The following is a 40,595-nucleotide window of genomic DNA, read 5'->3' as shown; positions in this document are numbered from 1 at the left end:
CCTCACCCCGCGCGGCGTGCAGCACCTCCAGGAACGCGGCCGCCGCCGCCGACACCGAGACCGACATTCGAACCGACTGGTCCGGAAGGCCGGTAGACCATCTCGGAGGTTCGATAGCCGCCACGATTGCACACAATCCGCAGATCGCCATTGGCACTGCCGACATTCACCGATGCCGGAGTAGTGACATTCCAGCTGCCGCTATTGGTCGAAACCAGGCAGTTGGCGCCCGGCAATTGCTGACCATTGACGGCCGTATCGATCGCAATCTCGCCGTCCGATCCTGTCGTGGCGCAGGCAGCAATCAGCAGCGGCAGGAGCAAGATCGAACGACGCATTTCAGACCTCTTAAAAGTTAAGCGAACGCTTGTCGACCGCCAGCGCGGCCTCCTTGGTGGCTTCCGAAAGCGACGGATGGGCGTGACAGATACGTGCGATATCTTCAGCGGACGCACGGAATTCCATTGCTACGACCGCTTCGGAGATCAGTTCCGAGACAACCGGACCGATCATATGCACGCCAAGGATCTCGTCGCTCTTGGCATCAGCCAGGAACTTCACCATACCGGAGGTATCACCGAGCGCGCGAGCACGACCATTCGCCATGAACGGGAAGGTGCCCGACTTATAGGCAACGCCTTCGGCCTTCAATTGCTGCTCGGTCTTGCCAACCCACGCGATTTCCGGGGATGTATATATGACCCAGGGAATTGTGTTGAAGTTCACGTGCCCATGCTGACCCGCAATACGCTCGGCAACCGCAACGCCCTCTTCCTCCGCCTTATGGGCGAGCATCGGGCCACGCACCACGTCGCCGATTGCCCACACATTGGGAAGATTGGTCTTGCAGTCGTCGTCCACCGCGATGAATCCACGCTCGTCGAGTTTCAGGCCAACACCTTCGGCATTCAAACCGATCGTGTTCGGCACTCGTCCGATCGATACGATCAACTTGTCGAACACCGCAGTCTGGGCAGCGCCCTTGTCATCGGTGTATTCAACGGTTACGTCTTTCTTGCCTGCGGTAATCGCACCGATTTTCACGCCCAAATGAATGGCCAGACCTTGCTTGGTAAAGAGCTTGAACGCTTCCTTCGCAATCTGCTCATCGACCGCGCCGAGGAATGCCGGAAGGGCTTCCAGCACCGTGACTTCCGCTCCGAGGCGGCGCCAGACGCTTCCCATTTCCAGTCCGATCACGCCGGCGCCGATCACTCCCAGCTTCTTCGGCACGCCATCGATCGCGAGTGCACCGGTATTGGACAGGATCAGATTCTCATCGAACGGTGCGCTGGGCAATGCACGCGGATTGGAGCCGGTTGCGAGAATGATGTGCTTGCCGGTAATTATCTCTTCGCTCGCGCCGGTTACCTTGATCGCATATCCGCCGCTATCGGCTTTTTCAAAACTGCCGCGGCCATGGAAAAACGTGACCTTGTTTTTCTTGAAGAGATAGAGAATGCCGTCATTGTTCTGCTTGACGACATTGTCCTTGCGCGCCTGCATTTGACCCAGATTCAGGGTGAGGCCCTTGACCTCGATCCCGTGCTCGGCAAAACCGTGCCCCGCATGTTCGAAATTCTCGGATGACTGCAACAGCGCCTTGGATGGAATGCAGCCGACATTGGTGCACGTGCCGCCTGGGGCAGGACCGCCCTTGGCATTTTTCCAGTCGTCGATACAAGCGGCCGAAAAACCAAGCTGCGCAGCGCGAATCGCTGCGACATACCCGCCGGGGCCGCCCCCAATAACCACCACATCAAAAATTTTTGACATATTCAACCTATTTAGCCGTATGAAAAACCGGGATTGCGAGCGTCGCAATCCCGGCAAGACGCCATCAGAGATCCAGCAGCAAGCGTGCGGGATCTTCCAGCGCTTCCTTCATGGCGACCAGTCCGAGGACGGCTTCACGTCCGTCGATAATGCGGTGGTCGTACGACATGGCGAGATAGTTCATCGGACGAATGACGATCTGACCGTTCTCGACGACCGGGCGATCCTTGGTCGCGTGCACGCCGAGGATGGCGGACTGCGGCGGGTTGATGATCGGCGTCGACAGCATCGAACCGAAAACACCGCCGTTGGAGATCGAGAACGTTCCTCCGGTCAATTCCTCCAGCGTCAGCTTGCCGTCCTTGGCCTTTACACCGAATTCGGCGATTTTCTTTTCAATTTCCGCGATGGACATCTGGTCCGCATCGCGCAGGATGGGGACGACCAGGCCGCGCGGCGAACCGACGGCGATACCGATATCGAAATAGCCGTGGTAGACGATGTCGTTACCGTCGACCGACGCATTGATGACCGGATATTTTTTCAGTGCGGCTACAGCGGCTTTGACAAAGAACGACATGAAGCCGAGCTTCACGCCATGCTCTTTTTCGAACTTGTCCTTGTACTTATTGCGCAGTTCCATCACCGGCAACATGTTCACTTCATTGAAGGTCGTCAGGATCGCGTTGGTCGACTGCGACTGCAGCAGGCGTTCCGCGATACGGGCACGCAGGCGGCTCATCGGCACGCGTTCTTCCGGGCGGTTTGCCAGGTTGGGCGAAACAGGCGCGGCGACCTGCTGCAATGCAGGCTTGGATGGCGCGGCGGGTGCCGGAGCAGGAACGGCGGCAGCCTTGTTCTGGGTTGCGTTGATGACGTCGCCTTTGGTGACGCGGCCATCACGTCCGGTGCCGGCGACCTGGCTGGCGGTCATTTTGTTTTCGGACAGCATCTTTGCGGCAGCAGGCATCGCGACACCGCTGGAACCAGCTGGTGCCTTGGCAGCAAGGGCGGAAATTGCTGCACCTACAGGATCGGACGCGCCCGCAGACGCCGTCGATGTTGAAGGTGCCGGTGCCGGCGCGGCGGCCACCGCGGTGCCGGCCTTCGCTTCGGTATCGATTTTTGCAATAACTTCGCCGGCCACCACCGTGCTGCCATCGCCCTTGATGACTTCGGTAATCACGCCGCTGTCCGGCGCAGGCAACTCGAGCACGACCTTGTCGGTCTCGATGTCGATCATGTTTTCGTCACGCGTGACGACGTCGCCTACCTTTTTATGCCACTGCAACAGCGTCGCTTCGGCGACGGATTCCGACAGTTGTGGAACTTTGACTTCAAGAATTGCCATGTAACTCTCCGTTTCGGGTTGTTCGTTCGGCACGCCAGCTTCTAGCGTGCCGCCGGGTCTTTATTTGGTCAGCACAAAACCTTTGAGCTTGGAAAACGCGGTGTCGATCAATGCCTTCTGTTGCGCATAGTGCTTGTCGTAATAGCCGACCGCGGGCGATGCGCTGGCGGGACGACCTGCGTATGCCAGTTTCTGGCCGTCTTCCAGGTTTTCGAAAATGTTGTGCTGGATCTGGAACCAGGGACCCTGGTTCTGCGGTTCGTCCTGTGCCCAGACCAGTTCGGTGAAGTTGGGGAAGCGCTTCAATTCCGCCGCGAAGGCCTTGTGCGGGAACGGATAAAGTTGCTCGACGCGGATGATGGCCGTGTCGGTCTGCGCACGTTCCTTGCGCGCATTGACCAGTTCGTAGTACACCTTGCCGGAGCAGGCGATGACGCGCTTGACCTTCTTCGGATCGATCTTCTCGTCCACCTCGCCGATCACCGTCTGGAACGAACCTTTCGCCAGTTCGGACAGCGGCGAACCGGCATCCTTGTTACGCAGCAGCGACTTCGGTGTCATGATGACCAGCGGCTTGCGGAACAGGCGAATCATCTGGCGGCGCAGCAGGTGGAAAATCTGGGCGGCCGTCGTTGGCTGCACCACCTGCATATTGTTGTCTGCGCAGAGCTGCAGATAGCGCTCCAGGCGAGCCGACGAGTGTTCCGGCCCCTGGCCTTCATAGCCGTGCGGCAGCATCATCACCAGGCCGGAGGCCCGGCCCCATTTCACCTCACCGGAACTGATGAACTGGTCGATCACGACCTGTGCGCCATTCGCGAAGTCGCCGAACTGCGCTTCCCAGATGGTCAGGGTATTCGGCTCGGCAGTCGAATACCCGTATTCGAAGCCAAGCACCGCCTCTTCGGACAGCACCGAATCGATGACGGCGAACGGCGCCTGATTCTCGGACACGTTTTGCAACGGGATGTAGCTGCCCGCGTCCCAGCGTTCACGGTTCTGGTCGTGCAGCACCGCGTGACGGTGGACGAACGTACCGCGTCCGGCATCCTGTCCGGTCAACCGCACCGCATAGCCGGAGGACACCAGCGATGCATAAGCCAGGTGCTCACCCATGCCCCAATCGAGATTGAGTTCGCCCTGCCCCATCGCCGCACGGTCGTTCAGCACCTTTTCAACCAGCGGGTGGACCTTGAAGTTCTCAGGCACAGTGGTAATGCGGGATGCGAGGCGCTTCAACTCGGCCAGCGGCACCGAGGTATCGGCGGCATCGGTCCATTTGCGGTTGAGGAACGGCATCCAGTCGACCGCATACTTGCTCTTGAAGTTGGAGATGACCGGATCGACGGTATGGCGCCCGGCATCCATTGCATCGCGGTATGCCTTGACCATTTCGTCGCCGCCTTCGCCCGGAATCGTGCCTTGGGCGACAAGCTTGTCGGCATACAGTTTGCGCGTGCCGGGATGCTGGCCGATTTTCTTGTACATCAGCGGCTGTGTCAGGGCAGGCGTGTCCTGCTCGTTGTGGCCCAGCTTACGGAAGCACACGATATCGACAACGATGTCCTTCTTGAACTCGAGGCGGTAGTCGAGCGCGATCTGGGTCGCAAATACCACCGCTTCCGGATCGTCGCCGTTGACATGCAGCACGGGCGCTTCGATCATCTTGACGACGTCGGAGCAATACAGCGTCGAGCGGGAATCGCGTGGGTCGGACGTCGTAAAACCGATCTGGTTGTTGATGACGATGTGCACCGTACCGCCTGTGCCATATCCACGTGTCTGCGCCAGGTTCAGGGTTTCCATGACGACGCCCTGGCCGGCGAAGGCGGCGTCACCGTGCACCAGGATCGGCATGACCTGCGATCCGTCCTTGTCGCCGCGGCGCTCCATGCGGGCCTTGACCGATCCCTCGACGACGGGATTGACGATTTCGAGGTGCGATGGATTGAACGCCAGCGAAAGGTGCACCGGACCGCCCGGCGTCGTAATGTCGGACGAGAAGCCTTGGTGATACTTGACGTCGCCGGCAGGCAGATCGTCGGCGTGCTTGCCTTCGAATTCGGCAAACAGATCCTGCGGCATCTTGCCTAGCGTGTTGACCAACACATTCAGGCGGCCACGATGGGCCATGCCAATGACGATTTCCTGAACGCCCTTTTCACCGGCGCGCTGGATGGTTTCGTCGAGGGATGCGATGAAGCTTTCCCCGCCTTCGAGCGAGAAACGTTTCTGGCCGACGTACCGGGTATGCAGATAGCGTTCCAGGCCTTCCGCGGCGGTCAAACGTTCCAGAATATGGCGTTTTTTCTGGTCGGAGAAGTTCGGTGTCGAACGGACCGATTCCAGGCGCTCCTGGATCCAGCGCTTCTGTGCCGGATCGCTGACGTACATGAATTCAGCGCCGATCGACCGGCAATAGGTGTCGCGCAAGGCATTGAGCAGATCGCGCAAAGACGCGGTCTCGGGTCCGAAGTAGGTATTGCTGATATTGAAGACGATGTCCATATCCGCATCGGTGAAACCGTAGAAATTCGGCTCCAATTCCGGAATGGCGGGACGTTCCTGGCGCTGCAGCGGATCGAGATTGGCCCAGCGGTTTCCGAGGAAGCGATATGCGGCAATCAATTGTGTTGCGGCGACACGCTTGCGCCCCATTTCCATGTCGGTCGACGCGGTTACGGTGCGAATCGGGCCTTGCTTGGCGCGTTCTGCGAATGATGCGATTACTGGGGCGTGAGCGACATCGGGCTTGGTCGAGCCATCGACCGCCGGGACGTTCTGCATCGCGTCGAAATAGGCGCGCCAGTTGTCAGGCACGGAGCCGGGATTGTTGAGGTAAGCCTCGTACAGTTCTTCAACGTACGGTGCGTTTCCTCCAAACAGATAGGAATTGGAGAAGTACTGCTGCATCATCTTGCTCACCTTTCTTCGCGTTTCGCGAGATTAGCGGGTTATTAAACCTTCCGCGACACGGCCTGACCGGTTAGCGGATCGCACATCAAGTTGTGGGGGGAAGGGCTACGTGACCTGAAGTGTTCGGATACGATCGAGCCGCTAGAATAGCATAGTTATTCCGGTCAACAAAAAAGCGGGCCACAAAGGACCCGCTTTTTTCGCATCAGGCAAATCGCAATTTACTTGCGCTTGTCCATCGGCGGTACTGCACGCGGCTCCGAACCGACGAACAGCTGGCGCGGACGACCGATCTTTTGTTCAGGATCGGAAATCATCTCGTTCCATTGGGCAATCCAGCCGACGGTACGCGCCATCGCGAAGATACCGGTGAACAGCGAAACAGGAATACCGAGAGCGGACTGTACGATGCCGGAGTAGAAGTCGACATTTGGATAAAGTTTGCGGGATACGAAGTATTCATCTTCCAGGGCCACCTTCTCCAGTGCCATTGCAAGCTTGAACAACGGATCGTTCTGCAGGCCCAGTTCGTTCAGAACTTCATGGCAGGTCTCGCGCATCAGCTTGGCACGCGGGTCGTAGTTTTTATAAACACGGTGGCCAAAGCCCATCAGCTTGACGCCGGAGTTCTTGTCCTTCACCTGCTTGACGAACTCGCCGATCTTGTCGACCGTGCCGATTTCCTTGAGCATGTTCAGTGCGGCTTCGTTGGCGCCGCCGTGGGCAGGACCCCACAGGCAGGCGATACCGGCAGCGATACATGCGAACGGATTGGCGCCTGACGATCCCGACAAACGCACCGTCGATGTCGATGCGTTCTGCTCGTGGTCCGCGTGCAGAATCAGGATGCGATCGAGTGCACGTACCAGGACGTCATTGACCTTGTACTCTTCGCATGGCGTCGAGAACATCATGCGCATGAAGTTGGCGCTGTAGGAGAGGTCGTTGCGTGGATAGACGAAAGGCTGTCCGACGGAATATTTGTATGCCATCGCAACCAGCGTCGGCATCTTTGCGATCAAGCGGATCGCCGACACTTCACGATGGTGCGGATCATTGATATCCAGCGAGTCGTGGTAGAAGGATGCCAGAGCGCCCACCGTACCGACCAGCACCGACATCGGGTGCGCGTCACGGCGGAATCCACGGAAGAAGAACTGCATCTGCTCGTGAACCATTGTGTGGTTGGTTACGGTGCTGACGAACTTCTTCTTCTGGTCTGCGTTCGGCAGTTCGCCGTTGAGCAGCAGGTAGCAAGTCTCAAGGAAGTCGCAATTGACTGCCAGTTGCTCGATTGGGTAGCCGCGATACAGCAGTTCGCCCTTGTCGCCGTCGATGTATGTGATTGACGAGTTACAGGCAGCAGTCGACATGAATCCGGGGTCATAGGTGAATTTGCCCGTTGCCCCATACAGCTTGCGGATATCAATGACATCCGGACCGACCGTGCCCTTATAGATAGGAAGCTCCAGCGAAGGGGAACCGTCGGAAAACGAAAGCGTTGCTTTTATATCAGAATTGGTCATGTCTCTTCCTTTAAATAAGGAGGGGTAAGTCGATGGTTAAAAAAATTAATATAGTCCGCGTCAGGCCTTGCGCATTCTCTCCAGCAACGCATGGATATGCGGCGAATCCAGTTCTCCGTCGGGCTCTTTGCGCGCCAACAGCAGATCCATCAACTCGCCATCTGCCAAATCCATCAGGCTGGAAAATGCCTCGACCTCTGCATCGGTCATGCTCGCTTCGTGGGCATCCAGAAAGCGGCTGATGATCAGATCGTTTTCAAGCAGGCCGCGACGTGCGCGCCAGCGAAGCCTGGCTCTTTTTACCGGGTCCGCCTGGTGGGGTATCGACATATGTTCATTCGCTTAATGCATGCGCCGTCCGCGAGAAAAGTCCGCTGGCGCAAAAACAAGGCGGGACATCATCTGTCCCGCCCTGAGGACGGTTACACCGTACGGCGCACCATCAATTCCTTGACCTTGCCGATCGCCCGGGTCGGATTCAGGCCTTTCGGACACACATCCACGCAGTTCATGATCGTGTGACAACGGAACAGGCGGTATGGATCTTCGAGGTTATCAAGACGCTCGTTGGTCGCCTGGTCACGGCTGTCAGCGATGAAGCGATATGCCTGCAGCAGACCGGCCGGACCGACGAACTTGTCTGGATTCCACCAGAATGACGGGCAGGATGTCGAGCAGCATGCGCACAGAATGCACTCGTACAGGCCGTCCAGTTCCTCGCGCTCGGCCGGCGACTGGAGACGCTCCTTCTCCGGCGGGATGCTTTCATTGATGAGGAACGGCTTGATCGAATGGTATTGCTTGAAGAATTGCGTCATGTCGACGATAAGATCGCGGATGACCGGCAACCCCGGCAAAGGACGCAACACGATCGGCTGGCTCAATTCGTTCAGGTTGGTCGTGCAGGCAAGACCGTTCTTGCCGTTGATGTTCATTGCATCCGAACCGCACACGCCTTCCCGGCAGGAACGGCGCAACGCGAGCGAGTCATCCACATCCGACTTGATACGCTGCAGCGCATCCAGCAGCATCTTGTCGGTATCCTGGAGTTCTACCGTCAAGTCCTGCATGTAAGGCTTGGCATCCTTGTCCGGATCGTAGCGATAAATCTGAAACTTGAGAGTACGTGGCATGTTCTGGCCTTATCGAAAATTTGCGGAAGCAGGCCGACCGAAATGCCGCCTGCTTCCTGAAATCTGTTTCAGTGCCGGTTCACCTGGAGCCGGCACCGATAAATTAAAACGTCCTTGCTTTCGGCTTGAAGGTCTCCACCGTCAACGGCTTGGTGTTCACCGGCTTGTAATCGAGGCGGTTGCCTTCGGAGAAGAACAGGGTGTGCTTCATCCAGTTTTCGTCGTCGCGCTGCTCATAGTCCCTATGCGCATGGGCGCCACGTGATTCCTTGCGAGCGGCAGCCGATACGATGGTTGCCTTGGCGGTCTCGATCAGATTGTCCAACTCCAGCGCCTCCACGCGGGCTGTATTGAACACCATCGACTTGTCCTTGAACGACACATGCTTGCGCCGCTCGTCGAGTTCCATGATCTTGCGCACGCCGGTCTGCAGCAACTCATCCGTACGGAACACGCCGCAGAACTGCTGCATCGTCGCACGGATCGCATTCGCAACATCCTGTACGCGCTCAGAACCTGTGCTCGACTCCAGTCGTGCCAGACGGGACATTGCCAGATCGGCAGCGTCTGCCGGCAGCGGCTTGTGGCTTTGCGCTTTCAGGTTGCTCTGGACGATGTGATTGCCGGCGGCGCGACCGAAAACGACGAGGTCGAGCAGCGAATTGGTGCCGAGGCGGTTTGCGCCGTGCACGGATACGCAGGCACACTCGCCGATCGCATACATGCCGTTGACGATTTCATTCGGATTGCCGTTCTTCGGCACCACGACCTGGCCATACACATTGGTCGGGATTCCACCCATCTGGTAATGGATCGTCGGCACGACGGGAATTGGTTCCTTGGTTGCATCGACATTCGCAAACTTGTGTGCGATCTCGAGAATCGACGGCAGACGTTTCTTGATGGTATCGGCGCCGATATGGCGCAGGTCCAGCAACACGTGATCCTTGTTCGGGCCGCAACCGCGGCCTTCCTTGATTTCCTGGTCCATCGAACGGGATACGAAGTCCCGCGGCGCCAGATCCTTCAGCGTGGGCGCATAGCGCTCCATGAAACGTTCGCCGTTGGAGTTGATGAGGATACCGCCCTCGCCGCGTACGCCTTCCGTGATCAGCACACCTGCACCGGACACGCCGGTCGGGTGAAACTGCCAGAACTCCATGTCTTCGAGCGGCAGACCCGCGCGAGCCGCCATGCCCATGCCGTCGCCGGTATTGATGAACGCATTCGTGGACGCCGCCCAGATACGCCCTGCTCCGCCAGTTGCAAACAGCGTCGTCTTCGCTTCGAGGATCATCACCTCACCGGTTTCCATCTCAAGCGCAACGACGCCGAGCACATCGCCTTCGGCATCACGCACGAGGTCGATGGCCATCCATTCAACGAAGAAATGTGTCTTGGCGCGAACGTTTCGCTGATACAGGGTGTGCAGCAAGGCATGACCGGTCCGGTCCGCCGCCGCGCAGGCACGCTGCACCGGCTTTTCACCGAAATTGGCGGTATGACCGCCGAACGGGCGCTGATAAATCGTGCCATCCGGATTGCGGTCGAACGGCATGCCGAAATGTTCCAGCTCGTAGACCACTTTCGGCGCCTCGCGGCACATGAATTCGATAGCATCCTGGTCACCCAGGTAGTCCGATCCCTTGACGGTATCGAACATATGCCAGTACCAGTTGTCTTCCGACATATTGCCCAGCGAGGCGCCGATGCCGCCTTGCGCCGCCACGGTATGCGAACGGGTCGGGAAGACCTTGGACAGAACTGCGACATTCAGGCCGGCTTCGGCGAGTTGCAGGGAAGCGCGCATGCCGGAACCGCCGGCTCCGACGATCACGGCATCAAAGCGACGTGAAGGAATGGAAGATTTGATAGCTGCCACGATTAGGTTCTCCAGATGATCTGCGCTGCCCAACCGGCGCAGCCGATGAGCCATACGACGGTAGCGATTTGAAAAACAAGCCGCAAGGCGACCGATCCGGTGACATAGTCCATCCAGATGTCTCGCATACCGACCCAGGCGTGGTAGAACAGCGAAAGCAAAGTGACGAAGGTGGCGATCTTGAACCACTGGTGGGAGAACAGCCCTGCCCAGCCCTCGTAACCGAAATTATTTGCGGAAAGAAATGCGACAAGCAGGATGACCGTGTACACCGCCATGACGATTGCAGTGACGCGTTGCGCCAGCCAGTCACGAAGGCCGTAATGCGCGCCGACAACAAGACGCTTCGGTCCGATGTTATTTTTTGCCATTTAGAATGCTCCGAACAATTTCAATGCCACCAGCAAGGTCAGCGGAAGACTGATGGCGAATACGCCGACTGCGGATTTGCGTGCGCTATCCTTGTCCAGTCCAACATGCAGATCCATGACCAGGTGGCGAATGCCGGCGCAGAAATGGTGGAGATAGGCCCAGACCAAGGCCAGAATGACAAGCTTGACGAACCAGTGGGAAACGAATCCTTTGAAATACTCGAATGAGATTTCGGAGATCAGGCTCTGGTCGAGCATGTAAAGGATGAATGGGAGAAGCAGGAACATCAGTCCGCCGCTGACGCGGTGAAAGATGGATACAAAGCCGGCTAGCGGCAGACGGTAATGCACGGTTTGTGCAAAACTCATTACGCCATAGTCCCGCCGGGGTTTTGTTACCGGTTCCCGCCGGGGCTTATTTATGGCTTCAGACATGACAAGACCTCCAGAGCTTAACAATCACGTAATTTTCGCCGATTTTTGTGCAGCACACCAACTGATATTATGCATCGTGCGCAATAAGTTTGTTATCAACCAGAAATTGCGCCCTCCGGAAACGGTGGCGACAGATGCTCAGCTCAACTCATTTTGATAGTGATGCCGGTCTGTCAGGTACAAACCACGCCTCACTTCCACCGGCTTGTCGCCATACGTATATGACACCCTCTCGACACTTAACAAGGGCGTAGAGACCTCAATCCCCAACAATTCCGCCGTCTGCTCATCGGCGGAGACCGCCCGGATCTTCTCGGTCGCGCGAATCATCCGGGTGCCGAACTCCGTCTCGAACAGGCCGTACATTGGCCCCTTGTATTCGCTCAATCGTTCCGCAGTCAAACCTTTGAACAGGACACCAGGCAGCCAGATCTCCTCGACGATGGTGGGGATGGCGTCGAAGGACTGCACACGCTTGATAAAAATCACGGAATCGCCCGATTTGATGTCCAGCAGGCGCGCGAGCTCGGCTGGCGAGCGCAGGCGCTTGACATCCAGGATCCTGTTTTCGGCGTAATGCGGCTCACCCGCATCCGGCATCAGCCTCAGGAACCGGAACTGCGCGCGGGCTTCGTGGTGGGTGGCGACAAACGTTCCCTTGCCTTGCCGCCGCACCACAAGATTTTCAGCGGCAAGTTCGTCGATCGCTTTGCGAACGGTGCCCTGGCTGACCTTGAAGCGATTGGCAAGCTCGACCTCGCTCGGGATCAACTCGCCCGGCTTCCACTCGCCGGACTGCAGGCTTTGCGTGATGAGCGCCTTGATTTGCTGGTAAAGGGGACTGAAAGTGGGAGACGTGCCGGAGCTGGAAACTCCCGCTCCTGCGCCGGAAGCGCCGCTGCTTGGTATGTTGGGCGGGACGGAACTCATAACTTACGATTTCACCACGAAACGCCGCTTTCCGTCCAGCAAAAATTGATGTGATATGTCTTATATAAGATATAAGATAGGCGTTGACAGACCAGCCTGCTAAGCCTACACTCGCGGGCAATATTTACGCTGTGCATTGCTTGCGGCGCATATTACGCATGTAGCTTGAACCGCTTTGAGCGGATGTTGAAAATGCGTTCGGGGGCAAGGTCAGTCAGACAATCGAAGTACTGTGGGTGGTGCGCCATCCACTTAGTCGACTTCGGCAGGCTCGAGACGGCCCCGCACCCATTTTTGACCGACGCTCTAGTAGGCTTGGCAGGGTTTCAACGGTATCATTGCAAGCTTACCTAAAACCTTGTCAAGTTTCGACACCGTCTTCTCACCACTCTGGAGATTCAACATGGCTAAAGCCCCTATGCGCGTCGCCGTCACCGGTGCCGCCGGTCAAATCGGCTATTCCCTGCTCTTCCGCATCGCCAACGGCGACATGCTTGGCAAAGACCAGCCGGTCATTCTGCAACTGCTGGAAATCCCTGACGAAAAAGCACAGAAGGCGCTCAAGGGCGTCATGATGGAAATCGACGACTGCGCGTTTCCGCTTCTCGCAGGCATGACTGCGCACAGCGACCCGATGACCGCATTCAAGGACATCGACGTTGCGCTGCTGGTCGGCGCCCGTCCGCGCGGCCCCGGCATGGAGCGCAAGGACCTGCTCGAAGCAAACGCCCAGATCTTCACGGTACAGGGCAAGGCGCTCGACGCCGTCGCATCGCGCAACGTCAAGGTGCTGGTCGTCGGCAACCCGGCCAATACCAATGCCTATATCGCCATGAAATCGGCACCGAACCTGCCATCCAAGAATTTCACCGCAATGCTGCGCCTGGACCACAACCGCGCGCTGTCCCAGCTTGCAGCCAAGGTCGGCAAGCCGGTCACCTCGATCGAGAAGCTGTGCGTCTGGGGCAATCATTCCCCCACGATGTACGCCGACTTCACTCATGCGACCGTCGACGGTCAGCCGGCCAAGGCATTGGTCAACGATGACGCATGGACCAAGGATGTGTACCTGCCGACAGTCGGCAAGCGCGGCGCGGCCATCATCGAGGCGCGCGGCCTGTCTTCGGCGGCATCCGCAGCGAACGCAGCCATTGACCACGTGCGCGACTGGGTGCTCGGCACCAACGGCAAATGGACCACAATGGGCATTCCGTCGGACGGCTCCTACGGCATCCCGGAAGGCACGATGTTCGGCTATCCGGTGACCACGCAGAATGGCGAGTACTCCATCGTCCAGGGCCTGCAGATCGACGCATTCTCGCAGGAGCGCATCAACCTCACGTTGAAAGAGCTCATGGAAGAGCGTGACGGCGTGAAGCACCTGGTAGGCTAAGTAACGCAAAATAAACAAGGGCGCTACGGCGTCCTTGTCTTTCCCCCAACAGAAGTCAAGTTTTCATGCACCCTTCCGAGGTCTTATTCCAGGGTAAACGCCAGCCGGCATCCATCCCGGTCTGCGATCATTACGCCGGCTCCGAAAAGCTGATGCGGAAATCGATTGCGCTGCAACAAGAACTTGGTCCTGTCTTTGACATCACGCTGGACTGCGAAGACGGCGCCAGCGCCGGCAATGAAGAAGCGCACGCCCGCCTGATCGCGGCGCTGGTCGCGAGCGAAGAGAATGCGCACGGCCGCATCGGCGCACGCGTCCATGACTGCACGCATCCCTCTTTCGAACAGGACGTATCCATCATTTGCGAACAGGCGCAACGCCTCGCCTATATCGTCCTTCCAAAAGTCGAATGCCTGGCGGATGTCGTACAGGCTGCCTCGGTCGTCAACCGGTTTGCCGGTGCGGCGGGACGCTCCGACCTGCCGTTGCATGTGCTGATAGAGACCCATGGCGCCCTCGCCGATGTGCGGGCGATCGCGGCATTGCCGCAAGTCGAGTGCCTGTCGTTCGGCATCATGGATTTCGTATCGGCGCATTACGGCGCGATCCCCGGCAACGCGATGCGCAGCCCGGGACAATTTACCCATCCACTGGTGACGCGCGCCAAGCTCGAGATCGCGGCGGCCTGCCACGCATACGGCAAAGTGCCTTCGCACAACGTGACAACGGAGATCAAGGACACCGCAGTCGTCGCCGGCGATGCGCAGCGGGCGTCCTCGGAATTCGGCTACACCCGGATGTGGAGCATTCATCCGGGCCAGATCAAACCCATCCTCAAATCTCTGGCGCCTCGCAGCTCGGAGATCAACGACGCAACAGCCATACTCAACGAAGCGAAGAATGCGCACTGGGGACCGATACAATACAACGGCAAGCTGCACGATAGAGCCAGTTATCGGTACTACTGGACCATTCTGCAACGAGCCAAATTGAGTGGCCTGCCCATGCCGGAAGCGGCGGCGGGCCTGTTATGAGTAAAAGTGCAGTGTTGTCCGGTATGCAAACCGGCACGCGCACTCCCGGAGACGACGAATGAAACTGCCCCACATACTGATTCTTGCCACCGCCAGCCTGGCATTCGCATTCCCAGCTCACGCACAGAGCGACGCCGAGAAGAAAGCCGAAAAAGCTGCCGCAAAGAAGGCGCCGGCCAAAAAGGCAGCGCCGAAAGCGGATGCCGCCGCGACGGATGACGATGATCAGGAACCCGACGTCGCGTCGTCTGCTTCTACGGAATATGATTGCGAACTCGGCAACAAGCTGACCATCTTCCGGAATCAGGAGGACAACAAGCACATCGCCCTGCGCTACAAGAAGCAGCTTCGTCGCATGACCCGCGTGGAGACGACGACTGGCGCCAACCGGTTCGAGAACCTCAAGAACGGCTGGGTATGGATCGACATTCCCGCCAAGGGCATGCTGCTCGATTCGAAGAAGGGCCAGCAGCTCGCGAACGAATGCAAAAATCCAGAGCAGCTCAAGATGGCGGCGCCGGGATTGCTGAAAAGCTCATTGGCTAGTGATTAGCCGGGCAAAGGCGGCGAGGCCTGGATAAAGCCTTCGCCGCCTTCACCCAAGACGTACCGAATTTGATTTCATCGCATTGAGATCATTGCATTGAAGTCCCCGTAATAATGTCATTTTTATAATCAGTTGATTCGCATTTAAGGAGAGGTCATGTCCCGCAACACACTGAATACGCTGAAGGAATTCAAGATTTCGGATTCCAAAAAAGGCAAGTTCTATTCGCTACCGGCGCTCGAAAAAAAGCTCGGCATCAACATCTCGCGTCTGCCGGTATCGATTCGCATCGTGCTGGAATCGGTGCTCCGCAATTGCGACGGCAAGAAAGTGACCGAAGAACATGTGCGCGAACTGGCGAGCTGGGAACCGAATGCCGCGCGCGTGAACGAGATTCCGTTCGTCGTGGCACGGGTCGTGTTGCAGGACTTCACCGGCGTTCCTCTTCTCGCCGACCTCGCAGCAATGCGCGGCGTTGCCTCCAAGATGGGTATAAAGCCAAAGAACATCGAGCCGCTGGTACCGGTCGACCTCGTGGTTGACCACTCGGTGCAAATCGACCATTACCGCCAGAAGAATGCGCTGGACCTCAACATGAAGCTGGAATTCCAGCGCAACAATGAGCGTTACCAGTTCATGAAATGGGGCATGCAGGCATTCGACACATTCGGCGTGGTTCCACCGGGCTTCGGCATCGTTCACCAGGTCAACCTCGAATACCTCGCGCGAGGCGTGCACAAAAAGGCTGACGTCTACTATCCCGACACACTGGTCGGCACCGACTCCCACACCACCATGATCAACGGTATCGGCGTTGTCGGCTGGGGCGTGGGCGGCATCGAGGCGGAAGCCGGCATGCTGGGCCAGCCGGTCTACTTCCTTACACCGGATGTGGTCGGCGTGAACCTGACCGGCCAACTGCGCGAAGGCGTTACCGCGACCGACCTGGTGCTCACCATCACCGAACTGCTGCGCAAGCACAAGGTCGTCGGCAAATTCGTCGAATTCTTCGGCGAGGGTACAGCATCCCTGTCCACCACCGACCGCGCCACCATCGGCAACATGGCACCGGAATACGGCGCCACCATGGGCTTCTTCCCTGTCGACGAAGCGACGATCGACTACTTCAAGGGCACCGGCCGCACCAAGGCGGAAATCGATGCGTTCGAGAATTACTTCAAGGCGCAGAACCTGTTCGGCATTCCACGCGCCGGCGACATCGATTACACCTCGGTGGTCGAACTCGACCTCGGCACCGTGGCACCGTCGCTCGCCGGTCCGAAGCGTCCGCAAGACCGTATCGAAATCGGCAATGTGAAGTCGACCTTTGCAGACCTGTTCTCCAAGTCCCCTGCCGACAACGGCTTCAACAAGAAGCAGGAAGATCTGGATGCGGTGTATGAGACATCCGACGGCATCAAGGTCCGCAACGGCGACGTGCTGATTGCCGCCATCACCTCCTGCACCAACACCTCGAATCCGAGCGTCCTGCTGGCCGCCGGCCTGCTGGCGAAAAAAGCGGTCGAAGCCGGCCTGACCGTCTCGCCGCACATCAAGACCTCGCTTGCTCCCGGATCGCGCGTCGTCACCAAGTACCTGGAAGCGGCTGGCCTGCTGCCTTACCTGGAAAAGCTCGGCTTCGGCGTAACGGCTTACGGCTGCACCACCTGCATCGGCAATGCCGGCGACCTGACACCGCCGATGAACGAAGCGATCGTGAAGAACGACATCGTCGCGTCCGCCGTCCTGTCGGGCAACCGCAACTTTGAAGCACGTATTCACCCGAACATCCGCTCCAATTTCCTCGCCTCCCCACCGCTGGTCGTGGCGTATGCGATCGCAGGCAATGTGACCCGCGACCTGATGACCGAGCCTGTCGGCAAGGGCAAGGGCGGCAAGGAAATCTTCCTCGGCGATATCTGGCCGACTTCGCAAGAAATCAACAAGCTGATGAAGTTTGCGATGAACGCCAAGACCTTCAAGGAAAACTACGCCGACGTACAGGGCGCTCCAGGCAAACTGTGGGAGCAGATCAAGGGCGTTGCAAAAGGCGAAGTCTACAACTGGCCGAAATCCACCTACATCGCCGAGCCACCGTTCTTCGAAGGCTTCGCCATGCAGCCGAAAGAAGCAGCGACAGGCATTTCCGGCGCACGTGCGCTTGGCGTGTTCGGCGACTCGATCACCACCGACCACATCTCCCCGGCCGGCTCCATCAAGGAAACCAGCCCGGCAGGCAAGTGGCTGCTGGAAAACGGCGTTCTGAAAGCCGACTTCAATTCCTACGGCTCGCGCCGCGGTAACCATGAAGTGATGATGCGCGGCACATTCGCGAATGTCCGCATCAAGAACCTGATGATCCCGGCCAAGCCGGACGGCTCCCGCGTCGAAGGCGGCCTGACGATCCATCAGCCAACCGGCGAAGAAATGTCCATCTACGATGCGGCCATGAAATACGTCGGCGACAATGTGCCGACCATGATCTTCGCTGGCGAAGAATATGGCACCGGTTCGTCTCGCGACTGGGCTGCAAAGGGCACGCAATTGCTCGGCGTCAAGGCGGTCATCGCGCGTTCGTTCGAGCGTATCCATCGTTCCAACCTGGTCGGCATGGGCGTATTGCCGCTGCAGTTCCTCGGCGACGACAGCGTCACAACGCTGGGCATCACGGGTAATGAGACGTTCGATCTGAAAGGGATCGAAAGCGACATCAAACCGCAGCAGCAGGCGACATTGGTGATCAACCGTGCCGACGGCAGCAAGCAGGAGGTCAAAGTCCTGCTCCGTATCGATACGCCGATCGAAGTCGACTACTACAAGCACGGCGGCATCCTGCCATTCGTGCTCAGGCAGCTCCTGGCTGCTTAAGCACTGCCCGACGAAGTTCGTGATGCGATCCGCATCGCCGCTCCGTCAGGAGGCCGGGCGCCTTCCCCGCGAATGCTGACGAAGGTGTCCCGGCAGCGTGGCATGTCAAGTTGATGCAAATCAACAGATCGGGTCACTGATACACGCTGCGGACCGCCGGTGAAGGCTGCAAGCAAGCTGTAAGCAACGTCCTGTATTGTCGTGTTCTAAGAAACGCCGGTGTATGCCGGCGTTTTTGTACCTACCCTCAACAGGAGACGATTATGTGGAAAATTTTCTTGGCGTTTGTTGCCTTTGCGGCGCTGGCGTTGTTCGTCATCATGAAAGGTGGCGATAAGGTGGATATGCAAGGTGAGGCAGGCGGTCACAGCCCTGTGGAATCGTCCGCACCGGCGACACCTGCTCCGGCAACACCAGCCACTCCCGCACCCGCATCGAAGTAACTGCACATCCCGTTGCCGCGCGATCGAATCCCGTCGCGCGGTGCATCGATCTCTCCGCAATTCCCGGCATTACCCCGCCAGCAAGGTCGTGCATCCCTGCCACCGCAGTCACGTTTTCCGCCTATCCACCGGAAAGTCGACTTTGCGCAGACCGGACCGCCGACGCTTCGCTATGCTTCGATTTGGTCACCCGGAATCCCGACTCGCTATACCGGCGTTGAATCAACTACAATACCCTCCTCTGTCCAGTGTCTGATCCGCCATGCGTCGTCCTTCCAAAAGCACCACCCTCAAACTTTCCAGTGACAGCCATCGTCTCGTTGACCTTGCGCAAGGGCTGATGCAGTCCTCCAGCCGGACCGAGGAAAAGTCCTGGGAAAACGGCCTCGACAAGCTGCTGCACAAGCTTCTGAAAACCGGCCACCAGGACACCATCGATGCCGCACTGGATCACCTCTTCAAGTCCGATCCCGGCGCTTATGACTGCCTGATGGATGCGGCCGAGGCCGCCAGCGAGTCCTGCACGATCGAACATGACGGCGTGGAATACGACGCGCTGCTGATCGCCGCGCCGATTCTTGCCTGGACGCGCTATTCGATTGCCTCCGGTCCGATCGCCGGGGAGATGCGCACCACCCTGTCGGCGCATCTCGGGGCGCATGTCCTTGCGGCCGAGGCGCGGCTCCTGCTTGCGCCCACCTTGTATGCCATCGACCAACTCCCACGCAGCCATGCCGAGACCTATGCACTGACCCAGCGCATGGCACAGGCTGTCATCAAGAACGCACCGCTTCGTCCGCAGCCGAATCCGCCGGAAACAGCGCCTTTTCTGGCCGATACCCGCTACCTGCTCGCGGTGGTCGCCGCGCCCAGGGGCGAGCCACTGTTCCGCTGGCAGTCCGCACTGAATCCGGCCGAACGCGATCCGGCATACAGGCAATGGCGCACGCAAGCCACGCCCAACATCATGCAACTGCTGCCGGGCTGCAGCATCGAACTGCTGTTACCCGAGGCGTATTACTTTGCGTGCCGGGAAGCCGATAAACTGATCCGCCCCGCATCCATCAGCGCCGCGGTCAATTACCTCACCAATACGCTCGGCGTTGAATCACAGGACCTGCGGGCCATCATCGGCGGCTTCGGCGAGCAGCCGATCGGAGCGCGCATCGATGAATACAGGATCGGCTTCACGCTGCGCCACAGCCCGGAAGTCGTGTATGGCGTCGTATGGCCGCTGTATGGACAGGAAGACGAAGCTGACCCGGAAGTCGCGGCGCTGGTGGAAACCATGGGCAGCAGCGATGAAGATGCGATGCTCGCCGAGCGCCGCACGCCGCTGGAAGAGATCCTGACGTTGCTGAGGGAATGCGGCATCGTGCACATCAAGCGGCATGCGGAGCGATTCCCATTGGAGTTTTGCGAAGACTGCGGTGCACCGCTCTACCCGGACCCGGACGCGGAGCTGGTGCATGCCGAAATGCCGGACGATGCGCCAACTGGGACCGGCCACTTCCACTGACCGCTCACCTACTTCCGTTCACGTCCTTCTGCTTACCATTTGCTGAATGGATGGCGCAGCAGATTGGCGTTGACATAGCGGGCATCGTGCGTCACGTCGTCACCGATCCAGTCGGGAATTGAAAACGCCTGGTCCTCGGCATCCAGCTCGATTTCCGCCACGACCAGGCCGGCATTCTCACCAAGGAACTCATCGACTTCCCAGGTCATGCCGTCGTGCGGAATGCGATACCGGTATTTCTCGATAAGCGGCTTTTCGCAGAGCGTGTCGAGGAATACTTCCGCATCGGCCAACGGGATCGGATATTCCCATTCCCCGCGTGTCGCTCCCTTGCTTCGACCCTTGATCGTCAGAACCGCTTCCTTGTCCAGGATACGCACGCGCACAATGCGATCGCCGTGCGACGAAAGATAGCCTTGCCGGATCAGCATGCCCTGCCCCATTGCCTTCCAGCGCGCATCGCGCACCAGGAATTTGCGTTCGATTTCTACGCCCATTACGACTCCTTCCCGACCATCCGCAGCATCGGCTGCAGAACCGCTTCCCCCAGCCTGGCGCTGCGGGCACCGTTCCAGCCGACGCGCGGATCCGGAAGCTGCGCATTATCCTTGAACGGCATTTCGAGGGTCAGCGACACGCATTTGAAGGTATGGCCGATGTACTTTGATGCCAGTTGCAACATCTCTTCCCGGTATTTCGACGCGGCATAGCCGTGCTCGGTCTGAAAATCCGGGCTTGCCATCCTGAACGCCTCGATGAATTCCTGCTGCTCCGCCGCCTGCTCCGCGCTGAACCCCTCCAGCATCTCGCAACCAGCAACAAACACATACGGCAAGGCTTCATCGCCATGCACGTCGAGAAACACATCGCAGCCGGTTTCATGAATCTTGTTTCGGACCGCGTACACCTCAGGGCTGCGCTCGGGCGACGGCGCCATCCATTCGCGGTTGAGATTGGCGCCCGCCGCGTTCGTACGCAGATTGCCCCGTACCGCGCCATCAGGGTTCATGTTGGGAACCACGTACAACACCGCGTGCTGCAACAGGCGGCGCGCGACCGGATTGCTCTTGTCCGTCAATGCGTCGACCATCCCCTCGACAAACCATTCCGCCATGCTCTCGCCCGGATGCTGGCGTGCGATCACCCAGATTTTTTTCGCGGCGGCAGGGTCGCCGATCACAAGCAAGTCAATATCGCGGCCATCCACGGTGCTGCCAAGGCAAGCACCGCGAACACGCGGCGAGGCCTGCGCACGGGCCACCATATCCAGATGACGTTCCCAGGAATACGGCTCGAAGTATGCGTAATAGACGCTGTCGCGTTCAGGCGTATGCTGAATGGTCAAGACCTCTCCATCGAACGAGGTCGGCACCCGAAACCAATCCTTGCGGTCGTAGCTCGCCACCGCCTGGTAATCCTTCCAGCCACCGGGATACGTCGCCTGGCCCGCATTCCGGATGCGCATGGTGCACGCCGCATTCCGTGCTCCTTGTAAACGGAAATAGAACCACTGCGCAAAGTCGGCATGGGAATCCTTGCGGAGTTGAAGCTGAATATCGTGCGGGCTATTTGCCTGCGTGACGACGATCGCGCCGGCGTCGAGCTGATCACTGATTTGGATTGGCATGGAAGGATAAAGGGAAGGAAGTGGACAACTGGAAAGCGCACTGTGCAGATGCTATTCTGCGCTTCCCTCGTTTCGCGTAAGTGTGCCATGAAGCTTTTTTCAGTGCTTGCTCTCCTCCTTCTCGGACTGACCGGCAACATTGCCCGGGCAGCGGATGCGTGGCCGTCGAAGCCGATCCGATTCGTCGTTGCCGCGCCGGCGGGCTCATCGCTCGACATCATCGCCCGCACCGTCGGCGACAAACTCAAAGACCGCCTGAACCAGGCGGTGATCGTCGAAAACGTTCCGGGAGCCTTCGGCACCATCGCAACCGCCCAGGTCGCCCGCGCCGCGCCAGACGGCTACACGATGCTCCTGTCGTTCAACGGCCCGTTGGCCTTCATCCAATTCATGACCAAACTGCCCTACGATCCGCAGCGAGACCTACAGCCGGTCATGATCGCCAGCTCCCAGCCCAATATTCTTGCCGTCAACGCCGATCTGCCGGTACGTACTCTGAAAGACTTGATTACTCATGCCAACGCCAATCCTGGCAAGCTCAACTATGCGTCGGTCGGCAACGGCTCCTCATCGCACCTGACGATGGAGCTGTTCAAATCCATGACCGGCACCTACCTTGTACACATTCCCTATAACGGCGCACCGCCAGCCGCGGCGTCCGTCGTCGCAGGCGATACGCAACTACTGTTCTCCGTACCCACGGTCGTGCTGCCGCATGTCAGGAGCGGCAAGGTCAAGGCGCTTGCCGTCACCAGCCGTACCCGATTTTCATTGTTGCCGGATATACCGACCATGGCCGAAGCCGGCATGCCTGCATTTGAATCCCTCGCCTGGAACGGTGTCCTCGTGCCCGCCAGGACGCCGCCGGATGTCGTCAAGCGACTGAATGCGGAGCTGAACGCCATCATTCAGATGGCGGATGTAAAAGCACGCTTGAACAATGCTGGCCTGGAACCGGTCGGCGGCACCCCGGAAGCATTCAAAAAACTGATCGACGAGGAAGCCGCGAAATGGGAGCCGGTGATCCGGAAAACCAAGGCAAAGCTGGATTGAATACCGGACACAAAGATAGCCCGCCATGCGTGGCGGAAAGCGTTATCGCTCTGCTATAATCGCAACTTCGTCGGGGCGTAGCGCAGCCTGGTAGCGTACTTGCATGGGGTGCAAGGGGTCGGAGGTTCGAATCCTCTCGCCCCGACCAATAGAATCAAAGGGTTACAGATTTCATTCTGTGACCCTTTTTTGTTTTTATACATTTGACCCCAACTTTGACCCCCACAAATTTTTGACCTTCCAAATTGCAATTGATTGCAAAATGCGTATTCCCTAAGGCTTGCTGCCCCTTGGACAGAGAATTAATTGCCTTAAATGACCAATCTGGCTGGAACGGATCGGACTAGGGGAGGAGAAAACGGTCGCTGATATTTTTTCGAATTCTCACTTGATGCCCCGGGCGGGCAGTCCATAAGATGAGGTCCATGACATCAAAAGTGCTTCCTTTTCATAGAACTCCGGACAAGCGCTTGCAGAGAAACAGGGCTTCGTCGAAAATCTTGTTCCAATTCAAGGTCATATGCCAAGTTCATTCTGAGTGCTCTCTTAGATATTGTTCGAATCAGAAAAAATGCCAACTGAATCCTCAACAAGAAAGGAATTCATCGACATCCGTCTCAAGGAGGCAGGGTGGAACGTCAGTAATCGGACACAGGTCGTTCAGGAATTCTTTGTATCGCGTATTGGCGAGAAAGATTCCGCGGCAAATCCTAACTTCCGCGAAAGCTTATTCACGGCTGGTTCCCGAGAATTCATTGACTACGTTCTGCTTGGCAAGAATGGCAATCCAATAGCCGTCGTCGAAGCCAAAAAATCCTCTAAGGACGCAGAACTTGGTCGTGAGCAGGCGAAACAATATTGCCACAACATCTGGGTGCAACATGGTGGTGATCTACCATTCTGCTTCTACACAAACGGGCACGAGATTTTTTTTTGGAACCTTGGCGAAGCGCCTCCGCAAAAGGTTCACGGCTTCCCCACGCGACAAGACCTTGAGCGGTTGCTCTACATTCGAAAGCACAAAAAGCCTCTCACAGATGAGCTGATCAACACTGCCATAGCTGGTCGTGACTTCCAGCTCCAGGCCATTCGGTCGGTTATGGAAAGCATCGAAAGGAATCGCCGCCTGTTCCTCCTCGTAATGGCTACCGGTACCGGCAAGACTCGCACTTGCATCGCTCTGATCGATGCCCTTATGCGTGCCGGACACGTGCAACGAACCCTCTTCCTCGTAGACCGCATTGCGCTACGTGCACAAGCCCTCGACGCCTTTAAAGAACATATCCCCGACGAGCCCCATTGGCCGGAACTCGGCGAAAAGACCATTGCCACTGACCGCCGCATCTACGTCGCAACTTACAAGACGATGCTCAACATCGTCCGTGACAAAACAGTCCCTCTCTCATCGCATTTCTTCGACCTCATCGTAATCGATGAAAGCCACCGCTCCATTTACAACACCTATGGCGAGGTGCTCGACTACTTCAATGCAATCAAGCTAGGCCTCACCGCCACGCCCCGGGATGTCGTGGATCACAATACGTTTGCGCTATTTCAGTGTGAGGATGGTTTGCCTACTTTTGCCTACTCCTACGACGAGGCTATTGACCACGCCCCTCCTTACCTATGCGACTTCCGTGTCCTTAAAATTAGGACGAAATTCCAGGACGAAGGAATCAGCAAGCGCACCATCAGCCTCGACGATCAAAAGCAGCTCATCCTCGAAGGTAAAGAAATCGAAGACATCAACTTCGAAGGCAGCGAGTTGGAAACAACCGTCACCAACCACGCCACGAACGCTCTCATTGTTAAGGAGTTCATGGAGGAGTCCATCAAGGATCCAAATGGAGTCCTGCCGGGCAAAACCATCTTCTTCTGCATGTCCATGAAGCACGCTCGACGACTTGAGGCCATCTTTGATTCCCTTTATCCGGAATATAACGGCGAGCTGGCTAAGGTAATGGTATCCGACGATCCCCGTGTTTATGGCAAGGGAGGCCTGCTTGATCAATTTACCCGCAACGATATGCCACGCGTTGCCATCAGCGTGGATATGCTAGATACCGGCATTGACGTGCGAGAAATTGTGAATCTCGTCTTCGCCAAACCTGTCTTCAGTTATACCAAGTTCTGGCAGATGATTGGCCGCGGCACTCGCCTGCTAGAGTCGAGCAAGATCAAACCTTGGTGTCTAGAGAAAGATGTTTTCCAGATCATCGACTGCTGGAACAACTTCGATTACTTCACACTTACGCCCAAAGGCAAAGAACTCAAGCCGCAAACTCCGCTCCCCGTTCGCTTTGTCGGCGTCCGCATCGACAAGATCGAAGCAGCTCAAGTCCTCGGCAAGACCAACGTCGCAAAAAAAGAGATTGCCATTCTCCGCACTCAGATTGCAGCCTTGCCGGCGCGCTCAGTCACCGTCATGGAAGCACAGGCTCAGCTCGCTCAGTGTCAGGCAGAAGATTTCTGGCAGTCGCTCACGGCCGAGCTCATCGTCTTCCTGCGCCATGCTATTCAGCCGCTCTTCCGCATCGTCTCACAGGCCGACTTCAAAGCCATGCGTTTCGAAAAGGATGTCTTGGAGGCCTCTCTCGCCCACTTGAAGGATGAGAAGGAAAAGTATGCAACCCTCACAGAAAACCTAGTTGCCCAGATCAGCGAACTCCCGCTCTCCGTGAACATCGTGGCTCAGAAAACCGAGCTTATACACAGAGCCCAGACGAATCACTATTGGACAACGATGACCGACCAGGATTTCGATCACCTCGCCATCCAGCTCGCCCCCCTTATGCATTTTCGCGATGGGAAAAATTCCAGCATCGGCCCAGCCAAGTTCAACTTTGCCGACATGCTCACCGCCAAAGAATACGTCGAATTCGGCCCTGGACACGAGTCACTCAGCGTGGCTCAATATAGGCAGTTGGTGGAGCAAAAGGTGAACGAACTCGTAGTTAAAAATCCCATTCTCCAGAAGATCCGGGATGCCCAGCCTGTCAGCGAAAAGGAGGCCGAGATTTTAGCTGCTCAGCTTCATGACGAGCATCCTCACATCACGCTCCAACTCTTGCGCCGGGTTTACCAACATCGGACAGCACCGTTTCTCCGATTCATCCGCCATATTCTTGGGATCGAAATCCTCGAAAGCTTTCCGGACACCGTGTCCCGCTCAATAGACCAATTCATTGTCGAGCACCGCACGCTGACCAGCCACCAGCTTCAATTCCTCAACCTCTTGCGGGACTATCTCATTGATCGCGGCGGCATTGAGAAGCGGGACCTAATCCAGGCGCCTTTTACCATTATCCACCCGAGCGGCATTCGTGGCGTTTTCTCGCTAACGGAAATCGACGAAATCTTAACGCTTACACAGAAACTAGCCGCCTAATATGCTACAACTCAACCCAAGACTTAAAGCCCTCATCGGCAAACTGTGGAACCGCTTCTGGGCCGGCGGCATTTCTAATCCACTCGCCGCTATTGAACAGATCACCTATCTGCTGTTCATGAAGCAACTTGATGAACTTGACCTCAAACGTGAGAATGATGCCAAGTTCACCGGCGACACCTTCACCTCGCGCTTCTCAGGCAATTTCTTCCTGCCCTACGACACTGCGAAGAAAAATCCCATAGACAAAGCTACCTTGCGCTGGAGTTACATTAAGGAGATGAAGGCGGAGCTCATGTTGACCCACGTTCAGCAAAATGTCTTCCCATTCATAAAAGACTTCACTGGAGACAGCAGTGCTTTCACGCGCCACATGACTAATGCCGTCTTCCTAATCCCCAGCGCCAACCTGCTGCAAGGCGCCATCGCTATCATCGAAGAGATCTTTATTGAAATCGAGCGCGACGCCCGGGAGGAAGGCCATCTCTTCCAAGACATCCAGGGCGATGTTTATGAAATGCTGCTCAATGAGATCAGCAGCGCCGGAAAGAACGGCCAGTTCCGCACCCCACGCCACATCATCAAGCTCATTAGTGAACTGGTGAATCCCCAACTCGGCCACCGTGTCTGCGACCCTGCCTGCGGCACCGCAGGCTTCCTTTTGGACGCCTATCAATACATCATCACGCAGCTCGCTCGACGGAATGCGAATAATAACCAGACCTTCATGCCTGATGAGGATGGCTTCGTCCGCAGCAGCATCACTGGACTACTCACGCAGGACAACAAGGAAATTCTTGAGCAGAATCTCCACGGCTACGACTTCGATGCCACCATGGTTCGGCTCGCCCTCATGAACCTCATGATGCATGGCATTGACAATCCCCACGTGGATTACAAGGACACCCTCAGCAAAGGCTTCACAGAGGAAGGCGAATACGACATCATCATGGCCAATCCGCCCTTCACCGGCAGCATTGACAAGGGTGACATCAACGAAAGCCTCCAACTCAATACCACCAAGACCGAGCTGCTTTTCACCGAGCGCATCTTCACCCTGCTAAGGACGGGTGGCACTGCCGGCATCATCATCCCGCAGGGCGTACTCTTTGGCTCCGGCGGTGCATTTGTGGAGGCGCGGAAGAAACTCGTCGAGGAAGCCGAGCTAAAAGCAGTCATCTCCCTGCCTAGTGGCGTCTTCAAACCCTACGCCGGAGTCGCCACCGCCATCCTCGTATTTACCCGAGGCGGTAAGACCGAGCACACCTGGTTCTACCAGCTCGAAAACGACGGTCTGTCCCTCGACGATAAGCGTCAGCGTATCGCTGGTAGCGAATTGCCGGATCTAGTAACGCAATGGAAAGCCCGTGATCCAGAGAAACCCGGGGATCGCAAGGCGAAATACTTCTTTGTCCCGGCTCAGGAGCTTCGCGATAAGCAATACGACCTTTCATTCAACCGCTACCATAAAGCCGAGCACGATGAAGCGGTTTACGAAGAGCCGAAAGTAATTCTGAAAAAACTAAAGATTCTTGAAGACAAGATTCAACATGGCATTGCGGAACTACAGAGAATCTTGGGATGATCAAGCTTCATCAATTCTTCACGCACCGCATAGTGTCGTGTGCTCAACCAGAAAAAATGACAGCATCATGAAACCGTTAGGCACCTTCTGCGAATTCAAATATGGCCGAAGCCTTCCCGAAAAGAACCGTCGCGGTGGCGAATTTCCAGTTTATGGTTCAAATGGAATTGTTGGATGGCACGATACGCCCCTGACATCGGGACCAACTATCATCATCGGGAGAAAAGGCTCAGCAGGTGCGTTGCAGTATTCAGACAAGTCATGCTGTCCTATCGATACCACTTACTATGTAGATCGCGATTGCACTCAGGTTGATTTAAGGTGGCTGTTTTTCATGCTTCAAAAACTCGGACTCGATACTCTAAATAAGCATGTCGCGGTTCCAGGGCTCAACCGCAATGATGCCTACGAGAAGGAGCTGCCAGTCCCACCCATTGACGAACAAGAGCGAATCGCGGCGGTATTAGCGAAGGTGGATGAGCTTCGCCGGGATCGCCGGCAGTCACTCCAACTCACCGAAAAGCTCCTCCAATCCGTCTTCATCAACATGTTCGGTGACCCCGGCACGAACCCCAGAGGTTGGGTTCAATGTTCGTTAAATGATCTTTGCGAAAAGATCGTCGACTGTCCGCACAGCACGCCAGTCTACTCGGACGCTCCAACCAATTTTTACTGTGTTAGGTCTAGCGACATCCAAAATGGCAAACTAGACTTAACGTCCACTAGATATGTTTCAGAGACTGTGTTTGCCGAACGAATTGCACGCCACGAACCGAAGGTTGGCGAAGTGATTTATACAAGAGAAGGTGGGCGGCTTGGCTACGCCGCTCAAATTCCAAAAGAAAAAAAAATCTGTCTCGGGCAAAGGATGATGCTTTTTTCCGCTAAGGCCAATATAGCCTCGAACGCTTTTTTGAATGGCCTACTCAATTCAGATTCATTTCGCAGCAAGGTACTTAAATTGGTCGGTGGTGGCGCAGCTCCAAGGGTCAACATTAAAGATCTGAGAGCCATTAGTGTGTATCGACCGCCAATCGAAATGCAGCTACGTTACGAGCAGTTTTCGACCACTCTTACTAAAGAGGAAGAGTCGCTTGCGAGTTCAGAGATGTACCTTACCAGATTGTTTTCCTCACTCCAACAGCGAGCATTCAGTGGGGACTTAGACGTGAGTCGCCTCGTTCTCGATTTTTCTGACGATTCATTCTCCGCATCCGAGCCGCAAAGTAGCGCCGTCAAAGCAATTAAACCTAAGGCGGAAACGCAATTCCTCCGCGCTCCAAAAACCATCGAAGCGCACCTCGAGAAGCTCGACAGCATAGTGGGCAAAGGCGAGGCAATCCCTTGGTCAGCCGCTTACTTCAAATATCGCATTCTCGGTGCGCAGTCCGCTCCCTTTAGCTTCAACGAAGTGATGCTAAAGGCCGAATCCGTCTTTGACGAGCCACCGCCTTATGAGGAGATCAAGGACATCATTCTAAAACTTCTCGACCAGAGCGAAGGTCATGCCATCCTAAACCAGAGCTTCGACGAAGGGACAGATGAAAATCCTGGACGCAAAGAGATCATATTCACTCCTGTGCTATGAAACTCCTTCGCCTTCAGCTGAACGTGCCATTCCGCAGCCTCGCCGCGGGTTTCGAAGTGCAATTTCTTGACGATTGGAACTGGGATCGAAGCTTTAGATTTAGTGATGACTACAAGCGTTGCTTCGAGTTTCATCCCTATTGCCTCGCCGGGCGCAACGGAAGCGGCAAATCGAATGTCCTTGAAGCTCTCGCTGCCATCTTTTATCACATCGAATGCATTTACCTCGATTATCGGCCCGAAGGATTTGAGTTTGATGCCGAGCTCAATCCCGATGGTTTCCGAGCCGAGGAAGCTACGCCGGATGCCTTCGAACTCGAATACCTGATCCCGAACCACAGAATAGTTTCTCGTGAACCGTGGCCAAAGCAAGACGATTGGCCTGTGTTCCACATCCGAATTGTGAAAAAAGTGGGAGAGCGTCCAGTCATCGACTGGTTGAACAAGTTAAAATCTGGGGAAATCACCGCAACGGAACTAACCCGCGCCGAAGTCAAAGCCTACTTGCCGACTTACATTCTTGGCTACTCCTCTGGCCATAACGAAATCTTAAGTTTGCCCTTCTTCAAGATGCGGTTCATTCACTTCGATGAATACCGCGACCATTTGACCAAAGATGTACCGTACGATGGCAGACCGGAAGGTCGGATGATATACCTCGACGATCAGTTCAACCAAGCGATACTGCTCTGCCATTTCCTCTTCCCCAGCGAAGCCGTGACAAGGGTATTCGAGGAAAAAATCGGACTGAAAGGCATCCGCCGCTTCCGCCTTATCATTCGTCGACATCACCGCGTGCGAATCGCGGATGAGCGTCTGGAGACGATGCGGCTTTCAGATGAAGATCAGAAGGACCAATCTAAGACGACGATCGAACTCACTGATAAGCTGCAATTCGAATTGATAGAGAAGCTCATCAAGTGCTCAACAACCTTCTACGAGGATTTCTCCGCATACGAAGACGATGAAGGAAGTGACCTTCTCCTTGATTACTGGGTGGATGACGCAACACGGAAGGCCTTTCAGTTCCACTTTGGCGCTGGGGTTGGTGGATCTGAAGAACTGTCTAAGGCAGCCTCAGCACTAAATCTTTTTCAGTCACTGCAAACCCTTCTCACGCTAAATCACTATCAAGTAGATGATAAGACCAAGGCCGAGCTTTACCGCTCAGACAGTCTATACCTGAACGAAACTATTCCCATGCCCGCATCCCACGAGCGGATCATGCGATTCAAGGACTTTGAGATTATCAAAGACGGCGTAGACGCAAAGCTCTATGGTAAAGCGCTATCCGACGGCGAGCATCAGCTCATTCACACCATCGGCCTCTGCCTGCTCTTTCGCCATGAGCCTGCACTCTTCCTGCTAGATGAACCCGAAACCCATCTCAACCCTGACTGGCGCGCTTCCTACATTTCAACTCTTCGCGCCGCCCTCGAGGCCGATGCGGCAACGAAGAACGTAATGCGGGATGTTCTTCTCACCTCGCATTCACCATTTATCATTTCTGACTGCCGTCAAGAAAATGTATTGGTATTTGCGAGGAACGAAGACGGTAAAGTTGAGTGGAACGATCCAGGCTTCAACACTTTCGGAGCCTCCGCCAACGCGATCACAATTAGGGTATTTGGACAAAAAGAATCTATCGGCGATTACGCCGCCCATAAACTGGATGAACTTCGCGATCGTCTTGCAGCGGATGAAGACCCGGATGAGCTAATTGAAAACGCAAATGCTCTTTTGGGAGACTCAGTAGAGAAGATTCTCTTTATCAACCAGGCGCTCGATCGTAAGGAGGCAAAATAGAGCCATGCTTTTCACCTATGTTTATATCTCGCACCCATTGGAAAGGATTCAAGGCTGGTTAGCCCATCTCGTGAAAGAAGTATGGTGCAAACCACGGCCGCATTTCTACCTAAGGCTGCTAGATCCTGAATTTGAACAGGTAGTGCGTGAGACGGTTAAGAACGCCAAGAGTAAAGACTATCTGTGGAAGCCCATCCGTAGAATCCATAATCTTTGCCGCGATCAGCTCTCCGCGGCACAACGAGTCGAACTCGCAAAATGGATAGACAACAACAATAACATTGAAGCCCTTTGCGTTGGTAGCCCCGGCGTGTCGCCAGTGACTTATACGGACATTGCGCAGATAAACTCTCAGCTCGCGAATGAGCTTCACGAGTTTTGCACAAATCTCTGGACTGCAGTGCGCAAACTACAACCCGTCACAGATCGACTTGGCACCTTGGGCGAGCACTTTGATGAATTTAAGAAAGCGAATCGAACAGGAATTTGTCCCTTTTGTGGCATCTCTCGAATGGAAGGTGTCTTTAGTGAAACTCAAGAAGACTATGATCATTACCTCCCCAAGGGAAAATACGCGTTCAATGCTGTCGCACTGAAGAATCTCGCGCCGATTTGCGACAAGTGCAATAAGAAATACAAGCTCCAACAGGACCCGCTATATAAAGAGGATGGAGGTAGACGAAAAGCTTTTTACGGTTATGCAACCGCCGGTCAGAGCATTAACTTCAATATTACGCTTAAACCGGCAAATGGTAAGCCAATCGACTCGATGAATCTTTGCCCTGAGAATATTGAACTTGAAATCACAGCGCCTGGGAAAGACGAAGAATTGGCCGGTTGGATAGAGGTCTTTAAGATCGAGAAGCGCTACAAAGATTTGTGTTGCGGAACCGACGCTGGAGGCCGTTATTGGCTTGAACAAGTGCTTGGTGAAATGAAGCTTATTGGGGCGACACCCGCAGATGCTCTGGCTGCGGTCGAACGAGCCGCTTCGACGCAAAGATGGGCAGATGCTAATTTCTTGAAACTTCCTTTTCTTGAAGGATGTCGTACTGCCGGACTCATAAGGTGATTATGCGCAATGAGTAAGCGTGCCCTGGTGACAAAGAGATAAACCGCGCCCGCAAAGGCGTCATTAGTACCAGTATGCGTTACAAAAATAAAGAGCGCGATGAAAGCAATCGATACGCTCGGCCACAGCACATGTCGGGACAGGCAACCTATGGCAGATTGACGCGCGCTCAACTATAAGCTTGGCGCCAGGCACAAACATTGGGAACTCATAGTCCGGTGTCGGCCTTCAGAAGCATTGCGCGCTGAGAGTACTCAATATCGGAATTGAACGTACATCGGCATACTACAACATTTATAGCACTGCCCCCGCAGCATTGCCGTCAAATAAACTAGCATCGCGAACATAGCGAGAAACCATCGTGTCGGATGCATGCCCAGATTGCGCCTTGATTTTCCAGATTGGGACGCCCGCCATTGCCGCTGAGGTAACTAAGCCTGCTCGAAGTGAGTGACCTGAAATACTTGCTGCGTTAAGGCCAATGGCTGCGGCATAGCCTTTGACAATGAGCGCAACCGACTGAGCGGTTAAACGGACAGCGCCAATCTTGCTGCCTTTCGTGACACGTCGAAACAGTGGCCCGTCGACGAGTTTCGCAAGTGTCAGCCAATGCTCCACGGCCCTGACCGGGCAGGCACAGGTTCTACCATATGGCACGGCAATCTTACGACCTTTACTGACCTGATCCGTCTTCCCTCGTCGAATATGCAAGATGAGGCCTTCTTTGACGAATTGGATATCGGACACATCAAGCGCCACCAACTCAGACCGACGCAGTGCCGCTGCGAACCCTAAGAGAACTAGTGCTCGATCTCGAATTCCCTTCGCGCCAAACATAAGAGGCAGAATAGAGATAATGTCACTTTTAAGCAGCGGTACAGATTGACGTTGGGGCGTACCGTTCTTCCGGCGCATGCCACGTAACACGGCGCGCACTAGATCGTTCTTGGCTGGATCGGCAATACCTTGGCTGGTGTGGGCTCGACTAATTCCGATTACGCGTCGTGCAATTGTGTACACCGAATGAATCTTTGACCGACAAGCAATGTAGGTTGCAAGTTGCTCTGGAGTGCAAGGAACTTCCCCACCCCATGCCATGAAATCGGCTAAATCGCCGCGGTACGCAAGTCTTGTATTATCGGCCAGCGCGGCGACAACAAATTCAAAAACCAGCCTATGACCCTCAGAGAGATGTGCAACTGATTGCAATTGATTGCAAAAATCCTCCCTGTTTGCTAGTCGCATCTGCTCCTCCACTTCAACAGAATTTGGTAGCGATAAATGAACATTATCGCTACTAAAAACGTTTGTCAGTGGGGTCAATCGATTGTCCATCGCAAGCTACCTCCTGTCGATGAAGGGCCAAATTTCGGACGCTGGATTGGGGGTAAGGTGGGATAAATATTTTTCCAATAATGCGCTCCCATGTGACGGGTTTGACGCGGTTCGCCCAAAGCTGCGTTTCCCCACTCAATCCATACCCGACGTGGCATTGGACTAATAGTCAAACAAAACACATTGCTTCGCGTCCATTGCATAAGCAGGTCAACGTTCAGATTATGCATTAACCACTGAGCGAACTCATGCTTTGTCACTTCGCCATCCTCGACGCAGTAAGGAAGGATGTCTATACGGGCATATATGTCACTACCCCAGGTTTTACGATCAAATTGATGAGGATTACTGCTGTTAGGATTTGAGCGCCTCTCATCTCTAGACAAGCCAGCATCGATTACTTCACGACTCTGATAAGCAAAAGTGATTGCGAATCGCCCGAACTTACTTAGTATCGGCTCTAGCAGCGTTTCGCATAACGCCTTAGCTGCACGCACAACCATATCGGGATCTTCAGGAAAGTTTGAGGCACCTATTGAAGCCGCGTAAGTGCTGAAGAGGAAGTCGCGCAGGATGAAATTCTTGGAAATTCGCGTACGCGATAATTTTTCGTATCTTGCGTAAAGTCTCGAACGGTCAACTGATTTCCGCATGACTCACCAAAAATTGAACGGGTAGGCAAGGTCTATCGATGCCTTACCCTATGTTTAGAGTATCGCGCAATTTAGGCGGTTTGTCAAATAATTATCCTTAATAATCAAATAGTTAGGCGACTTATCCGCAGTCATAATTGGAATAAATTTTCTGATTTGGTTGCATAAGCTATTAGTGAATCACACTCTCATTGCAATTGATTGCAGCCGTAATACCCACCGGATTGATCGCTAGAAGTGCCGTCTCCATTCCTCTCCAAATGACTGCTGGATCCCACCACGGAGCAGCTGCGGCGTTCAGTCGCGACATAAATTTTGTCCTCTGGCTTTTTGCATATTTGGATAGTGCCATGGCAGATCCAACATCAAGACATTCACCCAAAAACTTATGCCATTCAATGTCATTTGACATCAGCCTAGCCGCCTGCAGGTCCGCAATTCTTAAATTGACGAACGGATTTGGCATTTTTGCTTGTAATTCAAAAGGTGCTAGTTTTAGACGACGTGATACGGATTCAATTCTGGTCCTGATGTGATCTGAAGTTTGGAGTTTTTTCTGGAGCAGCTGCCGTCTCTTGTCGTATATGCGGTAACGCAAAGCACTTTGTGGGCTCCCAATATAGGTTGTGCCTTTGACGCCGTCCCCATCAGTATAAATTTCTGAGTGATTGCATCTCTTTCGAAATGGAATAAAAGTATGTGCTGGGTAAGTAAGCGAATCCGCAGCGAACTCAATATAGGCTACCCGCCCATGCATGAACAAGCTAGCGTACTCAAAACCGGGCAAGAATTCCGATACCACCTTTTGAAGACGAGCAAATTCATCTGACTTAAATTTGGAAGGAAACAGACTGAGTTTAAAGTAGCGATGCTTTGATTTTGTGGTCCCGACTTCAATGTTGGCAATCATGCGTCCCTTAACCGGCCAATAACCCAATCTTGTCGTGTATTTTTTCTTTGAAATGGAGATGGTTCCGTTCGGGACCAAATCCGATTTCAAGTCCCGCAATTCAAGTAACTGACCCCACGCAAAGCTATATAAGTTATCGCAGCCAATTCCAACAATGATACAAATTCTGTCAATAATGAGTTTTCTCCATATGCTCAATGCCATTCTCATGCACTCCTTGCATTCCCTTAAACCGGCTTACTAGTAACCGAGAACTGGCCGGCATTTTTCGACCGCCCAACCTGAGTCATTTATTAAGCGCCTCTTTGATTGTTTCGGTTTTCCAGTACGGACGAGCACCGTCTTTCCCGTCTGGCTTAGGGATCAAGCCACGGTTAATGTATGAGTAGACCGTTGCATGGGAAATGCTATACAGAGTCATGATATGGCCAAGGCGAAGACGGCCAGGCTGGTCCAAACTAAGTGTGACTGGAAGCGCTTTACTATGGCCGCGCTTAGGTGCTGGCTCTTGAGCAGTTAGAGTTGATGAATCTTTTGGCATTACAGTTTCCTCATAGGACAGTGCACAACAGCACACTGCTGGACAATAGTCTCCGTCGAGGTAAACCGATAAGGGCTTTCCGTCGCGCCGGAGTGCTGAAATAGCGCATTGCACGCCACTCCTTGTTGATAAAGGAAGACCTCTCCTCTACACACGCACTCCATTGCAAAAACAAGGTTTAGGTATCTATTTTTGACTGAACATAGCCTGGCCGTCAAGTTAACATTTACGCAGCGAGTTGTTTGTCAAAGATACACTCAATCCATTACTAAGTTTTGTGTCTCAAGAATCGAAGAAAGTCTATTTGCCAATACCTGCCATGCCTCTTTTTTCTCCTTCGCATAGTCGTGATGCATGTAATGCCGTCGAATTTTGCTTCCTGCTAAAACATGATTTTGGCAACGATCAATTACGTCTAACGACACACCGGCACTCTGCATAAGAGTCGCTCCTGTGCGGCGAAGATCGTGGGGTGTCCACGCTCCGTTCTTCCCATTAGAGAGCACAAGGGCATTACCATCTTTACTTCTATTCATCATTGGCTTACGAGGCGCACCTGCCTTGTCGTGTTTGAACATTATTTGTCGATCACCAACTTGTTTTGAAATTGATTTAACGCAGACATGGCTGTCACTATTCGCCGCAGGAAAACACCATGAAGAGTGCTTTGTTAGCGAGTGGAGTCGTCTGAATTGATGAAGCGAAAAGTCAGACAAGTAGATCTTCATGTCTGAGACGTTTCCCTTTACATTCGATCTTGGAATGAACCATTCACCAGAATTAAAATCGACATGGTCCCAGCGAGCCATCGAAAGTTCCCCAACGCGACACATGGTAGATAGCATTAGCCATAAAGCGATTTCTGTTGTTTCCGATATTGGACGCGACACTACCCGCTTGTTAGGCGCGTTATTGAATTTATCTTGCATTGCAGCGAGTTTGTCGCGTAGTTCGCAAATCTCACTAGGCGCTAAAATTCGGTCGCGCTCGTTGCTCATGTCGTAATCTGGACTTACGATTTTTTCTATTTCGATCAAGCTGGCAGGATTACCATCGACCATTAATTTGCGCCACACAGGCTGCTTCTCCGCCCAACGAAACATTTGGATTAAGTTATTAGCCATAACTACCGCTGCGCGGTTCACACGACGATCTACCAGCGCCCGAAGAACACCTCTTAGATCTTGAACAGAAAGATTCTTGATCTGCTTGCTACCAATGTTTGGTAGTACGTCCGCGTTGAATGATCTACGGAGTTCATGGTTACCATCATTGCGGCGAACGCCGTGAGCCATCCATTCCTCGAACAAATCATTGACAGATAAACTTTCTGCTTTCTGTCGCTCGATCTCTGCTAGCTTCGATGAAACCGCCTCTTGCTGTTCAATTCGGCTGATTTTTCTCTGCTCTACTGGATCCAGCCCTGATGAGCACAGAGTTCGCGCCTCGTCGCGCTTTCTTCGTATCTCTACCAAAGAGTCCTTTGGCCAAGTGCCACAGGAGAGATCGCGCGTTTTACCGTCCCGTTTAAATCGATACCAAAAAGCGATTGCCACCCCGGAGTTGTTCCGACTGCTAGCACGTACACGCCCCCAAAGAGATCCATCGTCACTTACACGCTTACCTATGTCGGCAGCTGAATACGCCTTCAATTCAATCACAGTCAGTTTCGCCATTTGTCCGCCTATAGTTATTTTGACCCCTACTTTGACCCCAACCAAATCGCAAGATGCAATCTTATCGCCTTGGATATCTGCAGGTTAACAATAACATTAAGCGCTTGTTTTTTAACGTAACTCTGGGATCAGCCATGAAAGTATGGATGGCTAAAGATAACGATCTAAGGAAATGGGGTGCAAGGGGTCGGAGGTTCGAATCCTCTCGCCCCGACCAATAAATTCAAAGACTTACGGAAAGCCGCCTTGTGCGGCTTTTTGTTTTCTCGGCTTTGCCAAGAAAATTTCTAACGCAGAGCCTCCTATTACACTCCGCATGTGCAGCCCGCATGTACCTGTACATTTCCACAGATGGCCTGCAAACTCGGGGCGCATTTATAAAACTGCGAGCGAGTTCGCCAAAGTGGAAACAAATGGATCAAAAGGCACACAACATGCCGGTCGACGAAGAGTGGCCAATGACGGCTTCACCTTCTAGCGCAGTTCTGGCGGCGACTGTGTTATCTCAACGTTGTGCGTCACTGAAATAGTTCGTTGACTATTCAATGGTGCTCGAAAAGTGGACTGCTCCGAGTACTATGAGGGGCTTTACGAGTTCTTGCTTGAATATCGTAATCCGATTTTCAAACTGACTGCCAAATGTAAGTCCGACTGCCTATTCTGGCTTCTCGGCCACATCGCGACAAATTACTAGATTGGCTGATCGCGCAAATCCAGCGCAGCATTTCACTTCAGGACCGATTGCGCATTTCGCTCATCCGCTCACCGTCGGTTCAGCAAATAGCAAACTAGCGAGGAAAAGTGGCAAGCACAAGCCCACGCCGTTGAGCATCACGGTTAATTTGGACTATCAAATCTGACGGGCTCCGTAGTGCCAGCTTTACGTCTAACGACCACGGTACCCGAAAGCTTGTCGTGCCAACCTTGTTTTTTGGAATCCCAACCAACCCATACGAAGCCCAGGCAGAACGGCAGCGCGGAAAGTATGTATCCAAAATAGCGGCCGATTAGTTGGCCGATTGACGGCCTCGCCCCAGTGCGCGCATCGACGACTTGAGCTGCAATCGCCATCTTTCCTGGCGTCGCGCCTTTGGTTGTCCAAAATACGAGAACCACGACGGCCGGCAGAATCCAGGAAACCAAGAAGTCGAACGGTCCTTTTACTAAGCGCGGATCGAGCCAATAATCCGAGCCGTAGACGATGCTAAGTAACGGCAACGTCACCATACATAGGAGGACTGTATCAATGAGAGAAGCACCAAATCGACGCCAGAACCCTGCGTATTCCAGTTCAGACTCAAGTACCACGCCGCCCCCCAGTTGTTATTCTCGACCCGCAAAGTAATTGACCAAGCGCCGGATTAAGCGCCAAGAGTAGCATTGCTTGCAAACAGTTGCATCCCATAAATATGAGAAGGCGATTCCGTCCTAAATCGCCCCAATCTCTAAAAGAGTTCATAAGCATCCATTAGCGATTACCGACAAACTGCGGGCAATATCGACCGACCTTGCCTCCGTCAGGACATGTTCTTAGCAGCAATCCATGAAGGCGAGCTCGACGACCAAAGCGTGCATCATTGTCACGGAGTAGCGCGGAGGTCATGTGCCGTCTCTGCAAATGCATACCTCCCGAAGCGATTATCGTGGCGATGATCTTCATCGTCTTGTGTAGGCATCAGCCCCTATTCCCCGGACCACGGACTGACCATTGCCTACTGGTTTGGCGACCGATTTGGTGTCCAGCATGCCGTTTCTATTTCAAGTCAGAAATCACTACCTGCGTTGGCCGATGATGTCATGCAGGTGGCGAAACTGCCCTGTCGATACGTCGAAAACTTCCCCCAAGATGATTTGAGTTGTGTTCACGTTTACTTCGAATCGACGCCCGCGAAAACAATTTCTTACAAGAATTACGATGCTTTTAAAGAAAGAAACGAGGGATATTTCTTGTCCGACGACTATCCTAACTGCCTTACTTCATTCCTCATTGATTGGCGCGATGAAAAAATTCAAACCTGCTATAAGAAGCCAAGCCCCATCCACGCTGCTGGTCGCCTTGTTGTTCATGAGTCCATTAACGTCGGCGCTTGCCGCGACCCTCGCGGTCGGCCCTGGCAAGCCCTTCCCCACACCTTGCAGAGCATTCGCTGCGGCAGCGGATAACGACATTATCGAAATCGATGCGGCGGGAAGCTATGTCGGCGATGTCTGCGGGATCGCACGCAGCGGCCTTACCATTCGTGGCGTGAACGGGCGTCCGAAGATCGATGCGGGTGGCCGCAATGCAATGGGAAAAGGCATCTGGGTGGTCCAGGGCAGCAATACCGTGATTGAGAACGTCGAGATGTTTGGTGCCAAGGTACCCGACCGTAACGGCGCGGCCCTCCGTCTTGATGGCAAGCACCTGACCGTGCGACGCAGCTTCCTTCATCACAACGAGAACGCGATACTCACCAATAACGACGGCGTGTCGGACATCGTTATCGAACACAGTGAATTCGGACGCAATGGTTTCGGCGACGGTTACTCCCATAACCTGTATATCGGCCGGGTGAACAGCCTTGTTTTCACCGGCAACTATTCGCATGACGCTAATGTGGGACACAATCTGAAGTCCCGCGCGCAAACCAACACCATCACCTACAACCGCTTCTCCAGCCTGGCGCCGGGGCAAACGGGATCGACGGAACCTGGCGCTCCCAGCTACGAGATTGACCTTCCGAATGCAGGCCTCGCCTATGTCATTGGCAATGTCATTCAGCAGCCGTCCATCAGCAACAATCCCGGGATGCTGACCTTCGGCGTGGAGGGTGCGACCAATACCAAACAGGAACTCTATGTCATCAACAACACCTTCCTGAATGACGATAGCTCCCGCGGCACGTTCGTGTCCGTAGGCAGTGGCGTCACAACGCCGATCCTGTTGCAGAACAATATCTTCGCGGGTACCGGGACTGTTACGACGCAGGCAAATGCAATCGACAAGACGAATTATCGTTCCCTCACACCTGCTTTCGTAAATCGCGCAAGTTATGACCTTCGTCCGGCTGCCGGCTCGCAGATGGTCAACACCGGTTCGGCTCCAGCGTCGACCGCTTCTGGAGTAGCACTCAAACCCTCCAGGCAGTACAAGCACACGGCGCAAAGTGAAGCACGCATTGACGATGGGAAAATTGACATAGGTGCGTATGAAGCGGTCATTACGCCAGCTCCTGCACCTGCACCTGCACCTGCACCG

The 40,595-nt window shown here is 54.8% G+C and carries 32 protein-coding genes and 1 tRNA gene; 14 read left to right on the top strand and 19 right to left on the bottom strand.

Going from position 1 to position 40,595, the window contains the following annotated elements; translation table 11 throughout:
* Positions 1-2 precede the first annotated feature (2 nt).
* The 11 genes from V7080_RS02360 to V7080_RS02310 all read right to left on the bottom strand — a co-directional run bounded on the left by V7080_RS02360 (position 3) and on the right by V7080_RS02310 (position 12,320).
* The gene (locus V7080_RS02360) at positions 3-338 is read right to left on the bottom strand and encodes a hypothetical protein (RefSeq protein ID WP_334186789.1); all 336 of its coding nucleotides are present in this window, start codon (positions 336-338) and stop codon (positions 3-5) included.
* 10 nt (positions 339-348) lie between these two features.
* Positions 349-1,776, bottom strand: a complete 1,428-nt coding sequence (gene lpdA, locus V7080_RS02355) for a dihydrolipoyl dehydrogenase (protein ID WP_334186788.1) — start codon at positions 1,774-1,776, stop codon at positions 349-351.
* Positions 1,777-1,840: 64 nt separating this feature from the next.
* The gene (gene odhB / locus V7080_RS02350; RefSeq protein ID WP_334186787.1) at positions 1,841-3,127 is read right to left on the bottom strand and encodes a 2-oxoglutarate dehydrogenase complex dihydrolipoyllysine-residue succinyltransferase; all 1,287 of its coding nucleotides are present in this window, start codon (positions 3,125-3,127) and stop codon (positions 1,841-1,843) included.
* A 60-nt stretch (positions 3,128-3,187) separates the two neighbouring features.
* Positions 3,188-6,043 (bottom strand): 2-oxoglutarate dehydrogenase E1 component, encoded by a 2,856-nt coding sequence (locus tag V7080_RS02345; RefSeq protein ID WP_334186786.1) that lies wholly within the window; start codon positions 6,041-6,043, stop codon positions 3,188-3,190.
* 221 nt (positions 6,044-6,264) lie between these two features.
* On the bottom strand, positions 6,265-7,569 hold the full coding sequence (gene gltA, locus V7080_RS02340; protein ID WP_334186785.1) for a citrate synthase: 1,305 nt from the start codon (positions 7,567-7,569) through the stop codon (positions 6,265-6,267).
* Between the two features lie 60 nt (positions 7,570-7,629).
* Positions 7,630-7,899 (bottom strand): FAD assembly factor SdhE, encoded by a 270-nt coding sequence (locus V7080_RS02335; protein ID WP_334186784.1) that lies wholly within the window; start codon positions 7,897-7,899, stop codon positions 7,630-7,632.
* 92 nt (positions 7,900-7,991) lie between these two features.
* On the bottom strand, positions 7,992-8,702 hold the full coding sequence (locus V7080_RS02330; protein WP_326860840.1) for a succinate dehydrogenase iron-sulfur subunit: 711 nt from the start codon (positions 8,700-8,702) through the stop codon (positions 7,992-7,994).
* 103 nt (positions 8,703-8,805) lie between these two features.
* Positions 8,806-10,584, bottom strand: coding sequence for a succinate dehydrogenase flavoprotein subunit (gene sdhA, locus V7080_RS02325; protein ID WP_334186783.1), 1,779 nt, complete (start codon positions 10,582-10,584; stop codon positions 8,806-8,808).
* 2 nt (positions 10,585-10,586) lie between these two features.
* A complete protein-coding gene (gene sdhD / locus V7080_RS02320; protein WP_334186782.1) occupies positions 10,587-10,955 on the bottom strand; it encodes a succinate dehydrogenase, hydrophobic membrane anchor protein in 369 nt (122 codons plus the stop codon).
* Positions 10,956-11,390, bottom strand: coding sequence for a succinate dehydrogenase, cytochrome b556 subunit (gene sdhC, locus V7080_RS02315; RefSeq protein ID WP_334186781.1), 435 nt, complete (start codon positions 11,388-11,390; stop codon positions 10,956-10,958). It abuts the gene before it with no gap.
* Between the two features lie 138 nt (positions 11,391-11,528).
* Positions 11,529-12,320, bottom strand: coding sequence for a GntR family transcriptional regulator (locus tag V7080_RS02310; protein ID WP_334186780.1), 792 nt, complete (start codon positions 12,318-12,320; stop codon positions 11,529-11,531).
* Positions 12,321-12,723: 403 nt separating this feature from the next.
* On the opposite strand from V7080_RS02310, the gene V7080_RS02305 reads away from it, so the two are divergent.
* From V7080_RS02305 to V7080_RS02280, 6 genes are all read left to right on the top strand, one after another.
* Positions 12,724-13,713 carry a malate dehydrogenase gene (locus V7080_RS02305; protein ID WP_334186779.1) on the top strand — a complete coding sequence of 330 codons (990 nt, stop codon included), beginning with the start codon at positions 12,724-12,726 and terminating at the stop codon, positions 13,711-13,713.
* A 65-nt stretch (positions 13,714-13,778) separates the two neighbouring features.
* Positions 13,779-14,747, top strand: coding sequence for an HpcH/HpaI aldolase/citrate lyase family protein (locus V7080_RS02300; protein WP_334186778.1), 969 nt, complete (start codon positions 13,779-13,781; stop codon positions 14,745-14,747).
* 58 nt (positions 14,748-14,805) lie between these two features.
* Positions 14,806-15,300 carry a hypothetical protein gene (locus V7080_RS02295; protein ID WP_334186777.1) on the top strand — a complete coding sequence of 165 codons (495 nt, stop codon included), beginning with the start codon at positions 14,806-14,808 and terminating at the stop codon, positions 15,298-15,300.
* A gap of 150 nt (positions 15,301-15,450) precedes the next feature.
* The gene (gene acnA, locus V7080_RS02290; protein ID WP_334186776.1) at positions 15,451-18,162 is read left to right on the top strand and encodes an aconitate hydratase AcnA; all 2,712 of its coding nucleotides are present in this window, start codon (positions 15,451-15,453) and stop codon (positions 18,160-18,162) included.
* 263 nt (positions 18,163-18,425) lie between these two features.
* Complete coding sequence (locus tag V7080_RS02285) at positions 18,426-18,605, top strand: hypothetical protein (protein ID WP_334186775.1); 180 nt, start codon at positions 18,426-18,428, stop codon at positions 18,603-18,605.
* A 262-nt stretch (positions 18,606-18,867) separates the two neighbouring features.
* Positions 18,868-20,124: a DUF2863 family protein gene (locus V7080_RS02280; RefSeq protein WP_334186774.1), complete on the top strand. Its 1,257-nt coding sequence runs from the start codon at positions 18,868-18,870 to the stop codon at positions 20,122-20,124.
* A 32-nt stretch (positions 20,125-20,156) separates the two neighbouring features.
* On the opposite strand, the gene V7080_RS02275 is transcribed toward V7080_RS02280, so the two are convergent.
* Together V7080_RS02275 and V7080_RS02270 are read right to left on the bottom strand one after the other, a co-directional pair.
* Positions 20,157-20,621: a CYTH domain-containing protein gene (locus V7080_RS02275; protein WP_334186773.1), complete on the bottom strand. Its 465-nt coding sequence runs from the start codon at positions 20,619-20,621 to the stop codon at positions 20,157-20,159.
* Positions 20,621-21,751 (bottom strand): M14 family metallopeptidase, encoded by a 1,131-nt coding sequence (locus V7080_RS02270; protein ID WP_334186772.1) that lies wholly within the window; start codon positions 21,749-21,751, stop codon positions 20,621-20,623. Before V7080_RS02270 ends, V7080_RS02275 begins: the two co-directional genes overlap by 1 nt.
* An 87-nt stretch (positions 21,752-21,838) precedes the next feature.
* On the opposite strand from V7080_RS02270, the gene V7080_RS02265 reads away from it, so the two are divergent.
* The 7 genes from V7080_RS02265 (at position 21,839) to V7080_RS02235 (ending at position 32,242) form a co-directional block, all read left to right on the top strand.
* Positions 21,839-22,804, top strand: a complete 966-nt coding sequence (locus tag V7080_RS02265) for a Bug family tripartite tricarboxylate transporter substrate binding protein (RefSeq protein ID WP_334186771.1) — start codon at positions 21,839-21,841, stop codon at positions 22,802-22,804.
* 71 nt (positions 22,805-22,875) lie between these two features.
* A tRNA-Pro gene (locus tag V7080_RS02260) sits at positions 22,876-22,952 on the top strand.
* A 423-nt stretch (positions 22,953-23,375) separates the two neighbouring features.
* On the top strand, positions 23,376-26,192 hold the full coding sequence (locus tag V7080_RS02255; protein ID WP_334186770.1) for a type I restriction endonuclease subunit R: 2,817 nt from the start codon (positions 23,376-23,378) through the stop codon (positions 26,190-26,192).
* A gap of 1 nt (position 26,193) precedes the next feature.
* Positions 26,194-27,777, top strand: coding sequence for a class I SAM-dependent DNA methyltransferase (locus V7080_RS02250; protein WP_334186769.1), 1,584 nt, complete (start codon positions 26,194-26,196; stop codon positions 27,775-27,777).
* A gap of 67 nt (positions 27,778-27,844) precedes the next feature.
* Positions 27,845-29,365 (top strand): restriction endonuclease subunit S, encoded by a 1,521-nt coding sequence (locus tag V7080_RS02245; RefSeq protein ID WP_334186768.1) that lies wholly within the window; start codon positions 27,845-27,847, stop codon positions 29,363-29,365.
* Positions 29,362-31,170: a restriction system-associated AAA family ATPase gene (locus tag V7080_RS02240; protein ID WP_334186767.1), complete on the top strand. Its 1,809-nt coding sequence runs from the start codon at positions 29,362-29,364 to the stop codon at positions 31,168-31,170. The genes V7080_RS02245 and V7080_RS02240 overlap by 4 nt, the downstream gene beginning before the upstream one ends.
* A 4-nt stretch (positions 31,171-31,174) precedes the next feature.
* Complete coding sequence (locus V7080_RS02235; protein ID WP_334186766.1) at positions 31,175-32,242, top strand: hypothetical protein; 1,068 nt, start codon at positions 31,175-31,177, stop codon at positions 32,240-32,242.
* Between the two features lie 294 nt (positions 32,243-32,536).
* On the opposite strand, the gene V7080_RS02230 is transcribed toward V7080_RS02235, so the two are convergent.
* The 6 genes from V7080_RS02230 to V7080_RS02205 all read right to left on the bottom strand — a co-directional run bounded on the left by V7080_RS02230 (position 32,537) and on the right by V7080_RS02205 (position 38,665).
* Entirely contained in the window at positions 32,537-33,577 is a 1,041-nt protein-coding gene (locus tag V7080_RS02230; protein ID WP_334186765.1) for a site-specific integrase, read from the bottom strand.
* A complete protein-coding gene (locus V7080_RS02225) occupies positions 33,562-34,230 on the bottom strand; it encodes a hypothetical protein (RefSeq protein ID WP_334186764.1) in 669 nt (222 codons plus the stop codon). Before V7080_RS02225 ends, V7080_RS02230 begins: the two co-directional genes overlap by 16 nt.
* 172 nt (positions 34,231-34,402) lie before the next feature.
* Positions 34,403-35,344 (bottom strand): hypothetical protein, encoded by a 942-nt coding sequence (locus tag V7080_RS02220; protein WP_334186763.1) that lies wholly within the window; start codon positions 35,342-35,344, stop codon positions 34,403-34,405.
* 82 nt (positions 35,345-35,426) lie between these two features.
* Positions 35,427-35,681 carry a hypothetical protein gene (locus V7080_RS02215; protein ID WP_334186762.1) on the bottom strand — a complete coding sequence of 85 codons (255 nt, stop codon included), beginning with the start codon at positions 35,679-35,681 and terminating at the stop codon, positions 35,427-35,429.
* Between the two features lie 257 nt (positions 35,682-35,938).
* Positions 35,939-37,357: a tyrosine-type recombinase/integrase gene (locus V7080_RS02210; RefSeq protein WP_334186761.1), complete on the bottom strand. Its 1,419-nt coding sequence runs from the start codon at positions 37,355-37,357 to the stop codon at positions 35,939-35,941.
* Positions 37,358-38,194: 837 nt separating this feature from the next.
* Positions 38,195-38,665, bottom strand: coding sequence for an RDD family protein (locus V7080_RS02205; protein ID WP_334186760.1), 471 nt, complete (start codon positions 38,663-38,665; stop codon positions 38,195-38,197).
* A gap of 550 nt (positions 38,666-39,215) precedes the next feature.
* Here V7080_RS02205 and V7080_RS02200 point away from each other — a divergent pair.
* Positions 39,216-40,595, top strand: a 1,380-nt coding sequence (locus V7080_RS02200; protein WP_334186759.1) for a right-handed parallel beta-helix repeat-containing protein, incomplete at its 3' end; no start/stop codon positions are given.

It is taken from the genome of Noviherbaspirillum sp. (assembly GCF_036846085.1).
Lineage (GTDB): Bacteria > Pseudomonadota > Gammaproteobacteria > Burkholderiales > Burkholderiaceae_D > Noviherbaspirillum.
This window is presented reverse-complemented; position numbering and strand designations above follow the sequence as displayed.

What these genes read in the sequence shown, in the direction of transcription:
- V7080_RS02360 (WP_334186789.1), bottom strand. Translation starts at nt 338, where the DNA reads ATGCGTCGTTCGATCTTGCTCCTGCCGCTGCTGATTGCTGCCTGCGCC.
- lpdA (WP_334186788.1), bottom strand. Translation starts at nt 1,776, where the DNA reads ATGTCAAAAATTTTTGATGTGGTGGTTATTGGGGGCGGCCCCGGCGGG.
- odhB (WP_334186787.1), bottom strand. Translation starts at nt 3,127, where the DNA reads ATGGCAATTCTTGAAGTCAAAGTTCCACAACTGTCGGAATCCGTCGCC.
- V7080_RS02345 (WP_334186786.1), bottom strand. Translation starts at nt 6,043, where the DNA reads ATGATGCAGCAGTACTTCTCCAATTCCTATCTGTTTGGAGGAAACGCA.
- gltA (WP_334186785.1), bottom strand. Translation starts at nt 7,569, where the DNA reads ATGACCAATTCTGATATAAAAGCAACGCTTTCGTTTTCCGACGGTTCC.
- V7080_RS02335 (WP_334186784.1), bottom strand. Translation starts at nt 7,899, where the DNA reads ATGTCGATACCCCACCAGGCGGACCCGGTAAAAAGAGCCAGGCTTCGC.
- V7080_RS02330 (WP_326860840.1), bottom strand. Translation starts at nt 8,702, where the DNA reads ATGCCACGTACTCTCAAGTTTCAGATTTATCGCTACGATCCGGACAAG.
- sdhD (WP_334186782.1), bottom strand. Translation starts at nt 10,955, where the DNA reads ATGGCAAAAAATAACATCGGACCGAAGCGTCTTGTTGTCGGCGCGCAT.
- sdhC (WP_334186781.1), bottom strand. Translation starts at nt 11,390, where the DNA reads ATGTCTGAAGCCATAAATAAGCCCCGGCGGGAACCGGTAACAAAACCC.
- V7080_RS02310 (WP_334186780.1), bottom strand. Translation starts at nt 12,320, where the DNA reads ATGAGTTCCGTCCCGCCCAACATACCAAGCAGCGGCGCTTCCGGCGCA.
- V7080_RS02305 (WP_334186779.1), top strand. Translation starts at nt 12,724, where the DNA reads ATGGCTAAAGCCCCTATGCGCGTCGCCGTCACCGGTGCCGCCGGTCAA.
- V7080_RS02300 (WP_334186778.1), top strand. Translation starts at nt 13,779, where the DNA reads ATGCACCCTTCCGAGGTCTTATTCCAGGGTAAACGCCAGCCGGCATCC.
- V7080_RS02295 (WP_334186777.1), top strand. Translation starts at nt 14,806, where the DNA reads ATGAAACTGCCCCACATACTGATTCTTGCCACCGCCAGCCTGGCATTC.
- acnA (WP_334186776.1), top strand. Translation starts at nt 15,451, where the DNA reads ATGTCCCGCAACACACTGAATACGCTGAAGGAATTCAAGATTTCGGAT.
- V7080_RS02285 (WP_334186775.1), top strand. Translation starts at nt 18,426, where the DNA reads ATGTGGAAAATTTTCTTGGCGTTTGTTGCCTTTGCGGCGCTGGCGTTG.
- V7080_RS02280 (WP_334186774.1), top strand. Translation starts at nt 18,868, where the DNA reads ATGCGTCGTCCTTCCAAAAGCACCACCCTCAAACTTTCCAGTGACAGC.
- V7080_RS02275 (WP_334186773.1), bottom strand. Translation starts at nt 20,621, where the DNA reads ATGGGCGTAGAAATCGAACGCAAATTCCTGGTGCGCGATGCGCGCTGG.
- V7080_RS02270 (WP_334186772.1), bottom strand. Translation starts at nt 21,751, where the DNA reads ATGCCAATCCAAATCAGTGATCAGCTCGACGCCGGCGCGATCGTCGTC.
- V7080_RS02265 (WP_334186771.1), top strand. Translation starts at nt 21,839, where the DNA reads ATGAAGCTTTTTTCAGTGCTTGCTCTCCTCCTTCTCGGACTGACCGGC.
- V7080_RS02255 (WP_334186770.1), top strand. Translation starts at nt 23,376, where the DNA reads ATGCCAACTGAATCCTCAACAAGAAAGGAATTCATCGACATCCGTCTC.
- V7080_RS02250 (WP_334186769.1), top strand. Translation starts at nt 26,194, where the DNA reads ATGCTACAACTCAACCCAAGACTTAAAGCCCTCATCGGCAAACTGTGG.
- V7080_RS02245 (WP_334186768.1), top strand. Translation starts at nt 27,845, where the DNA reads ATGAAACCGTTAGGCACCTTCTGCGAATTCAAATATGGCCGAAGCCTT.
- V7080_RS02240 (WP_334186767.1), top strand. Translation starts at nt 29,362, where the DNA reads ATGAAACTCCTTCGCCTTCAGCTGAACGTGCCATTCCGCAGCCTCGCC.
- V7080_RS02235 (WP_334186766.1), top strand. Translation starts at nt 31,175, where the DNA reads ATGCTTTTCACCTATGTTTATATCTCGCACCCATTGGAAAGGATTCAA.
- V7080_RS02230 (WP_334186765.1), bottom strand. Translation starts at nt 33,577, where the DNA reads ATGGACAATCGATTGACCCCACTGACAAACGTTTTTAGTAGCGATAAT.
- V7080_RS02225 (WP_334186764.1), bottom strand. Translation starts at nt 34,230, where the DNA reads ATGCGGAAATCAGTTGACCGTTCGAGACTTTACGCAAGATACGAAAAA.
- V7080_RS02220 (WP_334186763.1), bottom strand. Translation starts at nt 35,344, where the DNA reads ATGGCATTGAGCATATGGAGAAAACTCATTATTGACAGAATTTGTATC.
- V7080_RS02215 (WP_334186762.1), bottom strand. Translation starts at nt 35,681, where the DNA reads ATGCCAAAAGATTCATCAACTCTAACTGCTCAAGAGCCAGCACCTAAG.
- V7080_RS02210 (WP_334186761.1), bottom strand. Translation starts at nt 37,357, where the DNA reads ATGGCGAAACTGACTGTGATTGAATTGAAGGCGTATTCAGCTGCCGAC.